46 protein-coding genes, 20 tRNA genes and 1 pseudogene (1 of these 67 running past the window's edge) are annotated in these 57,671 nt (G+C 49.0%); 19 read left to right on the forward strand and 48 right to left on the reverse strand.

Features of this window, described 5'->3' with window-relative positions; genetic code table 11:
- Positions 1-474 precede the first annotated feature (474 nt).
- The 4 genes and pseudogenes from PRUB_RS09150 to PRUB_RS09160 form a co-directional block, all read right to left on the reverse strand.
- Positions 475-1,074, reverse strand: a complete 600-nt coding sequence (locus PRUB_RS09150; protein WP_339327533.1) for a hypothetical protein — start codon at positions 1,072-1,074, stop codon at positions 475-477.
- 3 nt (positions 1,075-1,077) lie between these two features.
- Positions 1,078-1,371: pseudogene (locus PRUB_RS26680) on the reverse strand (Ppx/GppA phosphatase family protein); the annotation flags it as partial.
- Between the two features lie 367 nt (positions 1,372-1,738).
- The gene (locus tag PRUB_RS09155) at positions 1,739-2,074 is read right to left on the reverse strand and encodes a hypothetical protein (protein WP_010386000.1); all 336 of its coding nucleotides are present in this window, start codon (positions 2,072-2,074) and stop codon (positions 1,739-1,741) included.
- A gap of 94 nt (positions 2,075-2,168) precedes the next feature.
- Positions 2,169-2,633: a nuclear transport factor 2 family protein gene (locus PRUB_RS09160; protein WP_010385999.1), complete on the reverse strand. Its 465-nt coding sequence runs from the start codon at positions 2,631-2,633 to the stop codon at positions 2,169-2,171.
- A 233-nt stretch (positions 2,634-2,866) separates the two neighbouring features.
- On the opposite strand from PRUB_RS09160, the gene PRUB_RS09165 reads away from it, so the two are divergent.
- Positions 2,867-3,790: a DMT family transporter gene (locus tag PRUB_RS09165; RefSeq protein WP_010385998.1), complete on the forward strand. Its 924-nt coding sequence runs from the start codon at positions 2,867-2,869 to the stop codon at positions 3,788-3,790.
- A 48-nt stretch (positions 3,791-3,838) separates the two neighbouring features.
- Here PRUB_RS09165 and PRUB_RS09170 read toward each other — a convergent pair whose 3' ends face one another.
- The 6 genes from PRUB_RS09170 to PRUB_RS09195 form a co-directional block, all read right to left on the reverse strand.
- A complete protein-coding gene (locus PRUB_RS09170) occupies positions 3,839-6,982 on the reverse strand; it encodes an efflux RND transporter permease subunit (RefSeq protein WP_010385996.1) in 3,144 nt (1,047 codons plus the stop codon).
- Between the two features lie 11 nt (positions 6,983-6,993).
- The gene (locus tag PRUB_RS09175; RefSeq protein WP_010385995.1) at positions 6,994-8,160 is read right to left on the reverse strand and encodes an efflux RND transporter periplasmic adaptor subunit; all 1,167 of its coding nucleotides are present in this window, start codon (positions 8,158-8,160) and stop codon (positions 6,994-6,996) included.
- 178 nt (positions 8,161-8,338) lie between these two features.
- The gene (locus tag PRUB_RS09180; RefSeq protein ID WP_155946397.1) at positions 8,339-8,692 is read right to left on the reverse strand and encodes a hypothetical protein; all 354 of its coding nucleotides are present in this window, start codon (positions 8,690-8,692) and stop codon (positions 8,339-8,341) included.
- Between the two features lie 108 nt (positions 8,693-8,800).
- Positions 8,801-9,283 (reverse strand): GNAT family N-acetyltransferase, encoded by a 483-nt coding sequence (locus tag PRUB_RS09185; RefSeq protein ID WP_040645546.1) that lies wholly within the window; start codon positions 9,281-9,283, stop codon positions 8,801-8,803.
- 228 nt (positions 9,284-9,511) lie between these two features.
- Entirely contained in the window at positions 9,512-9,973 is a 462-nt protein-coding gene (locus PRUB_RS09190) for a YaiI/YqxD family protein (RefSeq protein WP_155946398.1), read from the reverse strand.
- Between the two features lie 57 nt (positions 9,974-10,030).
- Positions 10,031-11,914: a methyl-accepting chemotaxis protein gene (locus PRUB_RS09195; protein ID WP_010385991.1), complete on the reverse strand. Its 1,884-nt coding sequence runs from the start codon at positions 11,912-11,914 to the stop codon at positions 10,031-10,033.
- 90 nt (positions 11,915-12,004) lie between these two features.
- Between PRUB_RS09195 and PRUB_RS09200 the strand changes: the two genes are divergently transcribed.
- Positions 12,005-13,204 carry a porin gene (locus PRUB_RS09200; RefSeq protein WP_010385990.1) on the forward strand — a complete coding sequence of 400 codons (1,200 nt, stop codon included), beginning with the start codon at positions 12,005-12,007 and terminating at the stop codon, positions 13,202-13,204.
- Here the strand turns inward: PRUB_RS09200 and PRUB_RS09205 are convergent.
- Both PRUB_RS09205 and PRUB_RS09210 read right to left on the reverse strand, forming a co-directional pair.
- Positions 13,201-13,923, reverse strand: coding sequence for an NAD(P)-dependent oxidoreductase (locus PRUB_RS09205; protein ID WP_010385989.1), 723 nt, complete (start codon positions 13,921-13,923; stop codon positions 13,201-13,203). The genes PRUB_RS09200 and PRUB_RS09205 overlap by 4 nt on opposite strands.
- Positions 13,924-14,066: 143 nt before the next feature.
- Entirely contained in the window at positions 14,067-14,630 is a 564-nt protein-coding gene (locus PRUB_RS09210; RefSeq protein WP_010385986.1) for a lipid-binding SYLF domain-containing protein, read from the reverse strand.
- A gap of 730 nt (positions 14,631-15,360) precedes the next feature.
- Between PRUB_RS09210 and PRUB_RS09215 the strand changes: the two genes are divergently transcribed.
- On the forward strand, positions 15,361-16,212 hold the full coding sequence (locus PRUB_RS09215) for a DMT family transporter (protein WP_010385984.1): 852 nt from the start codon (positions 15,361-15,363) through the stop codon (positions 16,210-16,212).
- Here PRUB_RS09215 and PRUB_RS09220 read toward each other — a convergent pair.
- From PRUB_RS09220 to PRUB_RS09230, 3 genes are all read right to left on the reverse strand, one after another.
- Entirely contained in the window at positions 16,209-16,664 is a 456-nt protein-coding gene (locus PRUB_RS09220) for a GNAT family N-acetyltransferase (RefSeq protein ID WP_010385982.1), read from the reverse strand. The genes PRUB_RS09215 and PRUB_RS09220 overlap by 4 nt on opposite strands.
- Positions 16,665-16,704: 40 nt before the next feature.
- Entirely contained in the window at positions 16,705-17,928 is a 1,224-nt protein-coding gene (locus PRUB_RS09225; protein WP_010385980.1) for a DEAD/DEAH box helicase, read from the reverse strand.
- A gap of 78 nt (positions 17,929-18,006) precedes the next feature.
- Positions 18,007-18,477: a GNAT family N-acetyltransferase gene (locus tag PRUB_RS09230; protein WP_010385978.1), complete on the reverse strand. Its 471-nt coding sequence runs from the start codon at positions 18,475-18,477 to the stop codon at positions 18,007-18,009.
- Positions 18,478-18,801: 324 nt separating this feature from the next.
- Between PRUB_RS09230 and PRUB_RS09235 the strand changes: the two genes are divergently transcribed.
- Positions 18,802-20,076, forward strand: a complete 1,275-nt coding sequence (locus tag PRUB_RS09235) for an aromatic amino acid transport family protein (RefSeq protein WP_010385977.1) — start codon at positions 18,802-18,804, stop codon at positions 20,074-20,076.
- A 31-nt stretch (positions 20,077-20,107) separates the two neighbouring features.
- On the opposite strand, the gene PRUB_RS09240 is transcribed toward PRUB_RS09235, so the two are convergent.
- Both PRUB_RS09240 and PRUB_RS09245 read right to left on the reverse strand, forming a co-directional pair.
- Entirely contained in the window at positions 20,108-21,040 is a 933-nt protein-coding gene (locus PRUB_RS09240; RefSeq protein ID WP_010385976.1) for a GGDEF domain-containing response regulator, read from the reverse strand.
- A gap of 215 nt (positions 21,041-21,255) precedes the next feature.
- Positions 21,256-22,065 carry an AraC family transcriptional regulator gene (locus tag PRUB_RS09245; RefSeq protein WP_010385975.1) on the reverse strand — a complete coding sequence of 270 codons (810 nt, stop codon included), beginning with the start codon at positions 22,063-22,065 and terminating at the stop codon, positions 21,256-21,258.
- Positions 22,066-22,187: 122 nt separating this feature from the next.
- Here PRUB_RS09245 and PRUB_RS09250 point away from each other — a divergent pair, with 122 nt between their 5' ends.
- The 3 genes from PRUB_RS09250 to PRUB_RS09260 all read left to right on the forward strand — a co-directional run bounded on the left by PRUB_RS09250 (position 22,188) and on the right by PRUB_RS09260 (position 27,429).
- A complete protein-coding gene (locus PRUB_RS09250; protein ID WP_010385974.1) occupies positions 22,188-22,616 on the forward strand; it encodes a hypothetical protein in 429 nt (142 codons plus the stop codon).
- On the forward strand, positions 22,603-23,106 hold the full coding sequence (locus PRUB_RS09255; protein WP_010385973.1) for a GNAT family N-acetyltransferase: 504 nt from the start codon (positions 22,603-22,605) through the stop codon (positions 23,104-23,106). The genes PRUB_RS09250 and PRUB_RS09255 overlap by 14 nt, the downstream gene beginning before the upstream one ends.
- An 87-nt stretch (positions 23,107-23,193) precedes the next feature.
- Positions 23,194-27,429 carry a DEAD/DEAH box helicase gene (locus tag PRUB_RS09260; protein WP_010385972.1) on the forward strand — a complete coding sequence of 1,412 codons (4,236 nt, stop codon included), beginning with the start codon at positions 23,194-23,196 and terminating at the stop codon, positions 27,427-27,429.
- Between the two features lie 34 nt (positions 27,430-27,463).
- On the opposite strand, the gene PRUB_RS09265 is transcribed toward PRUB_RS09260, so the two are convergent.
- Positions 27,464-27,949, reverse strand: coding sequence for a hypothetical protein (locus PRUB_RS09265; RefSeq protein ID WP_010385971.1), 486 nt, complete (start codon positions 27,947-27,949; stop codon positions 27,464-27,466).
- Between the two features lie 10 nt (positions 27,950-27,959).
- Complete coding sequence (locus tag PRUB_RS09270; RefSeq protein ID WP_010385969.1) at positions 27,960-29,459, reverse strand: YHYH protein; 1,500 nt, start codon at positions 29,457-29,459, stop codon at positions 27,960-27,962.
- A gap of 269 nt (positions 29,460-29,728) precedes the next feature.
- Here PRUB_RS09270 and PRUB_RS09275 point away from each other — a divergent pair, with 269 nt between their 5' ends.
- Positions 29,729-29,953, forward strand: coding sequence for a FeoA family protein (locus tag PRUB_RS09275; protein ID WP_010385967.1), 225 nt, complete (start codon positions 29,729-29,731; stop codon positions 29,951-29,953).
- Between the two features lie 19 nt (positions 29,954-29,972).
- Positions 29,973-32,057, forward strand: a complete 2,085-nt coding sequence (gene feoB / locus PRUB_RS09280) for a ferrous iron transport protein B (protein ID WP_010385964.1) — start codon at positions 29,973-29,975, stop codon at positions 32,055-32,057.
- A 36-nt stretch (positions 32,058-32,093) separates the two neighbouring features.
- Here the strand turns inward: feoB and PRUB_RS09285 are convergent, their stop codons facing one another.
- Positions 32,094-32,390 carry a hypothetical protein gene (locus PRUB_RS09285; protein ID WP_040645550.1) on the reverse strand — a complete coding sequence of 99 codons (297 nt, stop codon included), beginning with the start codon at positions 32,388-32,390 and terminating at the stop codon, positions 32,094-32,096.
- Positions 32,391-32,413: 23 nt separating this feature from the next.
- Positions 32,414-32,785, reverse strand: a complete 372-nt coding sequence (locus PRUB_RS09290; protein ID WP_010385960.1) for a hypothetical protein — start codon at positions 32,783-32,785, stop codon at positions 32,414-32,416.
- Positions 32,786-33,085: 300 nt separating this feature from the next.
- Here PRUB_RS09290 and PRUB_RS09295 point away from each other — a divergent pair, with 300 nt between their 5' ends.
- Positions 33,086-34,018 carry an acetoacetate decarboxylase family protein gene (locus PRUB_RS09295; RefSeq protein WP_010385959.1) on the forward strand — a complete coding sequence of 311 codons (933 nt, stop codon included), beginning with the start codon at positions 33,086-33,088 and terminating at the stop codon, positions 34,016-34,018.
- A 171-nt stretch (positions 34,019-34,189) separates the two neighbouring features.
- Here the strand turns inward: PRUB_RS09295 and PRUB_RS09300 are convergent, their stop codons facing one another.
- From PRUB_RS09300 to PRUB_RS09310, 3 genes are read right to left on the reverse strand one after another with little or no spacing between them, the layout of a single operon-like run.
- Positions 34,190-35,266 carry a lipocalin-like domain-containing protein gene (locus tag PRUB_RS09300; RefSeq protein ID WP_010385957.1) on the reverse strand — a complete coding sequence of 359 codons (1,077 nt, stop codon included), beginning with the start codon at positions 35,264-35,266 and terminating at the stop codon, positions 34,190-34,192.
- Between the two features lie 10 nt (positions 35,267-35,276).
- Positions 35,277-37,691: an FtsX-like permease family protein gene (locus tag PRUB_RS09305; protein WP_010385954.1), complete on the reverse strand. Its 2,415-nt coding sequence runs from the start codon at positions 37,689-37,691 to the stop codon at positions 35,277-35,279.
- Positions 37,684-38,340 carry an ABC transporter ATP-binding protein gene (locus PRUB_RS09310; protein ID WP_010385952.1) on the reverse strand — a complete coding sequence of 219 codons (657 nt, stop codon included), beginning with the start codon at positions 38,338-38,340 and terminating at the stop codon, positions 37,684-37,686. Before PRUB_RS09310 ends, PRUB_RS09305 begins: the two co-directional genes overlap by 8 nt.
- 278 nt (positions 38,341-38,618) lie before the next feature.
- Between PRUB_RS09310 and PRUB_RS09315 the strand changes: the two genes are divergently transcribed.
- From PRUB_RS09315 to PRUB_RS09345, 7 genes are read left to right on the forward strand one after another with little or no spacing between them, the layout of a single operon-like run.
- Entirely contained in the window at positions 38,619-39,887 is a 1,269-nt protein-coding gene (locus PRUB_RS09315; RefSeq protein ID WP_010385949.1) for an efflux RND transporter periplasmic adaptor subunit, read from the forward strand.
- Between the two features lie 18 nt (positions 39,888-39,905).
- On the forward strand, positions 39,906-40,601 hold the full coding sequence (locus PRUB_RS09320; protein ID WP_010385947.1) for an ABC transporter ATP-binding protein: 696 nt from the start codon (positions 39,906-39,908) through the stop codon (positions 40,599-40,601).
- Between the two features lie 9 nt (positions 40,602-40,610).
- Complete coding sequence (locus tag PRUB_RS09325; protein ID WP_010385945.1) at positions 40,611-41,972, forward strand: ABC transporter permease; 1,362 nt, start codon at positions 40,611-40,613, stop codon at positions 41,970-41,972.
- A 4-nt stretch (positions 41,973-41,976) separates the two neighbouring features.
- Positions 41,977-43,197, forward strand: a complete 1,221-nt coding sequence (locus tag PRUB_RS09330; RefSeq protein WP_010385944.1) for an ABC transporter permease — start codon at positions 41,977-41,979, stop codon at positions 43,195-43,197.
- A 52-nt stretch (positions 43,198-43,249) separates the two neighbouring features.
- Complete coding sequence (locus PRUB_RS09335; protein WP_010385942.1) at positions 43,250-44,581, forward strand: sigma-54-dependent transcriptional regulator; 1,332 nt, start codon at positions 43,250-43,252, stop codon at positions 44,579-44,581.
- On the forward strand, positions 44,578-45,912 hold the full coding sequence (locus tag PRUB_RS09340; protein WP_010385940.1) for a sensor histidine kinase: 1,335 nt from the start codon (positions 44,578-44,580) through the stop codon (positions 45,910-45,912). Before PRUB_RS09335 ends, PRUB_RS09340 begins: the two co-directional genes overlap by 4 nt.
- A gap of 17 nt (positions 45,913-45,929) precedes the next feature.
- The gene (locus PRUB_RS09345) at positions 45,930-47,024 is read left to right on the forward strand and encodes a hypothetical protein (protein ID WP_010385937.1); all 1,095 of its coding nucleotides are present in this window, start codon (positions 45,930-45,932) and stop codon (positions 47,022-47,024) included.
- An 18-nt stretch (positions 47,025-47,042) separates the two neighbouring features.
- Here PRUB_RS09345 and PRUB_RS09350 read toward each other — a convergent pair.
- The 24 genes from PRUB_RS09350 to PRUB_RS09465 all read right to left on the reverse strand — a co-directional run bounded on the left by PRUB_RS09350 (position 47,043) and on the right by PRUB_RS09465 (position 54,513).
- Positions 47,043-47,116: transfer RNA gene (locus tag PRUB_RS09350), tRNA-Cys, on the reverse strand.
- Between the two features lie 33 nt (positions 47,117-47,149).
- Positions 47,150-47,225: transfer RNA gene (locus PRUB_RS09355), tRNA-Gly, on the reverse strand.
- Between the two features lie 82 nt (positions 47,226-47,307).
- Positions 47,308-47,394 (reverse strand) — tRNA-Leu (locus PRUB_RS09360).
- 32 nt (positions 47,395-47,426) lie between these two features.
- Positions 47,427-47,502 (reverse strand) — tRNA-Gly (locus tag PRUB_RS09365).
- Positions 47,503-47,584: 82 nt separating this feature from the next.
- Positions 47,585-47,671, reverse strand: a tRNA-Leu gene (locus PRUB_RS09370).
- Between the two features lie 32 nt (positions 47,672-47,703).
- Positions 47,704-47,779, reverse strand: a tRNA-Gly gene (locus PRUB_RS09375).
- An 82-nt stretch (positions 47,780-47,861) separates the two neighbouring features.
- Positions 47,862-47,948: transfer RNA gene (locus PRUB_RS09380), tRNA-Leu, on the reverse strand.
- A gap of 32 nt (positions 47,949-47,980) precedes the next feature.
- A tRNA-Gly gene (locus PRUB_RS09385) sits at positions 47,981-48,056 on the reverse strand.
- Positions 48,057-48,246: 190 nt separating this feature from the next.
- Positions 48,247-48,333 (reverse strand) — tRNA-Leu (locus PRUB_RS09390).
- 32 nt (positions 48,334-48,365) lie between these two features.
- Positions 48,366-48,441: transfer RNA gene (locus PRUB_RS09395), tRNA-Gly, on the reverse strand.
- A gap of 82 nt (positions 48,442-48,523) precedes the next feature.
- Positions 48,524-48,610: transfer RNA gene (locus tag PRUB_RS09400), tRNA-Leu, on the reverse strand.
- Between the two features lie 37 nt (positions 48,611-48,647).
- Positions 48,648-48,721: transfer RNA gene (locus tag PRUB_RS09405), tRNA-Cys, on the reverse strand.
- 32 nt (positions 48,722-48,753) lie between these two features.
- Positions 48,754-48,829 (reverse strand) — tRNA-Gly (locus PRUB_RS09410).
- Between the two features lie 82 nt (positions 48,830-48,911).
- Positions 48,912-48,998, reverse strand: a tRNA-Leu gene (locus PRUB_RS09415).
- A gap of 37 nt (positions 48,999-49,035) precedes the next feature.
- A tRNA-Cys gene (locus tag PRUB_RS09420) sits at positions 49,036-49,109 on the reverse strand.
- Positions 49,110-49,142: 33 nt separating this feature from the next.
- Positions 49,143-49,218 (reverse strand) — tRNA-Gly (locus PRUB_RS09425).
- 82 nt (positions 49,219-49,300) lie between these two features.
- A tRNA-Leu gene (locus PRUB_RS09430) sits at positions 49,301-49,387 on the reverse strand.
- Positions 49,388-49,419: 32 nt separating this feature from the next.
- A tRNA-Gly gene (locus tag PRUB_RS09435) sits at positions 49,420-49,495 on the reverse strand.
- Positions 49,496-49,577: 82 nt separating this feature from the next.
- A tRNA-Leu gene (locus PRUB_RS09440) sits at positions 49,578-49,664 on the reverse strand.
- Between the two features lie 32 nt (positions 49,665-49,696).
- A tRNA-Gly gene (locus PRUB_RS09445) sits at positions 49,697-49,772 on the reverse strand.
- Positions 49,773-50,038: 266 nt separating this feature from the next.
- Complete coding sequence (gene pgsA, locus PRUB_RS09450) at positions 50,039-50,584, reverse strand: CDP-diacylglycerol--glycerol-3-phosphate 3-phosphatidyltransferase (protein WP_010385935.1); 546 nt, start codon at positions 50,582-50,584, stop codon at positions 50,039-50,041.
- A gap of 43 nt (positions 50,585-50,627) precedes the next feature.
- Positions 50,628-52,451 carry an excinuclease ABC subunit UvrC gene (gene uvrC, locus PRUB_RS09455; RefSeq protein WP_010385933.1) on the reverse strand — a complete coding sequence of 608 codons (1,824 nt, stop codon included), beginning with the start codon at positions 52,449-52,451 and terminating at the stop codon, positions 50,628-50,630.
- Between the two features lie 38 nt (positions 52,452-52,489).
- Positions 52,490-53,140, reverse strand: coding sequence for a UvrY/SirA/GacA family response regulator transcription factor (uvrY, locus tag PRUB_RS09460; protein ID WP_010385932.1), 651 nt, complete (start codon positions 53,138-53,140; stop codon positions 52,490-52,492).
- 206 nt (positions 53,141-53,346) lie between these two features.
- Entirely contained in the window at positions 53,347-54,513 is a 1,167-nt protein-coding gene (locus tag PRUB_RS09465) for a dicarboxylate/amino acid:cation symporter (RefSeq protein ID WP_010385930.1), read from the reverse strand.
- A 214-nt stretch (positions 54,514-54,727) separates the two neighbouring features.
- On the opposite strand from PRUB_RS09465, the gene PRUB_RS09470 reads away from it, so the two are divergent.
- Together PRUB_RS09470 and cysK are read left to right on the forward strand one after the other, a co-directional pair.
- On the forward strand, positions 54,728-57,037 hold the full coding sequence (locus PRUB_RS09470; protein ID WP_010385929.1) for a carbohydrate binding family 9 domain-containing protein: 2,310 nt from the start codon (positions 54,728-54,730) through the stop codon (positions 57,035-57,037).
- A 202-nt stretch (positions 57,038-57,239) separates the two neighbouring features.
- Positions 57,240-57,671: the start of a cysteine synthase A gene (gene cysK / locus PRUB_RS09475; protein WP_010385928.1), read on the forward strand. Its footprint extends 537 nt past the window's final position; 432 of the gene's 969 nt are visible here — the first part of the coding sequence; the start codon lies at positions 57,240-57,242; its stop codon lies beyond the right edge, outside the window.

The raw sequence follows: 57,671 nt of genomic DNA on the forward strand, positions 1-57,671 counted from the left end.
TTTCTACTTTTAAAAAAGTAAAATCAAAACGAATTGACTGTTATAGTCACTCAGTTCAGTTGAGACTCTAAATTTTTGTGCGTCATTCAGTAAACTGAATTTCGCTGTTAGAACTCAATCTGTACGAGTGCCCACACAGATGATTGCTTCATATTTTTAAAGAACATAATCCGGTTACCCGGTGCGATAACTTGTTATCGCTGCGCTGTTAGCGCTGAGGGTTGTGCATTCTAATCACTTCCCATTTTATGTCAACACTTAATTTTGAAAAATTTCAGAACCAAGTTTTATTTGACTCCCAACTCGCTGGCTCGTTGCTTTTCAGCGTTGTGCCCCGTGTCGGTGGATGCGCATTATAGGGAAATCGAAACCCAGCGCAACCCCTTTTTTGAAGAAAAGTGAGAAAAACAGCGCGTTCGAACAAGATTCAAACAAAACGCACTTTTTTAGGCCTTTATTGTACAAAAAGAGCGCTTAATCGCGCTCAATTTTCAATATCCAACCGGCTTTTTCCTGATACCCAGCTTCTAACTCTAATTCGCTGCGCATCAATGGGTGCTCGTGCAACCACTCATCAGGCAAAGTCAGGGTAAGCGTTTCAGGTTCAGTCGCTGTGATGTATAGATCTGGCAAAACATCATCCTGGCGGCGCATAGATAAAATGACAGCAATCCGGAAGATCCTGACAAGTAACTCAATGAATCCCTGATGATGACCAAACTGAAGAAAGGTATCTTCTTCTACATCGAGTCGGTGATTACCTACTAAAGTTACCACCATCTGCTTTTGTACTCGGGAATATCCAGGCATGCCTGTGTGTTTTAAAATGTAAGCGCTGTGCAGATGATAAGACTTATAATCAATGACCAGACCAATCTCATGCATGGATGCAGCGGCATTCAATAAACTACATGCACTTTGAAAATCAAACTGCATTGGTGTTTTCAATTGCTGTAGAAAAATTTTGCAGATATCAAATACACGTGTCGCCTGCCCCGCATCAACATGATATCGGGACATAAAGCCGTCGAGTGTACGTTTACGAATATCAGCCTGATTCAGCTGATCAATCATGCAATATAGAATGCCTTCGCGCAGTGCTCCCCCTGCAAGACCCATTCGCTCGATCTGTAACGCTTCAAACAAAGCTATCAAGATTGCCAGACCAGAAACAAAGACCAAACGACGTTCTTCACTCAATCCGGGCAACTCAAGTTGCTCTATACTTTCAAATTGAATAGCTTGCGCACGAATTGCCTGGAGCTTATCCAGCGTCAGCATCTCATCCAGACCCAGCGCCGCAAAAATTTCCTGAATTGCCTGAACCGTTCCGGATGCGCCAATTGCCAGCTCCCAACCAGACGATTTATATTGAGCAGCAAAAGGAGGGCTAGTTTGATTTACTTTTCAAAACAACCTAGTTTTATTTGACTCCCAACTCGTTGGCTCGTTGCTTTTCAGCGTTGTGCCCCGTGTCGGTGGATGCGCATTATAGGGAAAACGAAACCCAGCACAACCCTTTTTTGGAGGAAAAGTGAAAAAAACCACTCAACCGAACAAAATAAAGCCAGCCCGGTTAAAATTAATACAAATCAGAATCGAAATAAGCAAACTCCTGTATTAATAACACCCTTTATTAACCCGGTTGAATCTGTAAAGCGATTAATCACCAGAGAAATGCCGACGGAGTTACACTAAAAAGTGCTCCATAACGACAAAACAAACTCTCTGTTTAAAGCTATACGCAAACCGCATCATAAAAGTAGCGCTTGTGCTTTTTTACTGAAACACCCGATTGCTCAATTTCCATCATATTATTGTCATCGAGGCAAACCTGAAATTCACTGTACCCGGTAACAGCGGTCAATGGCATGACCAGTTTTGGGTTAGACCAAGAGTCACCGAAGCCCACTTCCAGATCATTTAGATCCTCAAATTCGACAGACAACTTGTAGGTAGAGCCAGGAAAGATCTGCGTTAAAGTAAGCGCTTTGATCTCTCCTTTTTGACATAAAAAGGCAAAAATTGGCTTTGATGTTTTGTTTTCGTATGTAACTGCAACATTGGTAATCACGGCGGCATTCCCTGACTGAATAATCTATGTGCAAACTATAGATTTCTGTCAGATAAAAGCAATTACGGGCCATTACAGTTTGACTTCTTGCACGTTACCCACCACTACGATGCCGTGCAACTTGGTGGAACTGCCACAATACATTCAGGATCTGCCACTCTCCCGACGCATTTTTATATAAATGCATATAATCAACCCATTCATCTGTGGTCAGCTTTACTGAGGCTATTCGTTCATCAATATCCAGCACATTCACTTCCATCTTTGGCTGCTTTGCGAAACGCCCACCTGACACATTATATTCTGCTGCAAGCTTAACCAAGCCAGCTTTATCCATGGACATGACAAATTCTCCATCCGTTTTGCCCTGCCAGTAGGTCCTTTTTACCAACTCATCATCGGCTATTTGTGCCATCAATTTGGGTTTCACTTCGATTTGCGCAAGCAAATAACTTTTAGCTATTTGCTCTATTGCATGCCGATCCAAATTCAAGTTTGCATAGCTTTGGACTGGCAATAAAACACACCAGATTAAAATCAACCGGATAAGTGTCACCATAGTTGGCTCCTTTCAATGATAATAATGTTGTCGTTCGATATAACGACCTCATTGCACATCCTATCTTTTGAGGTTAAATGCTCAACTTAAGGTTTTCTGAATCTACAAAGTGTTATAAATAAAACCTTGCAGTTCAAAAATATAGAGGAATGTTCGCAATATATATACTGACCATTAGATAAATTTGCTACGCTATCGCCTCCTGCCGTATGACCTTAAACAAAAGGAAGACCATGTCGACGACAACTTGCAACGATCAGCCCAATGATGCACCAATCGTCCTGGCGCTCGTGTCAGCCATGCTTTTTTGGGGAATGAGTTGGATCTCAGGAAAAATCATCGCTGATATCGCCCCAGCTCAGGTTACCGTGTTTTATCGACTGTTCCTTGCAGCCATCAGCATGTTGCCAATCATGTGGATACTGCACAAATTTAAGCTACTCAAGTTGAATTACAACGTACATGCCCTGCTCTGGTCATTGCCCGCAGGCATTTTACTCGCAGCTTACAACCAGTTGTTTTTCATGGGCCTGGCGGATGGCCTTCCCGGTAAAGGCGGAATGCTGGTCACCACTTCTAACCCTGTATTTACCTTTATTCTGAGTGCCGTTTTATTGGGTCAGGCGATCAACAGACGTCAGGGGATTGGACTCGCACTCGGTTTAGGTGGCGGACTGTTAATGATAGAAGTATGGCATTTTAACCTGGATCAGATACTGGCTTCAGGTAACGCCTACTTTATACTCGCTTCACTTACCTGGGCGTTTCTTACTTTAATCAGTCAACGCGGAACCCGTTACGCTGATTTCATCACTTTCAGCACACTGATGTATGTCTGGGCCTCTTTACTAAGCTATTTATTTGCCTACCAGCATGATCCGTTTAGCAGTGCATCACAATACCCTGCATATTATTGGCACCATTTACTCTTTTTATCGATTGTCGTAGTCAGTATTGCCACCAGTGTGTTCTTCCTGGCAACCCAAAAACTGGGGCCTAATCGTTCCAGCTCTTTTGTCTTTGTGGTCCCTGTGACGGCAATGGGGCTTTCAGCCTGGTACTTCGCTGAGCGACTGAGTCTGGGCGTGGCTGTCGGTGGTGCCTGTGCACTGTGCGCTGTTTATCTGCTCAATAAAAAAGCAGCAAAATCTGAATGATGCCTAAGAAAGCCGGGTTAACCCCCGGCTTTTCTGATATTTTCGTTACTAAGCCTGACGCCTTGTAAGGTGTTGTGCACAGAATCGCTCAAATAAAATGGGCAACACAAACAAAGTCAGCAAGGTTGAGGTAAATAGCCCGCCTATCACCACGCTGGCCAGCGGCTTTTGGATCTCCGATCCCACACCAGTCGACAACAGAATTGGGATCAGACCCAATGCGGAGGTAAGCGCAGTCATTAATACCGGACGCAATCGCGAAGTCGCTCCCTCTTGGATTGCCGTGGTTATCTCTACTCCCGCAGCAATCCGCTGATTAATGCTCTCTACCAATACCACAGCGTTCAGTACAGCAACACCAAACAAGGTGATAAAGCCGACTGACGCAGGCACAGACAGGTACTGACCGGACAGATAGAGCGAAAAGACGCCACCAATAACCCCCAAAGGAATACAGCTCAGGACAAGCGCCGCCTGCGAAACCGATCTAAAGGTCAGCACTAACAATACCGCCATCAGTATCAGCGCGCCTGGGATCACAATTGCCAATCGCTGTTGTGCACGTTGCTGACTTTCAAACTGCCCGCCAAATTCGATACTATAACCTGGTGGTAGCGACAGTGAGCCGTCAATTTTGGCTTTTATATCGGCGACTACGCTGCCCATGTCTTTGCCAGTTACATTGGACTGTACTACGATCCGGCGCTGTACATCATCACGACGGATCTGTACCGGACCAGAAGCAAACTCAACTTTCGCCACCTCATTTAAGCTAACCCAGGCACCGCCTGGAGACATGAGCATTAACGCCTCAATTGCCGCCGGATCGCGTCTGAACGACTCCGCCAGCCTGACGTAGATATCGTATCTTTCATTACCCCTGACTATTTGTCCGGCTACATTACCTCCAAGTCCTCCACTGACAAGGTCCATAACATCGTTTACAGATAGCCCGACGCGAGACAAAGCGTCCCGATCGGGCGTTATCACCAGCTGAGCCTCACCACTTTGCTGCTCTAAAGCGACATCCGTGGTGCCGGGTAGTGCTTTCACCAAACGTTCAAGCTCTTCCCCCTTTTGCAGCAATATCGGCAACTCAGGTCCAAGTAACTTAATTGCCAGCTGGGCCTTTACGCCTGACAACAATTCATCCACCCGAGTTGCAATCGGCTGAGAGAAATTCAGTAATAAGCCGGGGTGGACAGATAGGGCCGACGCAATCTTAGCTTGTAATTCAACCCGATTGCGGGCGTTTTTCCACTGTTCAACCGGCCGGAGCCCAATATAGATCTCAATGTTATTCACAGGTTCAGGATCACCGCCAATCTCCGGACGACCGATGCGGCTTAGTGCATAAGTCACCTCGTCAAACCCTAGTATTATTTCTTCCAGCTTAGGTGCAATGGATAAACTGGTTTCAAGACTGGCAGACGGTGCCAGTGTTACGCGCAAGTTGAGCGTCCCTTCTTCAAGTTCAGGGACAAATTCACTGCCAATTTGCGTCAATGTATACACAGCCATAGCAAACAGAGCAGAAACTCCCACTAGTAGCGCTTTGCTGTTTCGCTGCGCAAGTTCCAAAGATTGCCGGTAAACCCCTTCTGCTTTTTCTAACACAGCGTGACGCTGTAATGGCTTATGGCTATTTAACAGATAACAAGCCAAAGCTGGTATTACCAACAACGCAATCACAACGGCACAAACCACAGCCAGCATAATACTAATGGCCATGGGCGTGAACAGTTTGGCCTCAACCCCTTCAAAAGAAAACAGCGGTAAAAAAACCAATAAGATAATGACAGATGCAAAGAAGATTGGTCGTGCGACATCTTTCGCAGCCAGACGAACCTGTGCAGAAAATGACTCTGTGCTGGTGTGCGTAGCCCCCCGGGCTGCCTGTTGTTGTAAGATCCGCTCAACCATCACTACTGAGCCATCGACTAGCATACCAATGGCCACAGCCAGCCCGCCCAGAGACATTAGATTTGCAGGCATCTCCATCACAGACATTAAACCCAGAGCTAGAATAATGGCAACGGGCACAGAGAGTATCACCAGTACAGCGGCCCTCAGGTTAAGCAGGAACAGTAAGAGCACCACAGCAATAAATACAAACGCTAGCAGCAAGGCTTCTGCCACCGTGGTGATGGCCTTATCAATCAGCATACTCTGATCATAGATAGGCACAAATTCGACCCCCGGTGGCAACGCCCGATTGATCTGTGCCACTTTGCTTTTTATCCCGTCGATCGTCGCTTTCGTGTTTGCACCCATCCGTTTCAGTACAATACCACTGACAACCTCCCCCCGAGAGGTTGCCTGCCCAGAAGCATCTCGTAAGGTCAGGGTTACCGCTCCCTGACGTATCTCACCGCCAAGTTTGACCTGAGCGACGTCAGCCACTCTCACTACAGTGCCATCAATTGTCTTAATGGGTACCTGACGAATTTGCTCTAAGCCCGGTGCGCCACTACTAAACCAGCCCACACCTCGGATCACGAGCTGCTCCTGAGCACGGTCAAGATACCAGCCGCCTGCATTACGGTTATTGTCCGATAAGGCACGCTGTACCTGCGACTGGGTTAATTTGTATGCCAACAAACGCGTGGGGTCCAAGTCCACCTGATATTGTTTAACCTGACCACCAAATGACAGCACTTCAGTCACCCCCTCTATCGGCATCAACAGGAGTTTGACCAGCCAGTCATTGATACTGCGTAGCGTCATTTCATCCACTCCCGAATCGGGATCAGCCACCAGCAAATATTGGTAGACTTGTCCCAGCCCAGAGGTATTCGGGCCCATATCCGGCATCCCGACTGAATCCGGGATCAGTGAACGGGCTGTTTGTAGACGCTCAAACACCAATTGCCTTGCAAAATAGATATCAGTCCCTTCTTTAAAGACAACCGTCACCCCGGACAAGCCGGTTTTGGAGATAGAACGCACTTGCTCAACATCCGGCAGCGCATACATGAGTGCTTCAATGGGATACGTAATGAGCTGCTCTACTTCTTGTGCCGCAAGCCCGGGTGCTTCAGTATTCACCGTCACCTGGATATTGGTCACGTCCGGAAAAGCGTCAAGATTCAAACGCGGTACTTGCCAAATTGCCGCGATCAGGACTAGCAGTGTTACAAACAGCACCAACGCACGGTGCGCGATTGCACCTTTTATGATTTTCTCTAACATCCGATTCGCCCTCAGTGGTTGTGTGGATCAAAGCCACTTTTTGCCATTTCAGACGCAATAAAGAATGCTCCCTGAGCCACTACCTGGGTGCCAGATTGAATCACCTTTGCCCCCTCCTGTAGCGGCACAGGTTCAATAATCACCCCGTCTTTTGTCGGTGCAACCCGTTTTACGGGCGTGACAACGTACTCACCCTGATCATGTGCCACAAACACTTGCCACCCGCCATTCGCATCGCGCACCAGCGCAGATTCAGGCACGGTAATAACGGGTTGAGTCGTCGAGAATAAAAAGTACGCACTGACAAACATACCGGCATGTAATGTGTCGTCCCGATTATCAACCTCGAGCCGAACCACCCGCGTGCGCGTTAATGGGTCCAATGTATGCCCCTGCTGGATCACCTTTGCCGGGTATCTGCGCTGATTGTGCTCAATCTCAACGGGTGTATCGGTATTAATCAAACGTTGCTGCGTTGCGGCTAATCTGACTTCAACCCACAATGTTGATTCGTCACCGAGTTTCATAATGGCTTCACCTGAACCAAAGCGCTGTCCCTGTACAAAGCCGTCCTCCAGCACAATCCCTTCACGTTGGGCAGACAGAGTATAAGTACCCAAAGACTGAGTTTGCCCCGTCTCTAAGCGGTTCACGGCAGAAGGACTCATGCCCATCGCCAGTAACGTACCCAGCGCCGCTTTATACTCTGCTCTGGCTACCAGTTGCTGATTTTCGCTCAAGCTCGCATCGGTCAATCGTGCAACCCGCTTCCACTCACTGGCAGCAATCATATAGTCCGCCTGCGCCTGGGCCATATCCTGACTAAATAATGTGACCAATTTATCCCCGGGCCTGACAATCTGACCTAAACTCGCATGACGGCGCTCTACCACGGAATCAACCCGCGGCGTGACCATATAACTGGTGTAACGGTTTGCTTTAAGCTCGCCCGGTGCATAGACCGGTGTTTGCTCATATTGAGCCTGTAGTGTCACCAGCTGGAGATTGACTTGTGACTGCTGGGCTTGGCTGAGCAACACGCTTTGCTGATGAGATGATTCAGCCTGGAAAGAAGCATCAGGATCGTGATTATGACCTGGTTCTGTGCTCGAGATGGCACTGGCTTTCAGTGAGATCAGTAAAAGCCCTGCTGCGTAACTCAAAATACGCTTGTTCATGATGGTGTAAACCTCTTCATTTGTGGTGTGTGACGTACCACACTCCACTGCCTGTCTGTTTCAGGCAAAAATCGACATGACCAATCGCACTGTCCTGAATTGCATTAAAACAGGCATGCAGAAGCGATCCGTCAAACGGAAAAATAACAAGAACTAAAAAAGTTTGGAGGAAACAGAGTTAAGCGATGGGAGGTTTAAACTGAGATTCAATACGCCGGCGAACCCGAGTATCTGCAGGTGAAAAAGGGATATCCGGCTTTATCATTCCAGAAATCGGAGACAAGCGAACTGACATCCAGATTGTATGGCTACCGCTGCAATGGCCACAATGATGACAGTCAGAAATCACGTGACCCTGCTCGTCAAAGATCGCGCTTTGTGAGGCCGGATATCGTTCTTCATGGACATGATTGGTTTGCAAATGTGCTTTGGTGGGCTGATGAAAGTTGCCGGGATCGATCACAGCAGTCACCGATTGTAAACCAATCAGTAATACCATTATTAATGTGAGCAGACCCTGTATTAAGCGCAACTGACCCTCTGACTGTCGATTAGGTTGCCAGCAATATATGCTGGCAAGGCGTAGATGTCAATGCCTCAGCTCACCCTATCATATTGATATGAAATAACATTATTAATATTACTGGAGCCATTTATACATAATATGACTATCAACAAAACCCAAACTGGGATGACGGTAAGCCTTTGGAATCGTGCCAATAATCTGATATCCCAGCCTTTGCCACAACTGTACCGCCACCTGATTACTGGCAACCACAGAATTAAACTGCATCGCACGATAACCCAGCTTGATTGCTTCACTTTGAGAGTGTTCACACAATGTACGAGCAACGCCTTTGCCTCTTGCCTGGGGGGCAACCATATAGCCACAATTGCAAATATGGTTGCTGGGGCCCATGGCATTGGCCTTGAGGTAATAACTTCCCAGGATCTCATCCTCTTCGACCATGACATAAGCCTTGTCTACATTTTCGCACCACAGCGCATAAGCTTGCTGTTGTGACATACCTGGGTCAAATGCATAAGTCTCTTGCTGCTCAATGATTTCTTTAAACGTTGGCCAGAAATGTTGAAAGTCGTTTTGTGTCATTATTCTTATCATGGTTTCTCCAATTCAGCATTACAGACAAAACGCAGTCGTTAAGCAGCGTCACTGTCATCTGCGTATTCCCACGGGCTTTTGCAATACGATATTAAACGCCGGTTACTTAGCGGCTTTTAACCGATGGTATTTTCAACGCGCAATCAAGGTTGCCGGGTATCAGCTTATTTATAATCCAAAGAGATGTCACTTTTAAACAAAGAGAGGCACCTAGCGCGGTGCCTTAGATTAGCCTTTATTTTGCTGTAGCCAGCGGTCTAAGCTGTTGGCGAACTGTTGTTTTTCAGCTTGTCCTAATGGCGGGGGACCCCCACTGACCATGCCGCTGCTGCGCATGGTGTCCATAAAATCGCGAATATTAAGCCGCGATCGAATGTTTTCTCTTGTGAACTCTTCTCCACGTGTGCTCAGTGCTAACCCGCCTTTTTCAATGGCTTCGGCTGCCAATGGTATGTCACTGGTGATCACCAGATCGCCGGCGCACATGCGGCGCACAATTTCATTGTCAGCCACATCAAAGCCACTACTCACCTGCAGCTTGTGGATATGAGGTGAAGGCGGCGTTTTAATATATTGATTGGCGACGAATGTCACCGAGATCTGGGTTCTGACTGCGGCACGAAACAAGATTTCACGGATCACTACAGGACACGCATCTGCGTCCACCCATATATTTTTCTTATTGTCCAAAACTGGCTCATTAATTCGGTTTGCTATGCGGCAAGTGTACAACTTGCCGCAGCGTAGCTAAAGCGTGAATTTCGATAATAAACCTTCTTGCTCATGGGCATGTTGTGTCAGCACTTTGCTTGACTCAAACTGGCGAACGGCAAAGCTCCCCACTTCGACGCTAATATCATTGATATTGGAGGTATTTTTATTGATTTCCTCAATCACCACGCTTTGCTCTTCAATCGCGGTTGCTATCTGGATGTTGCGGTCCATGATGTCTTTCACCGCTTCTGAAATCTCATTCAACATGCCTGTAGCCTGCTCAGTCTGCTCCACACACAATAACGTTTTATCACGACTGCTGCCCATCGCACTTTGGACCTGAATAGACGATGCCTGGATCTGTTCAATCATTGATTTGATTTCAGTAGTTGATTCTTGCGTTTTGGTTGCCAAAGATCGTACTTCGTCGGCAACCACCGCAAAGCCCCGGCCCTGCTCGCCGGCCCGGGCAGCTTCGATGGCGGCATTCAGCGCCAAGAGATTGGTTTGCTCAGCAATGCCATTAATAACAGACAAAATATTTTCAATACTCTGACTGTATTCCGCCAGCTGTGTACTCATCTCGTGCGAGATATTTATCTCATCGGCCAGTGCGCTGATCTCACCACGGGTTTTCTGAAATACCTGTTGCCCTTCTGCCGCCCTTTCATTGACGGAAGTGATTGATGTCGCGGCATTTTGGGCACTACCAGCAATCTCGCTGGAAGTCGTGCTCATCTCATGCATTGCCGTTGCCAGCCCTTCAATCAGTTGTACCTGTTCATTGAGCTGACTACTAGACTGATTCGCCAGTGTACTCGCTTCGTCACAACTGGCCACCACCAGATCAGCGCGTTGCTTCACATCTGTCACCAGGCTATGTAATGACCCCAGAAATTGATTGAATTCCTGCGCGACCTTACCACATTCATCTTCGTGTTTTATTCGCACTCGCTGAGTAAGATCACCACTCCCAGACGCAATATTGGTGATTGCATCATTGAGATCTTTCAGCGGTCTCAATAATTGAATTGCCAAAGCCCGACTCAAAAAGGCTCCGAGCAATATGGCCACCACTGCCAACATCAATGTGCTCATTGAAAGCTCTCTTAAATCACTGAAAACCAGCGCCTCATCCAGCAGCACGGCCAAATACCAATCAGTCCCATACTGCTGCGATAACGGGTAAAAATAGAGTAGCTTGGCTTCCCCTTTAACCGTCACTTCTAATAGTGTCTTTTCAGCTGATTTATTCAGTTGTGGCGACAAACTACTGAGCGGTTTACCATTCAGTTTGGCGTTTTGGTGAGAGACAATAATCCCCTTACTGTCGACTAAAAATGCATAGCCTGTACCATCAAAGTTCACCGCATTCACACTTTTGGCGATGGTATCTAAGCTCAGATCGCCCCCAATCGCGCCGCGAAATTGCCCGCCTGAATTAATAGGCGCAACCACTGAGAGCAACAATTCACCGGTTGCTGCGTCGGTATAAGGGCTGGTAAACACCGTTTTACCTTTGTCTCTGGCCAGGCGGTACCAGCCTCGTTCCCTAAAATCCACATCTGGCGGGTTTTGCCTGTTGGGATTGTTCGAACGCAATATTCTCTCTGTGCTTAAGGTACCAAATGACAACAAAAAGGCATCTTTAAAATAAGGGGATTCGAGCCCCTTTTGAAACTGCTCAGGGCTAAAGTCAGCTTCAATCTGACTGCGCAGCAATCGAATTAAAGCGGCTTTTTCAGCCAACCAATTATCAATACCCAGTGCCAGCAATTGTGCGGAATCACTGACATATGCAGTGGTTTTCTTTTTCATAGAGGCATTGACCAGCCAATAGGTTGTCGTACTGATCACCAAGATGATCATAAAGATGAGTAACGCCGATGCCAAAGAGAACTTGCTGCGAATCTTCATATTATTTAGGCCAAATAAAATCACCCTTTGCCAAAGTGTTGTCTATAATTCCAGTTATCGCAACTAACGCAACAAATTTGGTAATTTGCTATGAATAACGCGATCTCTTCTGTGGCTAAAGCCACCCTGGTTGCACTTTGTGTGCCGCTCACCTGTGCTCATGCAAACACCGAACGCGCTGTCACTATGGCTGACATCGAAGCGCTCGAAGCTCAGCTCAAAGCACTTAAGGCGCGCTTTGAAAGGCAAAACCCACCCGCCGCTCAAACAACACAAAATGCTAAACCAACACCCAACAAAGCAGCTGCATCAAATGCAAAAGCCGCTTCCTCGGCCAGTTCAGCTAAACCTGCGCGCACTGAAGAAAAGCGCAAATTGGACGTATACGCGACCATGCGCCCCACATACGGTCGCCTGGAGACCAACGGAGAGGATAATTGGGACGTGCGTGACGCCCTGTCCCATGCCGGACTCAAGGTTACCCACGAATTTTACAAAGACTGGAGCGCAGAGCTGCATGGAGAGTGGAGTATTGACGTTGCTAATGAAGGCAACTTTGGTCGCTCCCGGCGGGCCTACACCGCGCTGAACACACCTGTAGGCCGTTTTGGCATAGGTAAGCAACGGCCCGCACAATATCTTTTTATTGCCGAGTATGTTGATATCTTCAATCATGCCAACAGTCCGTTTGCGTATGACCCTGAGAGCCTCTTCTTCGTAGATAACCTGATCAGTTACCGACTTACACCCGGGCCTTTTACTTTTGTTGCAGTGGCACAGTTTAATGGCGAGTCGGGTAGTAATTCAGATGATTTGGTCAATGTTGGTCTGAGTTATGATGCTAACGATTTGCATGCTGCTGTCACCTACCAGCAAAACGACGTTTATACCGATGATGTCCAGCTCGGGGATAACAGTCTATGGGCAACCTCGCTGGCCTATCAATTTACACCTCGCTTCTATGCCGCCGTCGCTTATCAGGATAAGGATTACAACAGAGATGCTGCAGGTGCAGACCGCAGTGGACACACCTTCGATTTATCCTTTGCTTACCAACTGGCCAAAGCCTACAAACTGAAAGCAGGCTACTTTGATTTTGATGACGGATATCAGGATTCAGATCCGGCCGCAGGCGGCTTTGATGGCTATAACCTGACACTGGAGTGGAGCCCAATTAAAGTACTCAGAATTCACCTTGAGTACCTTAACAAGTCGTTCGTCAATGGCGATGACTTCGACTCCATTTCTATCGGCTTCAGGTATGACTACAAAACCACGGTTGAGTATTAGCCCTGGTCTTGATTATACAGTACAGGGGAGCAGCCCTGCCATTGCTGCCACAGTGCCGGGTCAAGCGCTAACTGACACATAAAGTGAGCGACATTGATCCGGCTTGTTTTGCCCGCATCAAAAATGGCGTCACGTATTGGAGATGGGTGAACGTCATAAGCTGTGACCTGAGCATCATTTGTCAACGAATCTGGCCTAACCACGGCCCACTCTACCCCCTCCTTTACAGGGGAGCAGGCACGTAAAAACTTCGCAGCAGCCTCATTATCAGGATGAGGTGGCAGACATAAACGTAATAACGCCACCACGGCACGATGTGCCAGAGGTGGCCGCTCATGCAAAGACTCGCATGTGCACCCTGTACTGTTCATTAAGATAAACTTAACAGGACTCCCGCCATCCTTGTTTGCAATTGCCTGACACACACTTTGCACTGCATCACGCACCAGGCGACGGGGATGGCCATAAATACCCTGAAACGTTGCCCGATGTCCCAGACAACAAATAACCGTTTTCACGTCCGCCACTAACGCTTCGAGTTCCCAGGTGTTCAACTCGGCAATATTGCCTACCCTGACATCCAGTTGTGGGTTAGCTTTGAGCGTTTCCAGTTGTGCACTGCTTTGCCGGACAAGGACTCTGACTTGCACCTGTGCCAACATCAGCTGCTCAACAACCAGCCTGCCCGTCGCCCCGCTTGCTCCAATCACTAAAATCATAACGCATCCTTTGGCTGTCATTTATCAGGAGTGTAACGTGAAGGGAGCGGATTAAAACAGGCACAAAAATGTGACAAATGGTAAGTAGATTTTTCAGCCGGCCCTACAGGCCGGCTAGGTGTCGTTGCCAGGGGTAAGTGGAATTAGTTTAATTCCTTGTCTTGCCAGAATTTCGTTCCTTTGACTGTCGCCTGCAATGCCAGGCCACTTTCGGTAAATGTATACACTGTCACATCCCCATAGTAGACTTCGCCTTCAATAGAGGCCCCTTTATCAGCAGCCCTTGCCGCGGCATCGGCATTTCCGCCAAACGTCCAGCCGGACTCCACAAATTGTTTCATCGCCGCCTGGGTATGAAACACCATCACGATACGATAATCCTTTGCACCCAGACCCAGTCCAACACCGCCTTCGGCCATATTCATGTATGTTGACTGACCTGTGGTGTTATTTTCTACGACACCATAGCCTGTGCCTGCGGCAACAAAAATGATATTCAGATTCGCATTAGAAAACACCGCATATCCAGGCGCATTGCTCAGCTGGGCGCGAACATCCGGCTTTTTACTATAGAGCTTGGTTAAAGTATCTCGTTTCATCTTTTGAATTTCAGAACGCTTTTGGACAGCATCACCCGGCCCCATAGACGCACAAGCGCTCAGTAACACAGACAAAACAACCGACATCAGCAATGGAATTGTACGCATACCTTTTTCCTTTTACAGTTAGAAGCAGGCAGTTGATTCGCTGCCCGCAGAAAAACGTCATCTTAAGGGTAGGCAGGTTAGGCGCAGCTGAACAGAAAACGCAGGCAAAAAAAGGCCGCATTAAAGCGGCCTTAACACACATCATGGGTAATCATGAAGGGATAAATGTGAAAACAAGGTCATTGTAACTCGGCCGTTATAAAATAAAATCATATTAAAACGTTTCTTTAGCTCGGTATTTTCGAAGAGTTACTTTCCTCATGTCTATTTGCTTACTCCTTAATATGGTGGCCTGACTGACAATACCTTTGTCATCGATGTCCTTGTTGTTTTTATGGAGTTATATTGTCCTGCTGAAAAAGGCAGTGAAAGGAAGAGACGACCCACAACAAAACCTCATGTTTTGAGCCCAACACAGCAGAAAACTCAGGCAAAAAAAAGGCCGCATAAAGCGGCCTTAACACACATCATGGGTAATCATGAAGGGATAAATGTGAAAACAAAATCATTGTAACTTGGTCGCTATAAAATAAAATCATATTATAACGCGCCTTCTATTCGGTATTTTCGATGCATAGTTTTTCCTCGTTTATGTTTGCTGATTCGCTTAGCAAGTTTCGGCAAATGGCAACGCCTGAGTCTTCAACACTGCTGTTATTTTGTTAGTTAAATCAAGTCACTCTGAGGTATCATCGCCACTATCCTTGCACACCATTTTGACTGACCTGATATGCATCACCTGATTTTTGTCACCCTGCTATGGGCGTTTTCATTCAGCCTGATCGGCGTTTATCTCGCTGGTTCGGTTGACCTTTGGTTCGCCGCGCTGAGTCGTATTGCGCTGGCAACCCTGGTTTTCTTGCCATTCATTCGCTGGCAGCAAACAGCTCGCCCTGTGATGTTCAGGTTAATGACAATAGGTGCAATACAGATTGGTGCTATGTATGGTTTCTATTACCATGCCTTTGTGTTTTTAACTGTACCGGAAGTCCTGTTGTTTACTGTTATGACACCGGTGTACATCACTTTACTTAATGACCTGTTCGAAAAACGCTTTAATGCACGCTATTTGCTGGTCGCATTAATCGCAACACTGGGCGCTGTCGTCATCCGTCTGACAACACCTAACCCGGACTTTTGGCTTGGCTTTATGGTAGTTCAGGGTGCCAATCTGTGTTTTGCACTGGGGCAGGTTTTATATAAACGACTGGCTGAGCAGCATGCCTTAGTCCACCACCAGTGCTTTGGCTTTTTCTTTATCGGCGCACTGGCCGTGTCCTCGTTGAGTTTTGCTTTGTTTGGAGATTTGAACCAACTCCCTTCGACGCAGCTACAATGGGGGATCTTAATTTATTTAGGCCTTATTGCCTCTGCTCTTGGTTATTTTATCTGGAATAAAGGCGTCACCCTGGTTTCCGTGGGAGCACTGGCAGTCATGAACAATGTGCTGATCCCTGCCGGGATCCTGGTGAATATCCTGATCTGGAATCGCACCGCCGATCTAGTCAGTCTGGGTCTTGGCAGCGCGATTATCTTTTTGGCCCTGGGCGTTAATCAGTACTTTGACACACGTTTACGTTAAAGCGCCTTGCGAAACCGGATCTGCATATCCAGTAAAGTCTGCGACGACACTGCTGGCTGTGTCAGTTCCGCGATATGGTAGTCGTGACTGACAAGCATCTGCAACATGGTTTTAAAGCGGTTCATCGTTTTTACTTCAATATGACTGAACCCCTGCTCACGGCACCAACGCTCCTGCTCCAGCAATAACGCTCGCGCCAGCCCTTTGCCCCGATAGGCCGGCAAGACAGCCCCAATCCAGCTATAAAACTGCTGTGGGGCCTGCTCATAACCCAGCTTATATGCAACAGGCTGGCCTTCGCAGCTGGCTATCAGCGCCAGGTAAGTGCGTCCAGATAATCTCTGGAGGATATCCGCTTGCGTCTTGGGCTGAGAAAACTCCGGGATCTGCTGCTCTACAGAGAGTATCTCTTCAATACTCCCCTGATGAATCTGCCATTTTGCTTGCGTCATTACCTGACCTTCCAACTTATTTTCAACGTGACCTGGTACATTAACGTCTGCGCTTACCACGCTGACCCAGCACGCGCTTTTTATCGCGCTGACGACGAGATTTGGCCGAGTTTTGACGATCATTTTTAGGCTCGCGGGTGAGATCTGGCTCATAGCCGCTCAACCATTGCGGCGTAAGCCGTTCATCCAACAAGACTTCAATCTCTTCGAGTAACCACTGCTCATCAATACTCACCAACGAAATAGCAGTTCCAGCTTCACCAGCCCGGCCGGTTCGGCCAATGCGGTGTACATAATCTTCCGCGACATAAGGCAACTCAGCATTAATTACATAATTTAACTGTTGGATATCAATGCCACGTGCTGCAACATCAGTAGCAACTAAGACACGAATTTCACCGTCCTTAAATTGCGCCAGTGCCTTGTTTCTCGCTCCCTGAGATTTATCACCATGGATAGCCTGGGTTTTAAGACCGTCTTTATTGAGTTCCTTAGCGTAGTCATCAGCTTGTTTCTTGGTGCGGGTGAAAATCAACACCTGATGCCAGTTTTGTTTGCCGATCAGGTGAGCGATTAATTCCCGTTTGCGCTCTTCATCCACGGCATAAAAGATCTGTTCAACTTTTGCGGCAGCCTGATTCTGCGCTTCAATGCCAATCCGTTTTGGCTCCTTCAGCCAATCTTTTACCTGATTAAAAACAGCTTCATCTACGGTGGCAGAAAATAACAAGGTTTGCCGATCAGGTGGCATTTTGCGCATAATACGACGTATTTCACCCATAAAGCCCATATCCAGCATACGATCGGCCTCATCGAACACCAAATACTCAACCGCTGACAAATTCAATGTGCCTTTGATTAAATGGTCGAGCAAACGGCCTGGCGTAGCGACCACTATGTCAGCCCCTTCACGTAGTGCTTTTTCCTGGGGCCCAATATTTGCTCCACCATGCAAACACACCGTTTTCAGCTCACAGTGAGCAGCATAGGTATTGGCGTGCTGCGCCACTTGCTGAGCCAACTCTCGAGTCGGCGCGAGGATCAAAGCGCGAACACCTGAGCCCGGCTGAATGAGTAATTGGGTCATAATAGGAAGCATAAATGCGGCTGTTTTACCTGTGCCGGTCTGCGCACACGCCAGCAAATCGTGCCCCGCCAGGATCACGGGAATGCTTTGCGCCTGAATGGCTGTTGGCTCGGTAAAGTCAAGCGCCTGTAACCCTTCTAACAAGGCAGGTGCTAAGGCAAGAGATTCAAAGGACATGTTTTTTGTACAACTCAAAAAATAGATGGCGGGATTATAGCAAAAATGCCAAGCGTCGCCCGCAAAGATATGACCTCTTTATGACAGCGTTAATTCCATGTATACACTCAAAGGGTCGGGCTCGTAACTGCCAAATGCTTCTCGCTGTACAAACCCCAGTGACGTATATAGCCCAATTGCTTCAATTTGCCTGATCCCGGTTTCAAGGCGCAACACGCTGAAGCCAACCTGGCGTGCATAGTCAATCAAAGTTTGCATAATGTGCCGCGACACACCCAGGCCCCGATACGGTGGTTGCACATAAACCCGCTTTAGCTCAGCATAAGGTGTCAGGCTGTCTGTCTCATCCGTTTTTGGCACCAGGGCACCACACCCCATCAACGCAGATTCCGTGCGAGCACCAACAAAATAGACGTCCGACGCAGCCAGCTCTTCCGCCGGGATCAGCTGATTACTGCTCGGTGGGTAGAGTGTATTCATCAGCTCATCAATGTCTCTTAGTAACTGCGACACTTCCGGGTGATGCGGGTCAAGATTAATTATTTCCATAACGTGATATTACCTTGCTTACCCTGTCAGCTTCACGACACGACGCATGTCGATATAGTAAGACCGGGCATGATATAGAGACTAAAATACTATGTTCTTTGATATGATACTAGCTTATTTTCTGAGCTCAATCGTACCTTTTAAAGCCACAAAGTCAAACGCCACGATGAGATTTCTGCAATTCGGTTGGTTAAATGATTAAATTACCCCCAACACTGTCGAATATTCATTCACTTTTACATTGATTACCGACGAAAGCATGCATATCTGCCACATTTTTTATATTATCCGCGCGCATATAATTCTAATCATAGGACAACAAGTATGAGTAATACCCCTGAAGGGCTCTCTACAGAGGCATTCGCCACAGAGAGTAGCCAAAGCAGTCGGGGACGCTGGACACAACACGATACCAATTGGGTACTTAGCCTGTTTGGTACCGCTGTGGGCGCCGGTATTTTGTTTCTGCCTATCAATATCGGTATCGGCGGGTTCTGGCCTTTGGTGATCATGGCTGTATTGGCCTTTCCAATGACCTACCTGGCTCACCGAGGACTGGCACGTTTTGTGTTGTCGTCTAAACACAGTGACAGTGATTTTACCGATGTCGTTGAAGAGCATTTTGGCGCCACCGCTGGCCGCTTAATTTCCTTACTGTATTTCTTTTCTATCTTCCCTATTCTGTTAATTTATGGTGTGGGCCTCACTAATACCGTGGACAGCTTCGTGGTTAACCAGTTGGACATGACAGCCCCGCCTCGGGTACTCCTTTCCGGGCTACTGGTTGCAGGCATGATTGCGATTATGATGGGCGGAGAAAAACTACTACTGCGGGCCTTTGCACTGCTGGTCTATCCGTTAGTAGGGATCTTGCTAATGCTGTCACTTTATCTAATCCCACACTGGCAAGCACCGGTTGTGGCGACACCAGATATGGCAGACCTGAGTGAGACACTGTGGCTATCCGTGCCAATCATTGTCTTTTCATTTAGCCATGCAGCCGCTATCTCCAGTTTTGCCAATGCGCAACGCCGCCATTATGCAAACCGAGCAACACACAAAGCAGAAGCAATCTTACGTAATACCTCGCTGATGCTGATCGTTTTTGTGCTGTTATTTGTCTTCTCGTGTGTGCTGTCCCTGAGCCCGGAGCAAATGCTCGAAGCCAAAGAGGCCAACGTCTCCGTTCTGTCTTACCTGGCTAATGTGTACGACAACCCATTTATTGCCATGCTGGGCCCGCTGGTCGCCTTCATTGCCATTACGTCTTCTTTCCTTGGACACTTTCTGGGCGCACGTGAGAGCTTCAACGGTCTGCTCAGCAAGCAATCGTCTCTTTCGGCAGGCTTGATTGATAAACTGGGTGTTGGCCTGATGTTTATCGCCATCTGGGTATGCGCTGTAATGAACCCGAGTATTCTGGATATGATGGGTGCTATTTCCGGACCGATCATTGCCATGATCTTGTTTATCATGCCAACCATCGCCATTTTCAAAGTACCTGCACTACAGAAGTACCGCCATCATGTTGGCACCTACTTTATTCTGCTGGTCGGTATTTTAGCCGTTTCGGCACTGCTATTTAACATGGCAGGGTAAGCAACCTTCGGGTGGATTGGTGAAAAAGGGCCTAAGCGCCCTTTTTTTCTGCCACACACGCCTGATTGCGACCCTGATGTTTTGCGTTGTATAAGGCCTGGTCTGCCGCCGCAATCAGCTGAGCCAAATCCTGGTAATGCTCGCCGCCATCATTACTTGCAACACCCGCACTGATGGTAACCACACCAAATTCCGAGTCTTCATGCACAATGGCCAATGCTTTTACAGCATCAACAAACTGGTTAGCCAGCTGCTTCGCCCCGTCAGGCTCTGTGTCTGGCAATAAAATCGCAAACTCCTCGCCGCCATAGCGATATACTCCATCCATTGGTCTGCGTATCTGGCCGTCTATGGCACTGGCAACGGCTTTGAGGGCATCGTCCCCATTAAGGTGGCCATAGCGGTCATTAAACTTCTTGAAGTGGTCGATATCCAGCATCACCACAGAGCAGGTATGCTGTTGGCGAATGCTCTGCTTAAACTGACGCGCCCCCTCCATATCAAAAAAGCGCCGGTTGAACACTTTTGTTAGCCCGTCATAGTATGAGTAGCGCTTGAGTGTATCCGCTTGCTGTTTGTATTTAAGGTGGGTTTTAACCCTGTTCATCAGGGTTTTTGCCACGATAGGCTTAGGTATAAAATCAACCGCGCCCGCATCCCAGCACAAGTCTTGCTGTTGCTCGCTGATGTTGGAGGTCACAAAAATGATAGGGATATCAGACAGACCTTCCATTTCCTGCAACTGTTTACAAGCCTCAACCCCAGACATCCCCTCCAGCACCCAATCCATCAGGATCAGATCCGGCGGTGTAGCACGGCAAAACTCGATGGCTTTTTCTCCGGATGTCACCATATGGACCGAACAAATCCCCTCTAAAAAGCAAGAGATGACTTTTTGTGTCAGCATTGAGTCTTCAACAATCAGCACCAGACTCTCGCTCAGGTCTTCAATTTCCTTAAACAAAGTATATTACCTATTACAGTGATTCTTCGGCTCGACATAGACCGGTTTTTTTCGGTCTTGATTGCAATTATAGCAGGCACGCAAATAAATACCCGTTAACATTATACGACTAACTTACCATGTCCCTTTAACCTGAGAAAGGGATTAGGGACTTCAGATCAGTGATTTAACGCGCCAAGCATCCCTGAATTTAGCGACTCAGGTAGAACAGATTATTAACGACTTTCTGCCGCCTGACTATGCTGCCTGCGCCACAGCGCAGGCGTGACGCCATAAGCCGCTTTAAACTGTCGGATAAAGTGCGTTGTATCTGACCAACCCAGCTCTTCAACTAACGCTGCAATAGGTGTATGTGTGTGCAGCAATCGATTACAGGCCTCACCCAGGCGTTTTTTGGTGAGCCACTGCCCTACGGAATAGCCTGTTTCGCGTTTGAACAAGGTCGCCAGATAAGGGGCACTAACAAATACCGCACTCGCCACATCCTGCAAAGAAACCGGCTTTAAGCCCTGACTCTCAATGTAGGAAAGGGCTGCGACGACTTTAGGGTGCATACCTGCGCGCCAACTCACCGGCTGTTGTGCCAGTGACACCTCATGCAGCAGCAAAAAAACAAAACTCTTCATCACGTCAAGCGGCAAAGTCTGCTGCAATGCGGCTTCAAACTCCTGATACAAAGTCTGCACAAAATCGACGCGCTCCCCAGATAGCGCCAGTGCGGGTAAAGCACCCAAACGCACCTGCTGAAAGGGCTGCAACAAGCTGGATTCGGGCGTGAGCCCCAGACAGTCCGGGCAAAAACTCATCCAGTGCACATGCAAATCAGACCCGGACAACAAAGTATGAGGCATGCCGCCGGGTACCAGTACAAACATGCCCTGTGTGGCTGTAAACGTCTTGCCATGTAACATATCCAGCGAGCCTGAGCGAATAAAGCTCAACACACTTTCACTGTGCGTGCCGTGAGGCTCCTGCTCCAGTGTCGCTACTTTCATCTGGCCACAGGCGGCAACATGATTGGTCATTTTACTTCACCCACAATCTTAGAATAAGCCGATTAGTTCAAAAAACAGACAATAACACAGCACGGCTTTATTGAGCATAATAGACATCAACAAAACAATACACCGATTTACAGGAGAGACCTATGACTTTTTCACTCGTTTTAATGGGGTTGTCGATCCACGTGCTTTTATGGGAAAAATTACCCGACTGGGGCACCTGGTTTAACACTTTAGTAGCACATTTACCGACCCCACTGGCCTATTTATACACGGCATGGCGCTGTCCATATTGTTTTGGGTTCTGGATAGCCCTGCTACTGCAGCAGCTCACGGGTATCTATACTTTACCTGAACTGTCGTCTCTGACAGCCACATTCGGCGCAACTGGCACAGTGCTCAGCATGAGTCTCGATGCCCTGGCCACTGCCCTGTTGATCATGGTTGGCAGCCTGGCACTAAAGGCGCTTGCATTACCGGCCATCAAGGGTCACGAGTTAACCGTGGCATTTAAAGCTGGCTTGTCTGAAACACAGGCAAAATCATCACAGGAACACACCCATGACAATGCATAAGTTCAGTACGGCAAGATTAGAAATAATGCCTGCGACACCGGCTCTCAGCGCAGCACACGTACAACAGCTACTCGATTTGCTGACACCAGGCACACTGCATTTTTTGCCTGATGACTGGCAACAGTGTCCGCACACTGCCGACCAACTAACCGACTGGATATCGGACAAACTAACACGCTGTGAGCTGCTACTGGTGCAGGACAAACAGACACACATTCTGGGCCTGAGTATGCTGTATGCAGCCGAAAATACAGTTCAGCTTGGCTACCTGATAGGCGAAACACACTGGGGACAAGGCTATGCGAGTGAGCTGCTACAAGGTTTAGTGGCGCATCTGCGCACAGTTCGGCCCAATATAACACTCAATGCGGGCGTTGCAGCAGACAACCCGGCTTCTATTAAAGTGCTGGAAAAAGCCGGCTTTGTACCCTGCCCGTCTGAGCTGGGTAATACCGGCCCACAGCTGTATTACACCCTGCCAACAGAATAGTTTGACTTGAGCACACACCGCGCTTCTGCTACTTTGCTCCGCAATGAATAATAACTCGCGGAGCAAGGCCCGAAACGGTCTATCAGCATGCACTTTACGCCTTTCAGCCAGACACACATCACCGAACTCCTGACACGCTACGCACAGCTGCCCGCTGAACAACAGATCATGCTGGAAGTACTGGCGCTAATCGGCAAGCCGGTTGCGATAAGTAGATTAAAACGCTTGCTGAAATTGCTGGTTGAAACTCAGATCCACGACATCCCCGCGCTCAGTCAGGGTATGGTGCCCGAACAGAGGAGCGCACTGAGCGAAGCCGGACTGTTGATCAGTAACCAAGAAGGCCTCAGGGTTCAGCCGCTGATCGAGATTTCACTGTGCCACAATGCGCTTCGCCAGGATCGTTTTATCAGCACGCTTAATTGCGCCGAACAAGTCGTGCCTGTGGTCAACTTATATGAGTGGGAGCGCGATTTCTCGGATGAACAACGCTTTATCCGCGATTTGCTTATCCTGGGCCAATACGATAAAGCCATCGCTTTGCTGTCATTTCATAAAAATCCGCAACACCTTGACCACCACACCAACCAGGTGCTGGTCAATACCCTATTCTTTCCGGCAGACGTTGATCATCTGGCTGAACTGCCACCGCAATTGCTGTATCAGGCATGCTCGACGTTAATCCACAGCTTAAAGAGTGACTGTCAGAACAATTTTGCCGCATTTCAGCTTATTAAACAGCTCTGCGAACGCCAGCCGAATAATCAAACGCTGCATTGTTTACTAGCCGAACAATACCTTTATCGGGCGCAACTGGATCAGAGTGTCGCCATATTGGGCAATGATAGCAGCTGCTATGCACTTCAGTTACGTGCCATGGTTGCAATGTGCTCCGGCGAACAGCAAAGCGCTTACGCATTGTTTGAACAGGCAATGGTCGCTAAAAACAAACTTGCCCGGCGTAAGCAGCAATATCTGGCAGGCCTGCCCGGCTTGTTTCATAAATTGACGATGCTGGTGCAGGCCAGTCAGGGACAGCCTCAGCTGTTTAAATCGGTGCGTCAACTGGTGCAGGCAGAGTCCGCTGACAAAAAAGCGCCAGGGTTAAATTATGTCCTTTTGAGCCTGGTTGAATATCTTGCAGAATGCCTTAGTAGTGGCCAAAAATTCGTGAATCAATATCAAGAGTATGAAGCATTTGGTGAAGCGAAGCCTTATGACTATGCACTGCTACAAATACTGACTGCTCTGGCAACGCACTGGACCGGGGGCCAGTTACAGGCCCAACAACTGACTCGTCTCAGTGAGGCCTGCAATACCTTCAGTGCTATACAGCAACCTTTGTTTGCCTGTATGGGGGCCGATCTGCTGGTGCTTCATCAGGCGCCTGTGCCACCACTGCCACAGCGCTTGGTCGTTAATTTTGCCAAACTGGTAGAACAAAAAAGTGACTGGGAGCTGGCACTGGAAAAACTGCAAAGTCTGGCGTCCACGCCATCATCCAACGCAGATAAATCGTCGCAAACCCACCGGCTTGTCTGGCAACTTGAGCAATCTCGGTTTGAACTCTCACTCAAGCCCAGAGAGCAAAAACTGGGTAAGCAAGGTTGGAGTAAAGGCCGCAATGTGGCCCTGAAGCGTCTGGTCGATGAGCGTGAGAGCTTTGATTACCTGAGCGATAAAGATAAAGAAATTATTGCTGCTATTCGGGTGTATGAAAACCACGGCTATTATGGTGGACGCACCTTTGAACTGGAAGGAGCAAACGCCCTGAGTGCCGCATCTGGTGCCCATAATCTCTATCTGGGCGATGATTTCAGTCGCGAAATAGAACTGACAGAATATCCGGCCGAGCTTCAGATCCGTGACAACGGCGATGAGCTGATGATGTCGATACCCAACCTGCCACAAGGCATAGACTATCGCTTGCAACTCGAAGAGCGTGCAAGGCAGAGTGAGTACGCCTTTTTCCCGCTTCAGGACTATCGCTATGGGTTTACCCTGTTCACTCGTCAGCATTTGCAGGTTGCAGAGATCATAGGAGAAAGTGGTCTTATTGTGCCCAAAGCCGCCAAACCCAAACTGCTTGAGAGTATTACTGCCATCGCACCACTGCTAAATATACAATCCGACCTGGACGGCGTTGAAACCGGATTGACCACAGTCAAACCTGCCAATGAACTGGTGATCAACATCACGCCCTATCAGGGTGGCCTGGAGTTTCACTGTGTGAGTATGCCCTTTGGCGATAAAGGTCCCATGTTGCACCCGGGCATTGGCAGCCCCAACCTGACGACAGAAATTGAGCATAAGCGGGTGGCCACCCAACGTGATTTAGCACAAGAACAACGCTGGCTGGAGTTACTGGATGAACACTGTCCGGCATTTCTGGCGATGTCTGACAATCGTTTGCAACTGGACGACCTGGAAATGGCGCTCGAGGCACTTGAGCAAATTGAAAGGTGTGTTGTATCCAATATACCAGGCTTCACCCTGAGGCTGCGCTGGCCACGCGGGAAGAAATTCCGTCTCAGCAAACCCCTTGAGTCCCAGCATCTGGCTCTGGCCATGAGCAAGCAAAATCAGTGGTTTGACGTCACGGGTGAACTTCAGGTCGATGATACACAAGTCGTAGAGTTGAAAAAGTTGCTGAACCTGATGGCCACCAGCCATGGCCGCTTTGTCAGCCTCGACGGTGAACAAATTCTGGCACTGTCACAAGACTTACGTAATCAACTCGCTCAGCTTGATACGGTTACCGATCAGGGCCAGTTTCATCCTCTAGCCAGTGGTCAGGTCGCAGAAGCAACAACGGGCATGCGTATGAAAACCCTGCCCGCCTGGGAAGAGCAAAGCAAAAAAATGTACCAGGCCAATGCACTGACACTCTCTGTGCCACCGACCTTACAGGCACAATTGCGCGATTATCAGCTTGCGGGGTTTGACTGGGCAATGCGACTAGCCCACTGGGGCGGCGGCGCTTGCCTGGCTGATGACATGGGGCTGGGCAAAACTCTACAGGCACTGGCTGTGATCTTAGCACGCGCCAGTGAAGGGCCTGCGCTTATCATCGCACCGACCTCTGTGTGCTTCAACTGGCAACAGGAAGCGAGCAAATTTGCACCGGCATTAAACATGACCTTATTCAGTGATCACAGTAATGCGCACGAGCGCGAGCAGCTATTAACTCAGGCTGGCCCGTTTGATTGTGTGGTGATCAGTTATGGCCTGCTGCAACGCCAGGCTGAGCTGCTTAAAGCAAAACACTGGCACACCATTATCGCCGATGAAGCGCAGGCGCTTAAAAACCCGCTGGCTAAACGGACCGTGGCCGCTTGTGCACTTAAAGGCGAATTTAAAATGATCACCACAGGCACGCCCATAGAAAACAATCTGACCGAACTGTGGTCGCTGTTCCGTTTCGTCAACCCGGGCTTACTTGGTAACCTGAAGCGTTTTAATGCGCGCTTTGCTCAGCCAATGGAAAATGCCGTTCAAGACAAGCTGGCGGCACATAAAGCACGTCAAAGCCTCAAACAATTAGTGAAGCCCTTTATTCTGCGTCGCCTGAAAAGTCAGGTGCTCACCGAACTGCCAGAGAAAACGGAAATCAACCTCACCGTTTCGCTCAGTGAGGACGAAATGAATTTTTATGAGGCGCTACGACAACATGCCATTGACCAGATCATGGAATCGTCCAGCACCAGTTCGGCGGCAGAGCAACGCATCAGAATGCTGGCGGAGCTCACCAAGTTACGTCAGGCCTGCTGCCATCCGAAATTGGTCATGGCTGAAAGCACTTTGCCAAGCAGCAAGCTCGAAGCACTCAGTGAGCTACTTAATGAATTACGGCAAAACAATCATAAAGCACTGATCTTCAGCCAATTCGTGGGTCACCTACAGATTATTAAAAACCTCCTTGAGCAAAGTAACGTGCCATATCAGTACCTGGATGGCAGTACCCCAGCTGCACAACGTCAGGAACGCGTCAACGCCTTCCAGCATGGCAATGGCGAAGTGTTTTTGATCAGTCTCAAAGCCGGTGGTTCAGGTTTGAATCTCACCGCAGCAGATTATGTGATCCATATGGATCCCTGGTGGAACCCGGCGGTTGAAGCACAGGCATCAGATCGGGCCCACCGAATGGGTCAGCAGCGCCCGGTGACCATATATCGCCTTATTGCCAAGAACACCATAGAAGAAAAAATCGTCGCACTGCACCAGCACAAGCGAGATTTGGCTGACCAATTATTGGCTGGCAACGAACAGGCCAACAAGCTGTCGGTTGAGGACATGCTCAACTTACTCAAAGAAACCTTTTAAGCGCTGGCCACTGTCATGTGGCCAACGTCCGATATCAATGGTGATGGTGGCTGAGCAACGGCTGAGAAGAAAACTGATGCAATACCAGTTGAGGCTCAGCCAGATCGACAAACACCGACCCCATCACGGTATTGCCTTGCCAGGTCCAGTTCTCATGTTGATGGCTGTTTAACGATACCGCAATCTGGTTGACACCGGCCTTAAACCAACTGGCAGGCAAGTGAACGTATTGACCATATACACGCATTTTTTTCTCACCATTAATGAACAAATGGGCATGACCTGCCAGCCGCTGTTGCGCATTTTCCACCACGGCGGGCGAATTCAGCACATAGTTGGCGATGTCAATTGTCAGGTTAAGACCGTCGGTTTCATCCCGTACCAGGGTCAGCGCAACCCGAGGCAACAGGCTTTGTTGCTTGATCTCCAGGCTTTTGTGCTGGTGAATGGCTTTGTCAGCCTGGGCCGTCATAGTGATGAAAAACATGTTCGCAGCAATTAATATCGCTATTAATTTCATTATATTACTCCTATTCACGGCCCGGACCACCAGGCCTTATGCCACCACAACTGGTCAGTGCGTTACTTTGTAATTCACCGGCAAACCTGTCACCTATGGTATATGGGAATGTAGGAATGAGCTTGCCGTTATCATCCCGGGCAGTCACATGATAGTGATAGCCCCGCTGCTCATCATAATGACCATTATACTGATCAAGATAATTGCCGCCCTGTGCAGTCAGTGCGTTGTTCCAGTAAAAGTCTTCTTTGAAGTAGCCATTTTCAGCAATCAGCTCATTACGTGATAAGGTGCGTACCACAGTGTCAAAGCCTGGCCCACTGGAAACATTGCGTGTTCCCTGACTGACATCATATTGGTCATTCAGCACACAGCTTCGTGCACCATCGCTACACCCGGTCGGCGCACTGGCGCGATAATCGCGGACTTCCCAACTACTGATAGCCAACTCCCCTTGTGACTCCCAGGGACCATATATGGCGTAACCATCTGCAGCATATCCATAAACAGGTGAGTGCCCGGTTCCTGTATCACCAACCATCTTAGCCAGACAAGAGGAATAATAATGGTGGTGATAATCGCCTTGTGCAGCGTGACCGCCACACACATCCACGTCATATTGTTCAGCAACCGGTGCCAGCGTTTGCCATATCCTTTCGTTGTTGTAACTCTGACCATCACCCCAGTTATATACTGAGGTCCCATTGACCCAGAAGCCGACTGTCCCTAACCCCGTTTCACAGGTGTCTGTATTCTGTGTGGGCTGATTGGGAAATGTACCGGTTCTATCCATCACTTCTGGACAGACCGGTCCGGGCGGCCAGTAACCCTGACCGGCATCCAGTGCACAGCTACTGTTGCTGTTGTAGCCAATATCCTGGCCGAACTCGATCACATCACCAAGCGCGACTTGCGGCGAACCTGTGGCAAAATCTGATGCGGCTCTGGGCCGGGAGGATAAGCTCGACAGCATTTCCTCATCGACCACCACCTGATAATCTGGCATGCCCGATGCCGTCACCACCGTATACTGTTGCCCGGATTGCTCCAGCGCACTCACCGCCTGTACATTGACCTGAGCAAGCTGACCAGCTTCATCCAGCATAATGGCGGCAGTAGCACCATCTGAGTTAAGGATCCAGCCAGCCAGCGTGTCGTTTTGGTCCGGGCTATCCGGTGTTTCCTCACTGCCGCCCTCATCATCGTCAGGCTCTGTATCCGAATCCCCCTCATCTTCATCCCCAGGATCAGGCGCTGTGTCACCCTCACCTGCCGTCGAGTCCGTGTCGGCGTTGTCTGTATCTGAGTCCGAATTATCCGAAGCCGTATCAGCATCCGCATTTGACTGGCTGGTGTTTGCTTCATCAACCGCGCTTGATTGAGTACTCTGACTGGTGCCCGTAGTCGTCTCTGAACCTCCAGAGCCGCATGCACCAAGCAGCGTGGCAGTGATAATCGCGGTCAGTATATTCAGTGTGCCGGGTTGTTTTATTGTGTTCTTTGATCCCATTGCCTGTCTCCGTTGCTGTTAGGCCTGTGATCATCAGCCTAACGAGACAATGTGCAAACAGATGGCAAACAATGTGCAAAGAGTATGAAGTGCCCTCCAACACTCTGGTGACATTCACTTAATACACGTAACCATATAAAATATATAGATTTATCAACCTAAGAAATAACGCATCTCTTTTGCCGCACTCGCTTGTTTATGACATTTAAGTTGCGGTACCATGCCAACCTAATAATAAATAATTCCTATCTAGGTTTGTATTACGCCCTATGACACTTGCAGACTTACAACCAAACGATTCAGCGATTATCGCAGGCATTGCTCACCCTGATGCCGCCCTGATCAGCCGCGTAATGGCACTGGGCCTGATCCCCGGAGAGACGATCACCATCTTAAATGTCGCGCCGCTGGGCTGCCCCATTCAGACCCAGGTTGGCAATACCTATATCAGTATCCGTAAAACTGATGCGCGTTTTATCCAGCTAAGCCGCTAACTTCAAGGAGTAAGATAACGTGAGATTCGCCCTCGTTGGCAACCCCAACTGTGGTAAAACCACCCTGTTTAACCGCCTTACGGGTGCCAGACAAAAAGTCGGCAACTGGCCCGGCGTCACTGTAGAGCGCAAAAGTGGCGAGCTAAGTTTACCAGGTCAGCAAGTTGAGTTAATCGATTTGCCGGGCCTGTACAGCATGGCCCAAATTGACCCGGGTCAGGATGAACAAATTGCCATTGACTATATTCGCGCTCAGGATGCCGACCTGATCATCAACGTGATCGACTGCGCTAACCTCGAACGCAACCTGGTTCTGACAACACAAATGCAGGAAACGGGTACCCCTCTTATCGTGGTTGCCAACATGACTGATGTGGCGCACCAGCAAGGCAAGGAGTTAGATCTGGACCTGTTAGCGCAGCGTCTTGGTGTCCCTGTCATCGCCATGGTCGGCTCGACTGGTCAGGGGCTCGCTCAACTGACAGATGCATTGAGTGAGCACTGCACAAGCAAGCCCCCACAAAGGCGCAATCGACACACTCCTGAGCCTGATCTAAGCAATGAAGACACCGTTAAGCGCTTTCAAAACGTCAAAACGCTCAGCAATGGCGTCAGTATCATGTCGAAAACACGCTCTAACTTCACCACCTCGCTTGATAAACTGGTGCTAAACCGCTGGCTTGGGGTGCCGATTTTCCTGTTTATGATGTACCTGATGTTCACGATAGCGGTCAACTTCGGCGCCGTCTTTATTGATTTCTTCGACATTCTGGTCGGCGCTATTTTTATTGACGGGACTAAGCTGCTGCTGGCCAATCTCGGAGCCCCCCAATGGTTGGGCGTCCTGTTAGGGGATGGCTTTGGGGCTGGCTTACAGCTGGTTGCGACCTTTATTCCTGTTATCGCCGTCTTGTATTTTTGTTTGTCGATCCTTGAAGACAGTGGTTATCTGTCACGTGCCGCCTTTGTGATCGACCGTCTGATGTCCTCCATCGGATTGCCCGGCAACGCGTTTGTCCCGCTGATCGTAGGCTTCGGCTGTAACGTCCCTGCTGTCATGAGTGCCCGTACCATGAGCCGCGAGTCGGATCGCCTGCTCACAGTGATCATGGCGCCCTTTATGTCCTGTGGCGCACGATTAACCGTATACGCCTTATTCGCTGCGGCCTTTTTCCCGGTGAACGGTGCCAACATCGTATTTGCCTTGTATGTGTTTGGTATTTTGGTGGCTGTGGGTACCGGTTACCTGTTCAGAAAACGTGTGTTTAAACAAGAAAAAATCCCCTCTTTTGTTGAAATGCCAGCCTATCATCTGCCCGTCTGGCGTAACCTGGTTATGACCACCTGGCAGCGTTTACGTAGCTTTATCACCCGTGCCGGGAAAACCATCGTATTTGTGGTTACTCTGCTGAGCATGATCAATTCCATCGGCACAGATGGCAGCTTTGGTCATGAAAACAGCGAGGCGTCTTTACTGTCTAAAGCCGCGCAGGTTGTGACACCTGTGTTCGCACCGCTGGGTATCGCAGAAGATAACTGGCCAGCAACGGTTGGGATAGTCACGGGCCTGTTCGCCAAAGAAGCCATTGTGGGCACTATGGATGCCTTGTATGTGGGCGCGCAGGAACAAACCGGTGAGTGGTCTCTCAAAGATGCTACAAATGAAGCGATCATGACCTTATGGGACAACTCTGTTGATTTACTCAACAACCTGGGTGATCCACTGGGCCTGGGTGCCGTTGAAGAAGGCGGCGACGCAGGGAACGAGTTACTCAGTGCCATGGCTGCTCAATTCAATGGCCAGCTCGGGGCGTTTGCCTATCTGGTACTGATCTTACTTTATACCCCGTGCGTGGCGGTATTGGGGGCCATTAAGCGTGAATCGGGCACTGTGTGGATGTGGGTCGTCATCGGCTGGACAACCTCCATTGCCTATATTCTGGCGACACTGGTTTATCAAATCGGGCAACTTGGCACAAACGGGGCGTCGGCAATGATGTGGATAGTCCTGATGCTGGCGGCCTTGTTTGCCTGGTGGCTGATACTCGGACGCCTGAGCAAACATCTTCATGCTGTTCCGACTTATAAGATTGAATTAAGCTAAGGTTGAAACAAAACGGGAGCCACTGGCTCCCGTTGCTTACTCTGCTTGTTCTGGTTTGACTTTCACCAACCCTAAACGTATGGCCGCAAAGTAAAGGCCTTCTGCAGCCAGGACAGTCGGTAAAACCACCTTGACCCAGTAACCTTCTGACCCGTAAAAGTACCACAAAATGGCACTGATCACTGCCAGCAGGATACCCGCAACAAGCCCCGCACTCACCAGACTCAGTGCAATCGGTGCTTTGCAGCTACCGCATTTTAACTTGAATGGATTCGGGGTATTCAATACCGACATAAAAGAAATATCCCTGTCACATTTACCACATTTACTCATACTATTACTCTGTATATTAGGTTTTACTGTTCAAAATACTGTTTTGCGTCACTGGCGTACAACACCCACATCGCTAACGCGGGATAGATAAACAAATCCGCCAGCGCCCACAGGGGCATCTCGTCCTCAGCTGCAAGCAGCAAGTCGGCGCCCTGCACAAAGACACAAATCCACACGGTATAAAAAAAGAACTTTCGTCCGCTGGGCTTTTTCTTTGCTATGTGCCACATCGCCACAAACTGGATAAAAACCATGGCTAACCAGAACAGCATCAGGATCATGGCTTCCGACGCCTGCTCAGATATCAGGTACCCCAATACAGAAGTGGCTAGCGGCCAAAGGCCATAGCCGACAAAACACACCAACACGGTGATCAACACCACAAAAGGGATCATAAATACCTTCTTTTTATCGACTCAGGAGCGAGCCGGATTACGCGACATAGTTGCCAAGCAGGTAGCTATGCTCGGCCAGCCCATTAAAATGGTCGCGTAGTGTACAATATTGCGAAAAAAGAAAGAACCACTGGTTTACACTCTTATACATTTTGCACAGTGCCCCCCTCTGACTTTCCTCTTCCATTTACTTTTCACCAAAGCATGTTAGCCTAGTCCCGCTTTTGCGCCCTAATAATGAAACTAATCCGCATTGGCTGTTTCCATGCAAGGAAAACCCTAACTAAACAAGGATCATAAATGAACATGAAACCCCTTCTGCTCAGTGCCATGCTGGTAATGAGCAACACCGGCTATGCTGCTGATCTCAGTGAAACCTACCCGGTGACCAGTACCACTTACCTGTCTGATGGCACCCCTGTTAGCATGCCCTTTCACGTTAAAGGTGAAGCCACCAGTGCCGTCGTCGGCTTAATTGATGCTAATGTTGCACAGTTCTTTTTATGGAACTGGCAATGGGAGCCTGTCAGGCTGCATTGTGAAGGATCTGCTTCAAAAGGCATTGGTGCACTGTATACACAAAAAATCACCACCAGCCCTGCAGGTGCGTATAACGAGACGATATCAAGCTTTTATGTTAAACGCCGTGGCAGCACTGACCCGGATTTACCCTGCCCGGGAGATATGACCCTTGCCAGTGCACAGCTGGATTTCACTGGTAAAGTGCTCGCAGCGCTGGCAGCAGCAAACGCGGAGCAACAAGCGGCCGGCAAACCACATAACTATGCCCTTTACAATCAACACCTGATGCTCGACAACCCCATTGCAATCAAAGCGGGTCGTGAAATCTGGGGTTACCCCAAGCAAGCAGCTGATGTGTCGATTAATATTACGCCTGACCAGCATGAGTTAACTCTGGCCAACCACTATACCGGAAAAGCTATGCTGGATGTCTCCTACACGCGCCAGATCGGGGTCAACCTGCCACTCCACTCTGTCGGCGACAATGTACTCCCAGACTATCTGCTACCTGATTTCAGTAAAGTGCCTCAATTAAGCGGCGTGTTATCGAGCGACAGTGGCTGGATGATGCCATTTGTGGGTGAGTTTACAATTCATTCGCGTGCCAGTCTGACGACTTTTTTCCTCGCTGAAAGTGACTTTACCCCTATTGCTGTCCTTGAGTTTCCTGACGTCACAGGCGTAGCCATGCCCTTGTACGGCCGGGAATAACCTCTGAGCCCCGTCAGAGCACATAATCAATTACAGGTTATATGCACTGGCGTGGTAAGGGCTGTGTGAATGAAATGCTGAACATGTATATCTTTATCATCACAGCCCTGAGTACAAGATTGCCCACCTACTCAACCTATATGCGCCCGGGCCATGGTGAGAACGTATCGTTCAATAGCCAAACAATTCGCCATAACCCGTTGCGACAAACCCACCCCGACTGCGTATTCTGCCCTCCCAGTAAGGGACGCTTAAAGTGTTGAAAGAATCTGCCTGCAGGACATCAATGATCACCGCCTCTTTCCCGGGCACCTGTAATTGCCAGCTTATCGGATGCGTTACATTGCGGGTTTGTGCCCTGTTAATCACCGTTAAAGTGACCTCTTCATGCGGGTAGGCCGTAACCTTGCCAGATGGCGCTATCTCTGAGGCACTGCAGTAGGCATAGGCTTGTGTTTCATCTCGGGTACAAAATGCCATCAGTGCACCTTGCCCAGGATCCTCACCTTGTAAACTAAACCAGTCCCAGCCACCGTGTTGACTATCAATCAGACCTGATGACCATTCCCTGTCTAACCAGGCCTGACCTGAAACGGCATGTGATCTGCCAGCATAGGTCAGCGTGCCTGTCACTTGTAAAAAGGGGTAACTGTAGTAGAAGGAGGCATGGCCTTGCTGGGTTTTCTGACTGTACCCCTGCTTGCCATGCAAGACCAGTGGGCTGTTTGCCAGCGTAATGTCCAGGCCAAAATCGGCCTCCTTACTTTGCAATCGTAAAGGTAGAAACGACGCCTCTTGACTGGCCAGCTGCCAATCACCCAAACGGGCGATAAAAGGACTGGCCTGTACCTCAACCTGCCCGGCTCTGCCATAGCGCTCAAACGCATGATGTGTCCGACCGTTTTGTAAAGCAAAATGGGCAAAGTAAAGCTGTCCATCCCACCAGGGAGAAGACTGAACGGCCGAAAACCCCGGATCGCGGATCCGAAACAGCGTCCATTGCATCCCAAACTGAGCGCCGTCTTGTGCGGTCAGGTTGCCAGTCACATACCACCACTCCACTCCTTGTTCTGGATGGGCACCATGGTCGCGTGGAAATATCAATCTCTGATTGGCATCCACGGGTGTGCCCAGCGTCTGACCGAGCACCGCCATCGCCGCATTGTTATTGTCTGTTTCAGGCGTAGCAGGCTGACACCCTGTTACCATCAGCAGGATTAAAATACAATGCAATCTGATGCTGTGCATATTGAGCTCCTTATAACTGTGCGACATTATCAGCCACATTGCGCCTGATCAGTTTTAATAAAGGAATGGCACTGACCACCAAAGCCAACAACAGTACCACAGCGCAGAACCCCCAGATATCGCTCCAGCTAAGTACCATTGCCATGCTCCAGCCAAAAGCGATGGGCATCACATAGGTTAACAATACCCAGCCCAACAGGATCCCCAGCGGCACTGCCAGTAACAAGATCAGACCGAGAATAAGTCCGGCCTGAGAGAGTTTCAGCACCAATAATTGGCCCTGAGTCACCCCTAAAGTTTGTAATACGGCCATCGGCTGCAACTGCTGTCGTCCGAGCGTTAAAAAGCTCACCCAAACGCCAAATAGCGCAATCAACATAATGCAGATATTCAGTGCATGGGTTACCAGAAAAGTTTGACTAAATAGTTGCTTTGCAAAGCGCTTAAACACCTGATTATGGATCAACTGATGTCCGGCCAGTGACCAGCGCTGGCTAATGACATCAGCCAGTTGTTCTGAGTCAACTCCCTCGTGAAGCGTCAACATAAAACCGACTGCTTCGTACAAAAATGCCTGCTGTGTGATGACTGAGTTACTGACTACCAGACTAACGCCAGACTCGCCGTAATCATAAAATACCCCCGTGATTTGACAGTGAAAAGCGTGTTGTCCCTGCTGCACTTCAAGCTTGCTGCCAACGATAAGACCATAACGACGCATACCCGGCTCATTGATAAGACAGCTGATGCTATCATTGCTCCGATTGATATGAACAGCCTCCAAAGGCTGCTTGTTCAGCAAGGTCAGATGCTGATGATAACGATAGTCTTCACCGAAACTCATCAGTGTCACAGGCACCGTCTCATTGGTCACCTGGACTTCACTTTGTGCCGACCAGTAAATCCCCACCTGCTTAACTGCTTGCATATCTGCCAAAGCCTGACGCATCTGTGCAGTCGGGTTATCCGGTCTGACATATAGATCGGCATTCAGGCGGGTTTGTAAATGGGTATCCAGTGCACTGCTGAAACTCCCCACCATCACCTGCATGCCAATCGCTGCGCCCATTGCCATCAAAATGGCTAACACCGAACTCAGCAGCGCTGGTAATTGCGTCAGACTATCGGCCCTCAGCCAGCCGAGCAACGGCGCCCGGGTTGGCCAGCGCACCTGAAACACCAGACGCACCAGTGGCGGTGTCAACGCGAAAAACACCAGCAACACACAAACACACAGTAGCAAAGCTTGCCATTTGGTCTGTGCCAGGTTCAATAGTAACCCCCCTCCAACACAGGCCAGAAATAATAGCGCCAGGGTCAGCCACTTCGCCAATTGCTGCGTGAGACGCGTTTGCAACACCACAAAGCCAGCCAGTATCACCAAGTTCAGCACACTGCCGATAAGCACGAGTAAGGCGTCAAAGCGCACTATCAGTGCCCGATCCAGCTGATAAAAACTGCTCAATACCGTGCTGATGTCACCCATCATGGCATTGGCCATCAGCACCCCAAGCAGATTACCCAATGTCGCTGCCAGCACACTCAATATCGCAACTTCCAGACACAGCGCCTTAAGCAACTGGCTCTGCCGGCAACCAAGCGTGGCCATTTGCTGTTGCAAAGACAAGCGGCTTTGATAAGCAAGTTTGATGGCATTGAGGCTTAAAAATGCGCCCACCACATAGCCCAGTAAGGCCAGTGCCTGTAGGTTAAAGAAAAAGGCCCCCGACAGGGCGTCGAAGGTTTGTGCCTCAGCAGACTCCAGTCGTGCGGCACTGCCAAGCATGTCCACCAGCTGCTGCCGCTGAAGCGCATTCAGACCCGTCACTTCAAAATAGCTGATCTGCCCCTGCGCATTCAATAATCGGTCTGCCAGACTGATATCCATCAGTGCATAGTGACCAGTCCCCTCCAGTTGACTAACCGGATAACTGCCTCCTTTAATGCGCAATGCAGAGGCATTAAGCTGTAATCTGGCCGTCAGTTCAGGTGACATAAACAGCGTATCGAACAAGGGAGAATCGCTGTGAGGTTGGCCAGCGTCGCCTGATACCGGCTTTGCAGCACCAGCCGTTTGCCATTGCAGTAAATTGATACCCCGAATGGCGACCAGCTTGTCGTCATCACTTCTGAGGCGCCCCTCCAGTACGGGTTGAACCTGCTCAAACCCAGCCGCTGAAAGCCGTTGCCAAAGTGAAAAAGGTAAGCCTGTTTTTCCCAATGGCGGACGAATAAAGTCACTTACTGGCTGCGCTAACAACGCTGTACTGGTTTGATAGCGCTTTGAGGCTTCCTGGTTTAAACCCAGTGTGGCACTGAGCAAGGCGCTGCCGAGGCTCAGACCGATCAAAAACAACACCAGCAGCCCTCTATGGCGCCGATAATACTGAGCATAAGTCAGCAGGATGAGTCTCAGTTCACTCATGTAAACGCCCGTCGCGTAACGCCACCTGACGGGGTAACTGCGCAGCCAGAGCCCGGCTGTGGGTAACCATGATCAAATTTACCCTTTGCTCCTGACATAAGGTCATCAACAGTTCCAGTACTTCCTGACTGCGCATGCTGTCCAGATTCCCTGTGGGCTCATCGGCAAGCAGTACACTGGGCCGATTAAGCAGGGCCCGGGCGATCCCGACACGCTGTTGCTCGCCTCCGCTTAACTGCGCAGGATAGACATCGAGCTTGTCGCCCAGACCCAGACGCTCTGCCATTATGGTAATTTCTTTATGACTGACGGCGCGGCCGTTGAGACGGGCCTGAAAGGCCATATTATCCGCCACATTAAGCGGACTAAGTAACTGGTAATGCTGAAAGATCATGCCAATCGTACGGCGATACAAGGCCAGTTGCTTGGCATCATAGGTATGTATTGCCTGCTCATTGATACGTACGGTGCCGGAGTCTGGGCTAAGCAACCCCGCCAGTATGTTGAGCAAGGTCGTTTTGCCAGAGCCACTGTCGCCAGTAAGCGCGACCTGCTCAGCCCCCGATACCGACCAGCTCAGGCCGTCCAGCACATTCCGATATCCAGCGCCATCTCGACGTCTGAACGTTATCTCATCTAACTGGATCATCGCACCTCCATTACCACTTACTTAACAGCAACTTAGTATAGTCATCATGGTACAGGATCGAATCGGCAAAGCCAGTGCATTCTGACATACCAATATCTCCATCAGTGACGTACTGTCCGGACACTCGCCCACTGTCCGCGTACTGTCCGCTGTCCGTCCGCTGCTGTTACAGCTCGCAACACAAAAAACAAATAACCCTATAATTTCAAAAACTTAAAACATGGCATCGATTTTGTAATAAGTACTTGTAATCAAGTAAACAAGGAGCCGTACCAGGCATGATCCGAGATACCAAACAACAAGATAAAGCAATCCCACAAACGCGCAGATTGCCGCGCTGGTGGATAGGTGCAGCCGCCGCAGTCGGACTCATCGGTGCCGCCACCGCTTCATACAGCAGTTTTGACCAGCTACTCAGCGCCGATCAGGTGGTGTCCTTACAAACACTGCGTACCGCGACCGTTGTAAGAGGCGACATGGTTCAGGACCTGCGTGTTGAAGGCCGCACTATGGCCGCAGACAGCCCCTCCCTGTATGCCATTGCGGCCGGAACAGTCACTTTGTTTGTCAAAGCGGGCGACGAGATTGAAGCAGGTCAGGCCCTGCTAACCATTGACAGCCCGGAGCTTCGCAACCAACTCCTTCAGGAAGAAGCGACACTGGCACGTCTGGAGATGGACGTAAGTCGCCAGAAAATAGCAATAAAACAACAGCAGCTGGACAACACCCAGCAAATGGAACTGGCCAAAGTCGAGCTGGAAGCCGCGCAAAGTGAAATGGCCCGTGCCCGCACCAGCATTGAAAAACAGATCATCTCAAAGGAAGAACTGGAACAGACCCAGGTGGCCCTGAAACGTGCTGAGCTTAACGAGCGCCACGCCATCGCGAGTCTGCAACTGGCGCAGGAACGCCTGAGTTTTGAACTAAAAAGTAGCGAGCTAAACCTGACCCGTCAGCGTCACCTCACCGAAGAACTGCGTCGTCAGGTCGAGGCCCTAACACTGCACTCGCCCTTATCCGGCATTGTCGGCACGCTGAATGTACAACAAAAGCAACATGTGCAACGCGATACGCCGTTAATGTCGCTGGTTAACCTCAATGAGCTGGAAGTAGAGGCCTACATTCCGGAAAACCTGGCGGATGAGCTGGGAATAGGTCTGCATGCCAACGTGCAAATCAACAACGAACAATACAGCGCAACCTTAGTCGCCATTTCTCCTGAAGTTGAGCAAGGCCAGGTGCGCGGCCGTATTCGCTTTAGCGAGCAGCCAGGCAATTTACGTCAGAACCAAAGAGTGAATGCACAAATCATCATTGCCCAAAAGCAAAACGTATTAAAAGTTGAACGCGGTGCCTTTGTGGAAACCGGTGCATCCCGCACTGCCTACAAAATTGAACAAAACTCCGCGCTCAGAACCCCCATTTCACTGGGTGTCAAAAGTGTCAGAGAAGTGGAAATTACCCAGGGGCTGCAACCTGGTGATACAATCATCATCTCAAGTCTGGCTGCTTTCGGGCAATCACAGCACGTGATCCTCAGCGAATAATAATAAAAGGAACATCCCATGTTACGTATGAAAAACATCAGTAAAATCTACCGTACCGAGCTGGTCGAAACACACGCCCTGTCAGACGTTAACTTCACCGTTGAAGAAGGTGAGTTTATTGCCGTTACCGGCCCTTCCGGCTCAGGTAAAACCACCTTTCTGAATATCACCGGATTACTCGAAAGCTTTGAGCAAGGAACATATGAACTGGATGGCGAAGATGTCAGCACGCTGGGTGACAAGCAGCTTTCTCAGCTTCGCAATGAAAAAATTGGCTTTATTTTTCAGGGGTTTAACCTGATTGGCGATCTCAACCTCTATGACAACATCGAGGTCCCCCTGATTTTCCGGGGTCTGTCAGCCAAAGCCCGCAAACAACGCATCGAGGAAAGTCTGGAGTTGGTGGGCCTGGGCGGCCGTGCCAGCCACTTTCCTGCCCAGCTCAGTGGTGGTCAGCAACAGCGGGTTGCAATTGCCCGGGCGCTTGCCGGTAAACCGCGATTTTTACTCGCCGATGAGCCAACCGGTAACCTGGACACTATGATGGCCAGACAAGTCATGGATCTGCTGGAAGAGATAAACCGCCAGGGCACCACTTTGCTGATGGTCACCCATGATCATGAGCTGGCACAGCGGGCACATCGCAATATACAAATTCTCGACGGTCAATTGCGCGATATCAACAAGAATGAACTTGTCGAACTGATCTCTTAGGTGACTGCGATGAAGGATTTAATGCAACTGGCCTGGCGCGGCCTGAAACAAAAACGCAAACTGACCTTGCTGATGGTACTCAATCTGGCTATCGGGATCACCCTGCTGTTAACCATGGGCACCATAGTGACACGCAGCGGACACTCTCCTATCGACCAAAGAGCCGATCAGGTATATCACGTCAGCCTTAATTTTATGGACCCGGAGTTTGATCGACGCACGGCGTTTCGCTCGCCGCCACTGACCTACCGGGATGCAGACGCCGTTTCCGAGGCCTTTAAAGCAAATCCAATGATCCGCTTGTCACTTAATTACACCACGTCGTTTGTGCTTGATCTGCCCGATAAGAGTGTCAGACCGGTTACCGCCGAGGCCTCTGCTGCTGATGCGAATTATTTTGAATTGCTCCAGGTGCCATTTATTTATGGCGCCCCCTGGCGCGAGGAAATGCAGAATGACGCCGTAATCGTGTTGGATAAAAAAGCCAATGACTTATTATTCGGCGGAGAAAACTCGGTCGGCAAACAAGTGGTGATCAACAACCGTCAGCTGGAGGTGGTTGGCGTCATGGACATTTCAGCCTATCTGCGTCGCTTTCAGAACATGCGTTTCCAAGGCCGGGTCAACGATATGGCTGTTGTGCCTTTAGGGTACGCGCATGCCAACAACCTGCCTCGCACAGGCTACATGCCCTGCCAGACTCAAGAAGAAGCTGCACGAACACGGTATCGTCGCGAAGATGTTCAGGGGCTCAAAAACGCCGAATGTGGGTATTTACATGGCTGGGCAATGCTGGACCCCATGCAACTCGATAATAGTCATGCAGAGCTGACCTTATGGGCACGTAATTACGCACAGCAACAGACTACTCAGGGTCGATTCAGTCACGCCGAGCCCTACTATCTGACGCAGCTGGCCAGCCTCAATGACAGAATGAGTGACAACCTGTACTGGGAGCAAATTTATCTTAAGTTCGCCTACCTGCTCTTTGCTATCTGTTTGATCAACACCATTGGGATTCTGCTGGCAAAAAACCAGAGCCGGGCAAAACTGGTGTCTCTCTACCGGGCGCTGGGTGCAAACAAATTTTATATCCTTAAAATCCAACTGCTGGAACTCAGTATGCTTAGCAGTGCTGCCATTGTACTGGGGTTGTTGCTGGCGCAGTTTGGCTTGATTGCGATGTTCCATTTAGCTTTATATCAGGCCGATTACCTGGCCGACGCAGAGCAGGTACGCCGTATGTACAGCATGGACATTCCCTTTGCGCTGCAAGCTGCCGTGGGTATTTTTGTGGCGATATTTACCACCGGGCTTTACCCCATAGTGAAAGCCAGTCGCACCGCGCCCGCAGCACAGTTAAGAGGATAAAACTATGTCACTCAAACATATACTCAAAATCATCTTCAAGCACCGCAATATCTCCTTGATGATCCTGATCCAAATTGCCATTGCGGTGACCATAGTCGGCAACGCCAGTTTTATCAGCTACGGCACGCTCAAAAACTGGTTGATCCCCTCCCACCTGGACGAAGTGGAGATACTCAACGTTTACACCAAAGTATTCGACAACCAGGTGGATAAATCGGCGATGATCCAACGGGATTTAACTAACCTCAGCGCCTTGCCTGACGTGACTCAGGTGACCTACGCCAGCAATGAGCTGGTACTGGCCACCGTCGCAGGCAGCAACCTGGTTTATAAAACCATTCAGGAAGATGAAGCAGGCTTTGAAAACGCGCAATTTGACGTAACCTCTCAAGGGGTAGCCACGCTGGGATTAAACATCACACAAGGACGCGACTTCTATCCTAATGAGTTTGTTTATGCCGCGGCATCACAAAATCGCTACGCCAGTGTTGTGTTGATCAGCGAAGCCCTTGCCAAGACGCTGTTTGGCGAGCAAAGTGCGCTGGGTCAGACCATCTATTTACAACGAGCCCGCCGCCCCTATCAGGTGGTCGGTGTGTATGCCGATAAGATGCTGGGAGAAGGCGCTGTTTATGAACAACACTGGTACCACTCTACCATTGTGCCTCAGGCGCACTTTGGCAGCACAGATGTAAACTACTTACTCAGAGTCAAAAAAGGCACCAGCGAAGCCATTCTTCAGGAGGTTGAAGATCAATTGTATCTGCAACACGGACGGATCGTAGAGCGGGTTGAGTTTGCCGCCAGAGCGAAAAAACGCTTATGGGATGGCCGCAGTACCTTTGCATTCATTATGATAGGGATCAGCGTTATCGCCATTGTTGTGACCGGATTTGGTATTATTGGATTGGTTTCCTTTTCGGTCTCTATCCGTAAAAAAGACATTGGGATCCTACGTGCACTGGGTGCCAGTCAGCATACTGTGCTCAAGGCGTTGCTGATGGAAAACGCCCTGCTGGCACTGGCTGGCATTCTATTGGGTAGTTTCGCGGCCCTGTGGTTAAACAATTATTTTGTCACCCATTTACGCGCGCAAGGCCTGGTTGAACCCTGGCTCGCCCTGCTGGTTGCGCTGTCAGTCTGGTTACTCAGCGCCGCTGCGGTCTATATTCCTGTCCGTAAAGCAGCTAATATAGCCCCGGCCAGGGTTACCAAAACCAATTAAAATAAGGGCTGAAAAGCCCTTTCATGTTTACAACAATAACGATAAAAACACGATGCAACATAAAATTCTCGTCATTGATGACAATACAGATGTCATAAAAGCGCTTAAGATTCTTTTTTTAATAAATGACATCGACTGCGAAGGTGCCAGTTCGCCTGAACAAGGGCTAGCAATGCTGCAATCCCAGGATTACGACTTAGTGATCCAGGATATGAACTTTACCAGTGACACCACCTCCGGCGAAGAGGGTAAAGCCCTGTACCACCAGATCCGAACACTCAACCCGGATCTGCCCATTATTCTGCTGACCGCCTGGGCCCAGCTGGAAATGGCGGTGGAGTTAATTAAGCACGGTGCCGCAGATTATATCGCCAAGCCCTGGCAGGATGATAAATTGCTCAGTTCGGTCAATAACCTGCTGGAGATGTATCAGCTGCAACAGTCCCAGACACGCAGCAACAAGCAGTTCAAGCTCAAACGAGATAAGCTGAACGCACACTATGACCTCAGCGGTCTGATCTTTGCCGATCAGGCTATGCTGTCACTGCTTGAAACGGCAACACAGGTGGCCTACTCCGACGCGCAAGTGTTAATCACCGGTCCCAACGGAGCGGGTAAAGAGAAAATTGCAGAACTCCTGGTTGCTAACAGTGCCTACCGGGACAAGCCCTTTATTCGCGTCAATGCCGGTGCACTGCCTGCTGAACTGATTGAAGCTGAGCTGTTTGGAGTAGTCAGCGGCGCGTATACCGGGGCCACGAAAAGTCGTGAAGGCCGGTTTTCTGCCGCAGATGGGGGCACTCTGTTCCTTGATGAAATTGGCAATCTGCCACTGACAGGCCAGCAAAAACTACTCAGGGTGCTGCAAACCGGCGAGTTCGAAGCCGTTGGCAGCAGTAAAACCCAGCGGGTTAAAGTCAGAGTGATCAGCGCAACCAATGCCAACCTCAATGAAGCCATAGCGCGAGGCACATTCAGGCAAGATTTATACTATCGGCTCAATATGATTGAACTGCGCTTGCCACCACTGGCAGAGCGCCCTGACGACATCATTCCACTTGCACAACACTTTTTGGCCACAGATAAAGTACTCAGTGAAGGTGCCCAGCGTTTGCTCAAGCGCTACAGCTGGCCGGGCAACGTTCGCGAGCTGCAAAATGTCATAGGTCGGGCAGAGCTGCTTGCCAGTGGACAACAGATTGAGGCCGCAGATCTGGGCCTGAGCACTTCAGCCTCAACTATGGTCAATCACGAATTTAGCATCGAAGATATAACTCAGGCGCTGGACAAACACCAGGGTAACGTCACCCATGCGGCAAAAAGTCTGGGGTTGAGTCGTCAGGCCATGTACCGCCGTATGGACAAGTTCGGGATCAAGCGATGAGCACGTCCTCACATTGGTCTTTTTCAGGCAGAATATTGCTCAGCAGTGGTTGTGTGCTGACGTGTGCACTGCTTGCACTCGCCATTGCGCTGCACCATCAGGTTCCGGTGCTCTTTGCCTGCTCAGTGATCCTGTTAGTGTCATTAATGATGTTGTTTTTGCTGCTGGGCCATTATACCAGACGTCGCCAGCGCATACTGGCCACGCTGGAAGATGGGATCAAAAGTATCAAGGATGGCGATCTGTCACTGCGCATTTCACCGACTCCGGATCCTGATTTGGCTAGGCTGATTGACTTATATAACCAGCTCACCACAAACCTCAAGCAACAAAAACAAAAGCTAAATCAAAAAGAACTGGTACTGGACAGCATAGTTCAGGCCTCCCCTATGGCAACCTTGTTACTTGATAAACAGCGTCACATTGTTTATCACAATGCTGCTGCTCGCCAGCTATTGAAAAAACAACCAGGCGCACTCACAGGCAGTTCACTGGAAGTCGCGTGCGATGACTTGCCGTCAGCGCTGGCTCAGGCACTCAATAGCGGATATACCGGCATGCTGAGTTTCGAGCAACAGGAACAAAAACATACCTATTACCTTGGAGTTGAACCTGTCACGCTGAACTATCAACCACATAGTCTGGTTATTTGCAAAAACGTCTCTGCAGAACAAAATCGCGAAGAGATCATGCTATGGAAAAATGCCATTCGTCTGATCAGCCACGAATTGAATAACTCGCTGGCACCGATCCAGTCGCTGACTGGCTCGGCACAAACCATGCTGAGCCAGCAAAAGCACCTTGAGCTGCTGCCAGACATGCTGGATACCGTCTCACAACGCGCTCACAACCTCAGCGAGTTTATCCAGCGTTATGCTGAATATGCGCGTTTGCCAGCGCCCAGTTGCGCAGCCCATGCGATTGCACCGCTACTCGAACGTCTGCAGGCTCTCTATCCTTTTACTTTGCTGGGGACGGTTCCTGCGGACACCGGCTACTTCGATGTTGCGCAAGTTGAACAGGTTTTACTGAATTTGCTCAAAAATGCCCATGAATCTGGGAGTGACAAGGCTGAGATCTCTGTAAGAGTGGTTCAATCCCAAACACGCCTGAGGTTTGCCGTTGTCGATCGAGGCTCTGGGATCCTGCCAGGTAATTTACATCAGGCACTGCAACCTTTTTACTCAACCAAAGCACAAGGAACCGGGCTGGGTTTAAGCCTGTGTCATGACATCATCACAGCCCACCAGGGTCAGTTGAGGTTGCGCAACCGAGAAAAGGGTGGCCTGATGGTAGAATTCGATTTACCTTTAGGGGAAAACACCCACTAACCTAAATAGGACAAGGAATGACTGTTCACTCACCTCTGCTTTGTAGCCTGCTGCTTGGAACCCTGGTACTCAGTGGCTGCAAAACACGCTCTCCAACCCCTCAAGCCCCGAAAGAAAGCGTATTGCCTTGCTGGGTTCAGACTCCAAAACAAGCCAATCAACTTGGCTTTGTCGGCACTGCAGCCCCATTCAGTGCGATCCCCAATGGTTCGGAGCTGGCCAGTCGCACCCGGGCACTGAAAAAACTGGCGGCCTACCACAATATTCGATTGCAACGCCGTGATATGCAAAACGTCACACATGACCAACCCACTCAAGTTTTATCCTCAGGCCACACTGTTTATTACTCCACGCCCTTTAATACCGAAGATACACAATACAGTTATGTCAGCTTTGAGCCACTGAAAACCAGTGCCACCTGTGCTGTTCGCCAATGTGATTTTGTGCAGTGTCAGCCTGCCTGGCTATGCGACAATGATACGCACAGGCAGGTCCTGGGTGTCAGTTACTATACCGCGTCGCCGCATGAGCAGCTCCAGATTAGCGAACGCAACGCAATGACAGTCGCAAGCTTTCTGATGCAGGCCCAGGTCAATGCCACAGAATACCTAAAACAGCGGGCTGTCAGCCGTGAAGGTAACGTACATCATGAAGTGAACTACAATCGCAACGGTGAAGTCGATGCCCTGGGCACGCCCACGCATCTGGCTTTACATCAAAGCTGTCAGTATGGCTCAACGCTGATAGGCCAGTATAAGCCCGCAGACCAGGCTGTAATCAATACGCCAGTGCTGCCAGATATTAACGACATGACGCAACAGGGCAAGCTTGTATTGGGGGCCTTTGGCGAAGATGGCACTATGACCTCAGATAACCTGCTCAGCACAGCCATCAGACTCGCCATTCAGGATGCGTTGATCGAGCTTGCAAAGAACAAAGGGATCACGATTGAGACGCAGGTTGAAGTAACACAACACAAAGGGCACTACCTGCTCGAAAGCAGCGAGTTTACCATTAACGAACATGTCAGCGGTGAGTTGATTGACCTGAAAATTCAGTACAAAAATGACGTGCCGGTGATTTATGTCTGGTTATTGGAAATAATTAATTAAGAAGATTTGATAAGGAAATGGAGGCGGAACCCGGAGTCGAACCGAGGTAGACGGATTTGCAATCCGCTGCATGGCCACTCTGCCATTCCGCCGCATTGTATTGATACTTAATGTATCAGAAAGATTGGAGCGAGTAACGAGGTTCGAACTCGTGACCTCAACCTTGGCAAGGTTGCGCTCTACCAGCTGAGCTATACTCGCGTTCCAGTAGCTCTTAACTTATTGGTAGTAATGCAGTGTGCATCTTTCTATTAACCCAATTAAGTTAAAGTGCTCTAAACAATGGTGCCCGGGGCCGGACTTGAACCGGCACGCTGTTACCAGCGAGGGATTTTAAATCCCTTGTGTCTACCAATTCCACCACCCGGGCATCGGGTTTGCTAGAGCATTCATTGTTTAAATTGGAGCGAGTAACGAGGTTCGAACTCGTGACCTCAACCTTGGCAAGGTTGCGCTCTACCAGCTGAGCTATACTCGCGTTCCAGTAGCTCTTAACTTATTGGTAGTAATGCAGTGTGCATCTTTCTATTAACCCAATTAAGTTAAAGTGCTCTAAACAATGGTGCCCGGGGCCGGACTTGAACCGGCACGCTGTTACCAGCGAGGGATTTTAAATCCCTTGTGTCTACCAATTCCACCACCCGGGCATCGGGTTTGCTAGAGCATTCATTGTTTAAATTGGAGCGAGTAACGAGGTTCGAACTCGTGACCTCAACCTTGGCAAGGTTGCGCTCTACCAGCTGAGCTATACTCGCGTTCCAGTAGCTCTTAACTTATTGGTAGTAATGCAGTGTGCATCTTTCTATTAACCCAATTAAGTTAAAGTGCTCTAAACAATGGTGCCCGGGGCCGGACTTGAACCGGCACGCTGTTACCAGCGAGGGATTTTAAATCCCTTGTGTCTACCAATTCCACCACCCGGGCATCGGGTTTGCTAGAGCATTCATTGTTTAAATTGGAGCGAGTAACGAGGTTCGAACTCGTGACCTCAACCTTGGCAAGGTTGCGCTCTACCAGCTGAGCTATACTCGCGTTCCATATTGCTTTTTAACTGAGTGGATAAATACAAGAAGCAAGGTTGCGTCTTTTCATTCATCCAGCTGAGCTATACTCGCGTTCCATATGCTTTTTTGATTAGTTTTGAACTAATACTTAGCATTTTATTTTCGCTACTTTAACTTAATCTTACTGTCATATCAAGCGATTAAGCTGTAAGTAACAATGGTGCCCGGGGCCGGACTTGAACCGGCACGCTGTTACCAGCGAGGGATTTTAAATCCCTTGTGTCTACCAATTCCACCACCCGGGCATCGGGTTTGCTAGAGCATTCATTGTTTAAATTGGAGCGAGTAACGAGGTTCGAACTCGTGACCTCAACCTTGGCAAGGTTGCGCTCTACCAGCTGAGCTATACTCGCGTTCCAGTAGCTCTTAACTTATTGGTAGTAATGCAGTGTGCATCTTTCTATTAACCCAATTAAGTTAAAGTGCTCTAAACAATGGTGCCCGGGGCCGGACTTGAACCGGCACGCTGTTACCAGCGAGGGATTTTAAATCCCTTGTGTCTACCAATTCCACCACCCGGGCATCGGGCTGCTTTCGCATGTGGAGTTTGTTGAGAAAATGGAGGCGGAACCCGGAGTCGAACCGAGGTAGACGGATTTGCAATCCGCTGCATGGCCACTCTGCCATTCCGCCACACTAACCTGACCAAGTCAGACAAGAGAATTTGGAGCGAGTAACGAGGTTCGAACTCGTGACCTCAACCTTGGCAAGGTTGCGCTCTACCAGCTGAGCTATACTCGCGTTCCAGTAGCTCTTAACTTATTGGTAGTAATGCAGTGTGCATCTTTCTATTAACCCAATTAAGTTAAAGTGCTCTAAACAATGGTGCCCGGGGCCGGACTTGAACCGGCACGCTGTTACCAGCGAGGGATTTTAAATCCCTTGTGTCTACCAATTCCACCACCCGGGCATCGGGCTGCTTTCGCATGTGGAGTTTGTTGAGAAAATGGAGGCGGAACCCGGAGTCGAACCGAGGTAGACGGATTTGCAATCCGCTGCATGGCCACTCTGCCATTCCGCCGCATTGTATTGATACTTAATGTATCAGAAAGATTGGAGCGAGTAACGAGGTTCGAACTCGTGACCTCAACCTTGGCAAGGTTGCGCTCTACCAGCTGAGCTATACTCGCGTTCCAGTAGCTCTTAACTTATTGGTAGTAATGCAGTGTGCATCTTTCTATTAACCCAATTAAGTTAAAGTGCTCTAAACAATGGTGCCCGGGGCCGGACTTGAACCGGCACGCTGTTACCAGCGAGGGATTTTAAATCCCTTGTGTCTACCAATTCCACCACCCGGGCATCGGGTTTGCTAGAGCATTCATTGTTTAAATTGGAGCGAGTAACGAGGTTCGAACTCGTGACCTCAACCTTGGCAAGGTTGCGCTCTACCAGCTGAGCTATACTCGCGTTCCAGTAGCTCTTAACTTATTGGTAGTAATGCAGTGTGCATCTTTCTATTAACCCAATTAAGTTAAAGTGCTCTAAACAATGGTGCCCGGGGCCGGACTTGAACCGGCACGCTGTTACCAGCGAGGGATTTTAAATCCCTTGTGTCTACCAATTCCACCACCCGGGCATCGGGTTTGCTAGAGCATTCATTGTTTAAATTGGAGCGAGTAACGAGGTTCGAACTCGTGACCTCAACCTTGGCAAGGTTGCGCTCTACCAGCTGAGCTATACTCGCACTCCAGAAGCTTTTTAACTTAGTGAGTAAATGTAAGATACAAGGTTGCGTCTTTTCATTTATCCAGCTGAGCTATACTCGCGTTCCATACAAGTTCAATGCTTTCAGTGAATTGAAGCGTTTTGAACTTCTCTTTTTGTTAGGCTGTTGCCTCTCAACACGGACGCATTCTACAGAAGTTCCGGGAGGCGTCAACATAAAAAATGAAGCTTTTTAATCGTTTGCTTATTTTTTATCTAAAACGCTTTGTATTCAGCCAACCTAAACTAAGATTTAATCAATTCCGTACGGGCAGCATAGAAATATTGCACCATAGACACCACAGTTAGCAAAGTTGCAATGGCTAACAATGCATAACTCAATGTCACCATCCAGGGAGCAAACTGCCAGATCAGACCAATAATGGCCAACATTTGTGCTGCCGTTTTAAACTTACCTAAAGAAGATACCGCCACATGACCGCGCTTGCCCTGCTCTGCCATCCATTCCCTCAAAGCAGAGATAACAATTTCACGACTAATAATGACAATGGTAGCAATCGTCATAAACATGTTCTGATAATGCGTTGCTAATACGACCAGCGCTACACTGACCATCACTTTGTCAGCAACGGGGTCCAGAAACGCGCCAAATGGCGTTGATTGTTCCAGCTTGCGTGCCAGATAGCCATCGAGAATGTCTGTCACTGATGCCAGCCAGAAGATAAAAGCGGCAGCAAAAAACGCCCATGAATAAGGCAAGTAAAAGACCACTGCGAAAACAGGAATAAGTAACAACCTAAATGTTGTGAGCGTGTTTGGAATGTTCCACATAACTACTAAGAGAGACTCTTTTTTACTATGTTCGCATGAACGCTTAAGCTTTGTCATGCAAATGGTTAAATATCTTTTCAGCCAGCTGAGGGCTGATCCCGGGCACTTGTTTTAGTTGTTGTATATTGGCGGCTTTTACGCCCTGCATTCCTCCAAGGTATTTGAGTAGCGCCTGGCGTCGCTTCAGGCCAACGCCTTCTATTTCTTCCAGAACCGATTGAGTACGTTGTTTCTGACGTTTGCTTCTGTGTCCCGCAATAGCAAATCGATGCGATTCATCACGGATATGCTGGATCAGATGCAATGCTGGTGAGTCGCTTTCCAGGTTAATGGTTTTACGCCCACCATCAATGAGCAAAGTTTCCAAACCGGGCTTACGACTGGTGCCCTTCGCCACGCCAATCAGCATAGGTAACTTATCCAGCGTCCAGGATTCAAAGAAAGATTCTGCTCTGGATAACTGACCTTTACCACCATCAATGAAAATGATATCTGGCACTTTATCGGGGTCGGTCACTTTGCCGTAGCGCTTGTTCAGTGCAAACGCCATGGCCGCATAGTCATCTCCCGGCGTAATCCCGGTCACATTATAGCGACGATATTCACGATTATTAGGCCCCTGACCGTCAAATACCACACAGGATGCCACGGTGTTTTCACCCATGGTATGACTGATATCAAAACATTCCATACGATTGATATCCGACAGGCCAAGCGCCGCTTTTAATCTGGCATACCGCTTGTCGATCGAATCCTGTGCATTTTGCTTAACCATAATGCTATTAAGGGCATTCTTATTGGCCAGCTCCAGATATTGTGCCCGCTCTGCTCGCACGTTTACCCGTAATTGTACTTTACGTTCGGCAACCTGGGTGAGCGCGGCGGCCAAATCGTCTAACTCAGCAATCTCAAAGGGCAGCACTATATCTTTGGCAATCCGACCATGACTCCCCGTGGACACGTAATACTGGCCGACAAAACTGGTCAGAATTTCCTCACAGCCTGAGTCTTTTGGTATTTTAGGGAAAAACGTTTTGGACCCCAACACTTTATGTTCCCGGATCATTAGCATATGAACCGCACTCAAGCCATTCAGCTGGGCAAAGCCTATCACATCCATTTCGGCAAAGTTACCGGCAACAGATTGCTGCTCCTGCATTTGCCGTAGCAATGCAATTTGATCCCGATACTTAGCCGCCGCTTCAAAGTTGAGTGCCATGCTCGCCTGTTCCATTTTACCGACCAAAGTGGCAATCACCTGGTGTGATTTACCGCTAAGAAACTGACGCACCATATCAACCTGCTCAGCGTAGTCATCATCGCTGACTTTTGCCACGCAAGGTGCGGAACACCGCTTTAGTTGATGTTGTAAACAAGGACGACTGCGCGCCCGGTAGTAAGCGTCTTCACATTGTCTGACGGGAAAAATCTTCTGCATCAGACGCAAGCTTTCGGAGACCGCCGCACTGCTGGGAAAAGGGCCAAAGTACTCGCCTTTTTTCTTTCTGGAACCGCGATGAAAGGCAAGCCTGGGGTGACGATGATCGGTCAGTAAAATATAAGGATAGGATTTGTCATCGCGCAGGAGAATATTGTACCTGGGCTGATATTTTTTGATCAGGTTATTTTCCAGCAATAGCGCTTCGGTCTCTGTATTCGTCAATGTCACTTCGATATGACGAATATTACTCACAAGGACCCGGGTCTTGGCATCTGGAATATTGCTGCGAAAGTAGCTGCTGACGCGCTTTTTGAGGTTTTTAGCTTTACCGACATAAATAACCTGGTGATCTTCGTCATACATACGATACACACCAGGTTCCGTGGTCAGCGTTCTGAGAAACGCCTGACTATCAAACACTGCCATGGTTGAGACTTGTCTCTTACTTAGAACAACTGACTCACTTAGTGAGAGCTGTCTATATCAATCATTTTATGGCGAATGGCCAGGTGTGTTAGCTCAACATCGCCACTGACATTCAGCTTCTCGAACATACGATAGCGATAGCTATTCACCGTTTTAGAGCTCAGGTTAAGCCTGTCCGCAATGTCCTGTGCTTTTTCACCTTTGGTGATCATCAGCATGATTTGCAGTTCACGATCAGACAGAGACTGGAACGGGTTTTCATCCACCTTGCCACTAAATTGCGCCAGCGCGATTTGCTGTGCAATTTCAGGCGCGATATAACGCTGGCCCGCATTGACAGCTCGGATCGCGTTGATCATCTCATCCGGGCCTGCACTTTTGGTTAAATAACCGTGCGCCCCAATCTGCATGACCTTACTGGGGAACGGATCTTCACAATGCACGGTCAGTACAATCACTTTCACGTCCGGGCAGTAGCGACAAATCTTCTTTGTTGCTTCCAGACCGCCAATACCTGGCATATTCATATCCATTAACACGATATCAGGTTCACTTTGGCGACAGTAACTGACCGCCTCTTCACCCGTTTTAGCCTCTCCGACCACTTTAAACCCGCGCACGTCATCCAGAATGCGCTTTATACCGGTTCTGACAAGTTCATGATCATCAACTAAAAGTACGTTAATCAACGGGTCACCCTCACACTAGCCTTGGTAATGGCAATAACTGCCAAATGTCATTTATATAATCGTCTGATAATGAATGCATTATGCATCCATTATTGCACACAGACGGTGTGCGATTATGCTTTGCAAGAGTAACACAGAAAATTGCAAAGCATAATCAATTCCAGTTTCTAATTAAGGTAAAAACAGTCTTTAGTATGACAGTAAGACTAAGAATTGCCGTGTAATTTTAGATCCCGCTCCGAAAAACGGTCTACCCACAATGCAATCACACCATCACCCGTTACGTTACAAGCGGTACCAAAACTATCCTGTGCCAGATACAAAGCGATCATCAGCGCAACCGCACTTTCATCGAAGCCCAGCATGGTACTGAGTAATCCCAGGGCAGACATAACCGCCCCGCCCGGCGCACCTGGTGCGGCAATCATAACGATACCCAGCATGAAGATGAACGGCAGCATCTCAGCCAGCGAGGGCAAAGCCATCGTCGGAGACAGCAACATCACAGCCATGGTACAGGTGACAATGGTAATCGTAGAACCAGACAGATGGATAGTTGCACATAAAGGTACGGTGAAGTTAGCGACTTCTTCTTTCACTTTGTTTGATTTGCTGGCGCGCAGGGAAACCGGGATCGTCGCGGCACTGGACATAGTACCAATTGCGGTAAAATAAGCCGGCAGCATATTTCTAATCAACTCCACCGGGTTACGTTTTAACAACACGCCCGAGGTGATATATAAAAATGCCAACCACAGCCAGTGCATTGCAACGGCAGCCAGCAACACCACCCCAAACGTACTCAGGGTATCCGCTACCGTGCCCGCAACCGCCATCTCTGCAAACACGCCGGCAATATAAAATGGCAAAGCCGGGATAATCACTTTAGCAAGTAACGCATCAATGACATCACGTCCCTGATCCACAACCTGCTTTAGCTGCGTCAGGTGAAGCTGACTGATCCCAATACCAAACACAAAAGCAGTCGCCAGTGCAGTCATCACGCCCATCAGAGGGGGAACTTCTAGCTTGATAAGGCTCTCTACTTTCGTTGCTTCTGCGGCCTGATAAGCCACACTGCCGTCAAACATAGGCACAACCATACTGACCAGCACCACAGCCAAAGTACCAGCAATCACGGTAGAGCCGTAAGCAAAACCAACCGTTTTACCCAGTAAATGCCCTGATGTCTTAGGCAAGCCGGCAATGCCAGATGCAATATAGAATAAAATAATAAGCGGAATAGTGAAGGAAATAAGCTGACCAATAATCACTTTTACAGTGTACAGCAGCTCAACCATCAGCATAGGCAGATAAAAGCCCGCCAGGACACCGGCGAAAATACCAGCGACAAGTTTTAAAATAAGAGACATACAACACGCCCGAGTAAAAAACAGATGCGCCTTTTTACCATGGAATGCCAATGCAGGTACATAGTTGTGCGATACGAGTTGACTAACTGTTCACAAAATAGAAATAAAACACCACTTAACCCCGCTAGTTCGCTATTAAACGATAAACAATTGTTCACACTGTATCTCTGTTATTTAATGCGCCATCAAAGTTGTGCTATCGAACCCTCTAATAATGTTAAATAAAATTTTTAGTTCACTGTGCTTCGCTGTTCCCTCTTTGTGGTTCAGTGCCACCGCCTTTGCAACAGAGCCTGCTATTCCTTATATCAATGCCAGCGTATCCATCGACGGGCAACTAGAGGAGGCTGTATGGCAACAAGCTAAAGTGATTACCATCGATAATGTCACCTGGCCTTATGAAAATACACCAAGCCCGGTACAAACCAGTGTACGGGTATTCGAAAATGGTCAGTCGTTATTTCTGGCCTTTGATGCCAAAGATCCAGACCCCAGCCAGATCCGGGCGTTTTTTCGCGACCGGGACCGTAACTGGAATGACGATCTGGTCGGCATAAAAATAGACTCCTTCAACACCGGCCGCAGTGCTTATCAATTCTTCATCAACCCGCTGGGTGTTCAGCAAGATTCGATAGAGAATGTACTCAGTGGCAGCGAGGACGATTCCTGGAATGGTATTTGGGATTCTGCCGGGCAAATCAATGAGTCTGGGTATGTGGTTGAAGTAGAGATCCCCTTACGTGTACTCAATTTTGATAACAGCCAGGACACCAAAACCATGGCCATGGAGTTCCTGCGCTTTTACCCACGTAGCGAAAGGCTGCGTATTTCCAGCATGCAAATCGCCCATGAAAATCAATGCTGGGTTTGCCAGATGCCAGCATACACCGGATTTTCTGGCGCGCAGCAAAGCAGCAACCTTGCCGTGATCCCCTCTATGGTTGTCAGTCGCCAGCAAACCAGAGACATAGATGGCAGCACGATCCCGGATTGGGAAAACGACACCGACTATGAACCCGGGCTGGATGTCAAATGGGCAATTACCCCAGACACAACACTGAATGCGACGCTCAACCCGGACTTTTCTCAGGTAGAAGCCGACAATGGCCAACTCAGTGTAAACAACAGCTTTAGCTTGTTCTTCCCGGAAAAGCGGGCCTTTTTCCTCGACAATGCAGACTACTTTTCCTCACACATTAATCTGTTGCACACCCGTAACATTGCTGCGCCGGATTACGGGGCCAAACTAACCGGTAGCAAGCAAGGCCACACCTATGCCGCTTTTGTCACTAACGATGAGTTTACCAATGTCATGGTGCCAGGAAACCTGGGATCCAGTGTCGTTTCCTTGGAACAAAAAAGTGAAAATGCCGCTCTGCGCTACCGCTATGATGCCGACGAGACACTCTCTGTGGGCGCACTAACCACAACCCGGCAAAGTAATGATTACAAGAATCAGTTGTTCAGCCTGGACGGTAAATACGAGCCCACTGCGAACGATACGTTCAAAGCACAGATCTTAACGTCAAAAACAGACTATGATCCGGCTATGGTCAAAGAGCTTTGTGATGATGAGACACTGGAAGACTGTGAAATAGACGAAAGCGTACTGCGCACTCAGCTTGAAGATGATAATCAAGGCCTGGGTTATATGCTGGACTATCGTCATAACCGCAAACACTGGAAAGCCTTTGCCAGCTATCGCAACTATGATGCCGCGCTGCGTGCCGACATGGGATTCTTGTCGCAAGTGGACTTCAATAAGTTTATTACCGGGTTTGAATACCGTTGGTACGGTGATGAAAACACCTGGTGGAACCGTACACGCTGGTATACTGACTGGGATATTAGCCACAATGAAAACGGTGAGTTACTGGAAAAAGAAGTCCAGAGTAATATTGCTATCAGTGGACCATTGCAAAGTATCATTGATTTTGGTTTCGATCATCGCAAGCGTACCGGATTACGCCATGACGAAACCAGCCTGGACATTGATGGCAACACAGACTTATTTACCGAAAACACGCAATGGATTTACCTGGAGAGTAAACCCGCACCAGGCGTCTTCAGTGGGCTCACCTTACGCAGAGGTAACCGCGTTGATTTAGCCAATAATCGCATGGCGGACGAGCGTTACATACGCCCTTTGCTGGACTTCTACCTTGGTCAGCACTTTGAGATCCGACTTCGTCATACGTATCAAAAGCTCACCGCTGAAGGTATGGAAGTGTTTACAGCGAACCTGAGCGATGTGCGTTTCACTTATCAGTTTAACATTAACAGTTATCTGAGGCTGGCATTCATTAAAACGGATATTCGCCGCAATCAGGCCAACTACATTGATGATGTAGACAGTCACTATAAACGCCTGAGTACCCAATTGCTTTACGCTTATAAGCTGAATCCACAGACCGTGTTTTTTGCCGGCTATTCAGACAATGGGTATCAGGATGATGATTTGAGTAAAATCAGCAAAGACAACAAGACGTTTTTTGCTAAGTTTAGCTACGCCTGGCTGCTGTGATCCAGACGCACTGAGGCCTGATCAGACACATCAAGTCTGGCCGGGCCTTTACTGCTCTTTTATTATACATATTTATTTTTTTATTCCATCAGGGCATAAGCCTTTTTAATATATCTTATAGCCATTCTTTCCTTTTGTTTTGCTCCAGCCCCAGTAAAGTGTGACTAGTATTAAATATCCTTAGCTCATTGAAGGGAAAATTATGTCGAACGTTTTTGCAGATAACAGCCTGGCAATTGGCAACACCCCGATTGTTAAACTTAACCGCGTAACTGGTGGCAATGTCTTTGCCAAAATTGAATCTCGTAACCCGAGCTTCAGCGTGAAGTGCCGCATCGGTGCCTCTATGATTTGGGAAGCCGAGAAAGCCGGTTTGCTAAGCGAAGGCAAAGAGCTGATCGAGCCAACTTCTGGTAACACAGGTATTGCACTGGCTTTCGTTGCAGCATCCCGTGGTTACAAGCTAACCCTGACCATGCCAAACACCATGAGTCTTGAGCGTCGTAAGCTACTAAAAGCACTGGGTGCAAACCTGGTGCTAACTGAAGGTGCCAAAGGTATGAAAGGCGCCATCGAGAAAGCCAACGAAATCCTGGCTGGCGACCCAGAAAAATACGTACTGCTACAACAATTC

Origin of the sequence: Pseudoalteromonas rubra (assembly GCF_000238295.3) — a bacterium.
Lineage (GTDB): Bacteria > Pseudomonadota > Gammaproteobacteria > Enterobacterales > Alteromonadaceae > Pseudoalteromonas > Pseudoalteromonas rubra.

Excerpts from the sequence above, each read along its gene's own strand:
- PRUB_RS09150 (WP_339327533.1), bottom strand. The coding sequence starts at position 1,074 with ATGATTGATCAGCTGAATCAGGCTGATATTCGTAAACGTACACTCGAC.
- PRUB_RS09160 (WP_010385999.1), bottom strand. The coding sequence starts at position 2,633 with ATGGTGACACTTATCCGGTTGATTTTAATCTGGTGTGTTTTATTGCCA.
- PRUB_RS09165 (WP_010385998.1), top strand. The coding sequence starts at position 2,867 with ATGTCGACGACAACTTGCAACGATCAGCCCAATGATGCACCAATCGTC.
- PRUB_RS09170 (WP_010385996.1), bottom strand. The coding sequence starts at position 6,982 with ATGTTAGAGAAAATCATAAAAGGTGCAATCGCGCACCGTGCGTTGGTG.
- PRUB_RS09175 (WP_010385995.1), bottom strand. The coding sequence starts at position 8,160 with ATGAACAAGCGTATTTTGAGTTACGCAGCAGGGCTTTTACTGATCTCA.
- PRUB_RS09185 (WP_040645546.1), bottom strand. The coding sequence starts at position 9,283 with ATGATAAGAATAATGACACAAAACGACTTTCAACATTTCTGGCCAACG.
- PRUB_RS09195 (WP_010385991.1), bottom strand. The coding sequence starts at position 11,914 with ATGAAGATTCGCAGCAAGTTCTCTTTGGCATCGGCGTTACTCATCTTT.
- PRUB_RS09200 (WP_010385990.1), top strand. The coding sequence starts at position 12,005 with ATGAATAACGCGATCTCTTCTGTGGCTAAAGCCACCCTGGTTGCACTT.
- PRUB_RS09205 (WP_010385989.1), bottom strand. The coding sequence starts at position 13,923 with ATGATTTTAGTGATTGGAGCAAGCGGGGCGACGGGCAGGCTGGTTGTT.
- PRUB_RS09210 (WP_010385986.1), bottom strand. The coding sequence starts at position 14,630 with ATGCGTACAATTCCATTGCTGATGTCGGTTGTTTTGTCTGTGTTACTG.
- PRUB_RS09215 (WP_010385984.1), top strand. The coding sequence starts at position 15,361 with ATGCATCACCTGATTTTTGTCACCCTGCTATGGGCGTTTTCATTCAGC.
- PRUB_RS09220 (WP_010385982.1), bottom strand. The coding sequence starts at position 16,664 with ATGACGCAAGCAAAATGGCAGATTCATCAGGGGAGTATTGAAGAGATA.
- PRUB_RS09225 (WP_010385980.1), bottom strand. The coding sequence starts at position 17,928 with ATGTCCTTTGAATCTCTTGCCTTAGCACCTGCCTTGTTAGAAGGGTTA.
- PRUB_RS09230 (WP_010385978.1), bottom strand. The coding sequence starts at position 18,477 with ATGGAAATAATTAATCTTGACCCGCATCACCCGGAAGTGTCGCAGTTA.
- PRUB_RS09235 (WP_010385977.1), top strand. The coding sequence starts at position 18,802 with ATGAGTAATACCCCTGAAGGGCTCTCTACAGAGGCATTCGCCACAGAG.
- PRUB_RS09245 (WP_010385975.1), bottom strand. The coding sequence starts at position 22,065 with ATGACCAATCATGTTGCCGCCTGTGGCCAGATGAAAGTAGCGACACTG.
- PRUB_RS09250 (WP_010385974.1), top strand. The coding sequence starts at position 22,188 with ATGACTTTTTCACTCGTTTTAATGGGGTTGTCGATCCACGTGCTTTTA.
- PRUB_RS09255 (WP_010385973.1), top strand. The coding sequence starts at position 22,603 with ATGACAATGCATAAGTTCAGTACGGCAAGATTAGAAATAATGCCTGCG.
- PRUB_RS09260 (WP_010385972.1), top strand. The coding sequence starts at position 23,194 with ATGCACTTTACGCCTTTCAGCCAGACACACATCACCGAACTCCTGACA.
- PRUB_RS09265 (WP_010385971.1), bottom strand. The coding sequence starts at position 27,949 with ATGAAATTAATAGCGATATTAATTGCTGCGAACATGTTTTTCATCACT.
- PRUB_RS09270 (WP_010385969.1), bottom strand. The coding sequence starts at position 29,459 with ATGGGATCAAAGAACACAATAAAACAACCCGGCACACTGAATATACTG.
- PRUB_RS09275 (WP_010385967.1), top strand. The coding sequence starts at position 29,729 with ATGACACTTGCAGACTTACAACCAAACGATTCAGCGATTATCGCAGGC.
- PRUB_RS09285 (WP_040645550.1), bottom strand. The coding sequence starts at position 32,390 with ATGAGTAAATGTGGTAAATGTGACAGGGATATTTCTTTTATGTCGGTA.
- PRUB_RS09290 (WP_010385960.1), bottom strand. The coding sequence starts at position 32,785 with ATGATCCCTTTTGTGGTGTTGATCACCGTGTTGGTGTGTTTTGTCGGC.
- PRUB_RS09295 (WP_010385959.1), top strand. The coding sequence starts at position 33,086 with ATGAACATGAAACCCCTTCTGCTCAGTGCCATGCTGGTAATGAGCAAC.
- PRUB_RS09300 (WP_010385957.1), bottom strand. The coding sequence starts at position 35,266 with ATGCACAGCATCAGATTGCATTGTATTTTAATCCTGCTGATGGTAACA.
- PRUB_RS09305 (WP_010385954.1), bottom strand. The coding sequence starts at position 37,691 with ATGAGTGAACTGAGACTCATCCTGCTGACTTATGCTCAGTATTATCGG.
- PRUB_RS09310 (WP_010385952.1), bottom strand. The coding sequence starts at position 38,340 with ATGATCCAGTTAGATGAGATAACGTTCAGACGTCGAGATGGCGCTGGA.
- PRUB_RS09315 (WP_010385949.1), top strand. The coding sequence starts at position 38,619 with ATGATCCGAGATACCAAACAACAAGATAAAGCAATCCCACAAACGCGC.
- PRUB_RS09320 (WP_010385947.1), top strand. The coding sequence starts at position 39,906 with ATGTTACGTATGAAAAACATCAGTAAAATCTACCGTACCGAGCTGGTC.
- PRUB_RS09325 (WP_010385945.1), top strand. The coding sequence starts at position 40,611 with ATGAAGGATTTAATGCAACTGGCCTGGCGCGGCCTGAAACAAAAACGC.
- PRUB_RS09330 (WP_010385944.1), top strand. The coding sequence starts at position 41,977 with ATGTCACTCAAACATATACTCAAAATCATCTTCAAGCACCGCAATATC.
- PRUB_RS09335 (WP_010385942.1), top strand. The coding sequence starts at position 43,250 with ATGCAACATAAAATTCTCGTCATTGATGACAATACAGATGTCATAAAA.
- PRUB_RS09340 (WP_010385940.1), top strand. The coding sequence starts at position 44,578 with ATGAGCACGTCCTCACATTGGTCTTTTTCAGGCAGAATATTGCTCAGC.
- PRUB_RS09345 (WP_010385937.1), top strand. The coding sequence starts at position 45,930 with ATGACTGTTCACTCACCTCTGCTTTGTAGCCTGCTGCTTGGAACCCTG.
- pgsA (WP_010385935.1), bottom strand. The coding sequence starts at position 50,584 with ATGTGGAACATTCCAAACACGCTCACAACATTTAGGTTGTTACTTATT.
- uvrC (WP_010385933.1), bottom strand. The coding sequence starts at position 52,451 with ATGGCAGTGTTTGATAGTCAGGCGTTTCTCAGAACGCTGACCACGGAA.
- PRUB_RS09465 (WP_010385930.1), bottom strand. The coding sequence starts at position 54,513 with ATGTCTCTTATTTTAAAACTTGTCGCTGGTATTTTCGCCGGTGTCCTG.
- PRUB_RS09470 (WP_010385929.1), top strand. The coding sequence starts at position 54,728 with ATGTTAAATAAAATTTTTAGTTCACTGTGCTTCGCTGTTCCCTCTTTG.